The sequence below is a fragment of the Flavobacterium sp. genome (assembly GCF_044377315.1).
In the GTDB taxonomy this organism is placed as follows: Bacteria; Bacteroidota; Bacteroidia; order Flavobacteriales; family Flavobacteriaceae; genus Flavobacterium.
Map to the genome: position 1 here is coordinate 1 of NZ_JBILJG010000016.1, position 57671 is coordinate 57671.

General features: G+C 32.6%; 49 protein-coding genes (1 of these 49 running past the window's edge). 27 read left to right on the plus strand and 22 right to left on the minus strand.

Going from position 1 to position 57671, the window contains the following annotated elements; genetic code table 11:
* Window positions 1–210: 210 nt before the first annotated feature.
* The 3 genes from ACIQ66_RS06515 to ACIQ66_RS06525 are packed head-to-tail and all read right to left on the minus strand — an operon-like array spanning window position 211 to window position 5024.
* The gene (locus tag ACIQ66_RS06515; protein ID WP_396211987.1) at window positions 211–1584 is read right to left on the minus strand and encodes a DUF5689 domain-containing protein; all 1374 of its coding nucleotides are present in this window, start codon (window positions 1582–1584) and stop codon (window positions 211–213) included.
* Between the two features lie 10 nt (window positions 1585–1594).
* A complete protein-coding gene (locus ACIQ66_RS06520; RefSeq protein WP_396211988.1) occupies window positions 1595–2209 on the minus strand; it encodes a choice-of-anchor J domain-containing protein in 615 nt (204 codons plus the stop codon).
* A gap of 10 nt (window positions 2210–2219) precedes the next feature.
* Window positions 2220–5024, minus strand: coding sequence for a carboxypeptidase-like regulatory domain-containing protein (locus tag ACIQ66_RS06525; RefSeq protein ID WP_396211989.1), 2805 nt, complete (start codon window positions 5022–5024; stop codon window positions 2220–2222).
* Between the two features lie 137 nt (window positions 5025–5161).
* Between ACIQ66_RS06525 and ACIQ66_RS06530 the strand changes: the two genes are divergently transcribed.
* The 3 genes from ACIQ66_RS06530 (at window position 5162) to ACIQ66_RS06540 (ending at window position 8635) form a co-directional block, all read left to right on the plus strand.
* Complete coding sequence (locus tag ACIQ66_RS06530) at window positions 5162–6268, plus strand: endonuclease/exonuclease/phosphatase family protein (RefSeq protein WP_396211990.1); 1107 nt, start codon at window positions 5162–5164, stop codon at window positions 6266–6268.
* A gap of 63 nt (window positions 6269–6331) precedes the next feature.
* Window positions 6332–6871, plus strand: a complete 540-nt coding sequence (locus ACIQ66_RS06535; protein ID WP_396211991.1) for a 3-hydroxyanthranilate 3,4-dioxygenase — start codon at window positions 6332–6334, stop codon at window positions 6869–6871.
* 210 nt (window positions 6872–7081) lie between these two features.
* Entirely contained in the window at window positions 7082–8635 is a 1554-nt protein-coding gene (locus tag ACIQ66_RS06540; RefSeq protein ID WP_396211992.1) for an aldehyde dehydrogenase family protein, read from the plus strand.
* Window positions 8636–8714: 79 nt separating this feature from the next.
* Here ACIQ66_RS06540 and ACIQ66_RS06545 read toward each other — a convergent pair whose 3' ends face one another.
* The 3 genes from ACIQ66_RS06545 to ACIQ66_RS06555 form a co-directional block, all read right to left on the minus strand.
* A complete protein-coding gene (locus tag ACIQ66_RS06545) occupies window positions 8715–9293 on the minus strand; it encodes a PhnA domain-containing protein (RefSeq protein WP_396211993.1) in 579 nt (192 codons plus the stop codon).
* A gap of 76 nt (window positions 9294–9369) precedes the next feature.
* The gene (locus ACIQ66_RS06550) at window positions 9370–9849 is read right to left on the minus strand and encodes a DUF6646 family protein (protein WP_396211994.1); all 480 of its coding nucleotides are present in this window, start codon (window positions 9847–9849) and stop codon (window positions 9370–9372) included.
* A 44-nt stretch (window positions 9850–9893) separates the two neighbouring features.
* The gene (locus tag ACIQ66_RS06555) at window positions 9894–10634 is read right to left on the minus strand and encodes a metallophosphoesterase family protein (protein WP_396211995.1); all 741 of its coding nucleotides are present in this window, start codon (window positions 10632–10634) and stop codon (window positions 9894–9896) included.
* 633 nt (window positions 10635–11267) lie between these two features.
* On the opposite strand from ACIQ66_RS06555, the gene ACIQ66_RS06560 reads away from it, so the two are divergent.
* Window positions 11268–13238, plus strand: a complete 1971-nt coding sequence (locus ACIQ66_RS06560; RefSeq protein ID WP_396211996.1) for an SPOR domain-containing protein — start codon at window positions 11268–11270, stop codon at window positions 13236–13238.
* 77 nt (window positions 13239–13315) lie between these two features.
* Here ACIQ66_RS06560 and ACIQ66_RS06565 read toward each other — a convergent pair whose 3' ends face one another.
* Window positions 13316–14467: an ATP-binding protein gene (locus ACIQ66_RS06565; RefSeq protein ID WP_396211997.1), complete on the minus strand. Its 1152-nt coding sequence runs from the start codon at window positions 14465–14467 to the stop codon at window positions 13316–13318.
* Between the two features lie 38 nt (window positions 14468–14505).
* On the minus strand, window positions 14506–15375 hold the full coding sequence (locus ACIQ66_RS06570; protein WP_396212032.1) for an aldo/keto reductase family oxidoreductase: 870 nt from the start codon (window positions 15373–15375) through the stop codon (window positions 14506–14508).
* Window positions 15376–15582: 207 nt separating this feature from the next.
* Between ACIQ66_RS06570 and ACIQ66_RS06575 the strand changes: the two genes are divergently transcribed.
* From ACIQ66_RS06575 to ACIQ66_RS06615, 9 genes are all read left to right on the plus strand, one after another.
* On the plus strand, window positions 15583–16587 hold the full coding sequence (locus tag ACIQ66_RS06575) for an AAA family ATPase (protein ID WP_396211998.1): 1005 nt from the start codon (window positions 15583–15585) through the stop codon (window positions 16585–16587).
* Between the two features lie 85 nt (window positions 16588–16672).
* Window positions 16673–17536 carry a DUF58 domain-containing protein gene (locus tag ACIQ66_RS06580; protein WP_396211999.1) on the plus strand — a complete coding sequence of 288 codons (864 nt, stop codon included), beginning with the start codon at window positions 16673–16675 and terminating at the stop codon, window positions 17534–17536.
* A gap of 23 nt (window positions 17537–17559) precedes the next feature.
* Entirely contained in the window at window positions 17560–19176 is a 1617-nt protein-coding gene (locus ACIQ66_RS06585) for a hypothetical protein (RefSeq protein ID WP_396212000.1), read from the plus strand.
* Window positions 19176–20177 carry a VWA domain-containing protein gene (locus tag ACIQ66_RS06590; RefSeq protein ID WP_396212001.1) on the plus strand — a complete coding sequence of 334 codons (1002 nt, stop codon included), beginning with the start codon at window positions 19176–19178 and terminating at the stop codon, window positions 20175–20177. Before ACIQ66_RS06585 ends, ACIQ66_RS06590 begins: the two co-directional genes overlap by 1 nt.
* Before the next feature lie 113 nt (window positions 20178–20290).
* Complete coding sequence (locus ACIQ66_RS06595) at window positions 20291–21328, plus strand: VWA domain-containing protein (RefSeq protein ID WP_396212002.1); 1038 nt, start codon at window positions 20291–20293, stop codon at window positions 21326–21328.
* On the plus strand, window positions 21329–22081 hold the full coding sequence (locus tag ACIQ66_RS06600; RefSeq protein WP_396212003.1) for a tetratricopeptide repeat protein: 753 nt from the start codon (window positions 21329–21331) through the stop codon (window positions 22079–22081).
* A 38-nt stretch (window positions 22082–22119) separates the two neighbouring features.
* A complete protein-coding gene (locus ACIQ66_RS06605) occupies window positions 22120–23880 on the plus strand; it encodes a BatD family protein (RefSeq protein WP_396212005.1) in 1761 nt (586 codons plus the stop codon).
* A 79-nt stretch (window positions 23881–23959) separates the two neighbouring features.
* A complete protein-coding gene (locus ACIQ66_RS06610; RefSeq protein WP_396212006.1) occupies window positions 23960–24343 on the plus strand; it encodes a GxxExxY protein in 384 nt (127 codons plus the stop codon).
* Between the two features lie 54 nt (window positions 24344–24397).
* Window positions 24398–25141 (plus strand): tetratricopeptide repeat protein, encoded by a 744-nt coding sequence (locus ACIQ66_RS06615; protein ID WP_396212007.1) that lies wholly within the window; start codon window positions 24398–24400, stop codon window positions 25139–25141.
* Between the two features lie 53 nt (window positions 25142–25194).
* Here ACIQ66_RS06615 and ACIQ66_RS06620 read toward each other — a convergent pair whose 3' ends face one another.
* The gene (locus tag ACIQ66_RS06620) at window positions 25195–25686 is read right to left on the minus strand and encodes a CvpA family protein (RefSeq protein ID WP_396212008.1); all 492 of its coding nucleotides are present in this window, start codon (window positions 25684–25686) and stop codon (window positions 25195–25197) included.
* A gap of 166 nt (window positions 25687–25852) precedes the next feature.
* On the opposite strand from ACIQ66_RS06620, the gene ACIQ66_RS06625 reads away from it, so the two are divergent.
* From ACIQ66_RS06625 to ACIQ66_RS06635, 3 genes are all read left to right on the plus strand, one after another.
* The gene (locus tag ACIQ66_RS06625; protein ID WP_396212009.1) at window positions 25853–26209 is read left to right on the plus strand and encodes a hypothetical protein; all 357 of its coding nucleotides are present in this window, start codon (window positions 25853–25855) and stop codon (window positions 26207–26209) included.
* 109 nt (window positions 26210–26318) lie between these two features.
* Window positions 26319–27338 (plus strand): phenylalanine--tRNA ligase subunit alpha, encoded by a 1020-nt coding sequence (gene pheS / locus ACIQ66_RS06630; RefSeq protein ID WP_298179858.1) that lies wholly within the window; start codon window positions 26319–26321, stop codon window positions 27336–27338.
* A 104-nt stretch (window positions 27339–27442) separates the two neighbouring features.
* Window positions 27443–27850 carry a hypothetical protein gene (locus ACIQ66_RS06635; RefSeq protein WP_396212010.1) on the plus strand — a complete coding sequence of 136 codons (408 nt, stop codon included), beginning with the start codon at window positions 27443–27445 and terminating at the stop codon, window positions 27848–27850.
* 201 nt (window positions 27851–28051) lie between these two features.
* Here ACIQ66_RS06635 and ACIQ66_RS06640 read toward each other — a convergent pair whose 3' ends face one another.
* The 9 genes from ACIQ66_RS06640 to ACIQ66_RS06680 all read right to left on the minus strand — a co-directional run bounded on the left by ACIQ66_RS06640 (window position 28052) and on the right by ACIQ66_RS06680 (window position 41887).
* The gene (locus tag ACIQ66_RS06640; RefSeq protein WP_396212011.1) at window positions 28052–29047 is read right to left on the minus strand and encodes an NAD(P)H-dependent glycerol-3-phosphate dehydrogenase; all 996 of its coding nucleotides are present in this window, start codon (window positions 29045–29047) and stop codon (window positions 28052–28054) included.
* A gap of 305 nt (window positions 29048–29352) precedes the next feature.
* A complete protein-coding gene (locus ACIQ66_RS06645) occupies window positions 29353–32616 on the minus strand; it encodes a PA domain-containing protein (protein ID WP_396212012.1) in 3264 nt (1087 codons plus the stop codon).
* Window positions 32617–32740: 124 nt separating this feature from the next.
* Complete coding sequence (locus ACIQ66_RS06650) at window positions 32741–35464, minus strand: T9SS-dependent M36 family metallopeptidase (protein WP_396212013.1); 2724 nt, start codon at window positions 35462–35464, stop codon at window positions 32741–32743.
* An 84-nt stretch (window positions 35465–35548) separates the two neighbouring features.
* The gene (locus ACIQ66_RS06655) at window positions 35549–36883 is read right to left on the minus strand and encodes a deoxyguanosinetriphosphate triphosphohydrolase (protein ID WP_396212033.1); all 1335 of its coding nucleotides are present in this window, start codon (window positions 36881–36883) and stop codon (window positions 35549–35551) included.
* Window positions 36884–36927: 44 nt separating this feature from the next.
* Window positions 36928–37158: a GNAT family N-acetyltransferase gene (locus ACIQ66_RS06660; RefSeq protein WP_396212014.1), complete on the minus strand. Its 231-nt coding sequence runs from the start codon at window positions 37156–37158 to the stop codon at window positions 36928–36930.
* Window positions 37159–37167: 9 nt separating this feature from the next.
* Window positions 37168–37389 carry a hypothetical protein gene (locus tag ACIQ66_RS06665; protein WP_298179841.1) on the minus strand — a complete coding sequence of 74 codons (222 nt, stop codon included), beginning with the start codon at window positions 37387–37389 and terminating at the stop codon, window positions 37168–37170.
* A gap of 89 nt (window positions 37390–37478) precedes the next feature.
* Window positions 37479–39896 (minus strand): ribonucleoside-diphosphate reductase subunit alpha, encoded by a 2418-nt coding sequence (locus ACIQ66_RS06670; RefSeq protein WP_396212015.1) that lies wholly within the window; start codon window positions 39894–39896, stop codon window positions 37479–37481.
* A 191-nt stretch (window positions 39897–40087) separates the two neighbouring features.
* Window positions 40088–41065, minus strand: coding sequence for a ribonucleotide-diphosphate reductase subunit beta (locus ACIQ66_RS06675; protein ID WP_396212016.1), 978 nt, complete (start codon window positions 41063–41065; stop codon window positions 40088–40090).
* Window positions 41066–41320: 255 nt separating this feature from the next.
* Window positions 41321–41887 (minus strand): DUF3109 family protein, encoded by a 567-nt coding sequence (locus ACIQ66_RS06680; protein ID WP_396212017.1) that lies wholly within the window; start codon window positions 41885–41887, stop codon window positions 41321–41323.
* 119 nt (window positions 41888–42006) lie between these two features.
* On the opposite strand from ACIQ66_RS06680, the gene ACIQ66_RS06685 reads away from it, so the two are divergent.
* The 3 genes from ACIQ66_RS06685 to ACIQ66_RS06695 are packed head-to-tail and all read left to right on the plus strand — an operon-like array spanning window position 42007 to window position 43437.
* Window positions 42007–42582, plus strand: coding sequence for a MarC family protein (locus ACIQ66_RS06685; RefSeq protein ID WP_396212018.1), 576 nt, complete (start codon window positions 42007–42009; stop codon window positions 42580–42582).
* A 42-nt stretch (window positions 42583–42624) separates the two neighbouring features.
* Window positions 42625–42825, plus strand: a complete 201-nt coding sequence (locus ACIQ66_RS06690; RefSeq protein WP_396212019.1) for a hypothetical protein — start codon at window positions 42625–42627, stop codon at window positions 42823–42825.
* A gap of 3 nt (window positions 42826–42828) precedes the next feature.
* The gene (locus ACIQ66_RS06695; protein ID WP_396212020.1) at window positions 42829–43437 is read left to right on the plus strand and encodes an FAD-dependent oxidoreductase; all 609 of its coding nucleotides are present in this window, start codon (window positions 42829–42831) and stop codon (window positions 43435–43437) included.
* 47 nt (window positions 43438–43484) lie between these two features.
* Here ACIQ66_RS06695 and gdhA read toward each other — a convergent pair whose 3' ends face one another.
* On the minus strand, window positions 43485–44828 hold the full coding sequence (gdhA, locus tag ACIQ66_RS06700) for an NADP-specific glutamate dehydrogenase (protein WP_396212021.1): 1344 nt from the start codon (window positions 44826–44828) through the stop codon (window positions 43485–43487).
* Window positions 44829–45058: 230 nt separating this feature from the next.
* Here gdhA and ACIQ66_RS06705 point away from each other — a divergent pair, with 230 nt between their 5' ends.
* A complete protein-coding gene (locus ACIQ66_RS06705) occupies window positions 45059–45811 on the plus strand; it encodes a THC0290_0291 family protein (protein ID WP_396212022.1) in 753 nt (250 codons plus the stop codon).
* A 50-nt stretch (window positions 45812–45861) separates the two neighbouring features.
* On the opposite strand, the gene ACIQ66_RS06710 is transcribed toward ACIQ66_RS06705, so the two are convergent.
* Both ACIQ66_RS06710 and ACIQ66_RS06715 read right to left on the minus strand, forming a co-directional pair.
* Window positions 45862–47004 (minus strand): cystathionine gamma-synthase, encoded by a 1143-nt coding sequence (locus ACIQ66_RS06710; protein WP_396212023.1) that lies wholly within the window; start codon window positions 47002–47004, stop codon window positions 45862–45864.
* Window positions 47005–47048: 44 nt separating this feature from the next.
* A complete protein-coding gene (locus tag ACIQ66_RS06715; protein WP_396212024.1) occupies window positions 47049–48392 on the minus strand; it encodes a serine hydrolase domain-containing protein in 1344 nt (447 codons plus the stop codon).
* A 281-nt stretch (window positions 48393–48673) separates the two neighbouring features.
* Between ACIQ66_RS06715 and ACIQ66_RS06720 the strand changes: the two genes are divergently transcribed.
* The 6 genes from ACIQ66_RS06720 to ACIQ66_RS06745 all read left to right on the plus strand — a co-directional run bounded on the left by ACIQ66_RS06720 (window position 48674) and on the right by ACIQ66_RS06745 (window position 52700).
* Entirely contained in the window at window positions 48674–49888 is a 1215-nt protein-coding gene (locus tag ACIQ66_RS06720; protein ID WP_396212025.1) for an aminotransferase class V-fold PLP-dependent enzyme, read from the plus strand.
* Between the two features lie 10 nt (window positions 49889–49898).
* A complete protein-coding gene (locus ACIQ66_RS06725) occupies window positions 49899–50342 on the plus strand; it encodes a hypothetical protein (protein ID WP_396212026.1) in 444 nt (147 codons plus the stop codon).
* A complete protein-coding gene (locus ACIQ66_RS06730; protein WP_396212027.1) occupies window positions 50332–50751 on the plus strand; it encodes a SufE family protein in 420 nt (139 codons plus the stop codon). The genes ACIQ66_RS06725 and ACIQ66_RS06730 overlap by 11 nt, the downstream gene beginning before the upstream one ends.
* Window positions 50752–50788: 37 nt before the next feature.
* Window positions 50789–51112: an SUF system Fe-S cluster assembly protein gene (locus tag ACIQ66_RS06735; protein ID WP_396212034.1), complete on the plus strand. Its 324-nt coding sequence runs from the start codon at window positions 50789–50791 to the stop codon at window positions 51110–51112.
* 72 nt (window positions 51113–51184) lie between these two features.
* A complete protein-coding gene (locus ACIQ66_RS06740; RefSeq protein WP_396212028.1) occupies window positions 51185–51691 on the plus strand; it encodes a DUF2480 family protein in 507 nt (168 codons plus the stop codon).
* A 100-nt stretch (window positions 51692–51791) separates the two neighbouring features.
* Window positions 51792–52700: a DUF3078 domain-containing protein gene (locus ACIQ66_RS06745; RefSeq protein ID WP_396212029.1), complete on the plus strand. Its 909-nt coding sequence runs from the start codon at window positions 51792–51794 to the stop codon at window positions 52698–52700.
* A gap of 60 nt (window positions 52701–52760) precedes the next feature.
* Here ACIQ66_RS06745 and hflX read toward each other — a convergent pair whose 3' ends face one another.
* A complete protein-coding gene (hflX, locus tag ACIQ66_RS06750; protein WP_396212030.1) occupies window positions 52761–53987 on the minus strand; it encodes a GTPase HflX in 1227 nt (408 codons plus the stop codon).
* A gap of 191 nt (window positions 53988–54178) precedes the next feature.
* On the opposite strand from hflX, the gene ACIQ66_RS06755 reads away from it, so the two are divergent.
* The coding region annotated (locus tag ACIQ66_RS06755; protein ID WP_396212031.1) for a fibronectin type III domain-containing protein crosses the window boundary (this coding region is incomplete at its 3' end): on the plus strand, window positions 54179–57671 show 3493 of its 6020 nt. Its footprint extends 2527 nt past the window's final position.

The following is a 57671-nucleotide window of genomic DNA, read 5'->3' on the forward strand; positions in this document are numbered from 1 at the left end:
AACCCATCTTCTAACTACAGATTTATCAATACCAATTTCTTTTGAAATAGAACAATAAGATTGATGATGGCGGGTATACTTTAAAACTTGTTCAACTTTAAATTCTGATGTAAAACTTCTTTTTTTTTTCATAAAAATGCCCCAAATAGTGTCTAACTTTTTGGGGCATGTTCATTGAAACGGGGTTTTTTGTATACTTTGAATTAATTCTTAGTTTATTACAATGTCGTCTATTTGCATTGTAGTTGTTAATGTAGGTGTTCCAGAATATTCAAAAACAAAATAACCATTACCAGTTAAATTAGCAGGTATGGTATAAATATCTGCACTATTGAATGAACTTTCAGATGACCCATTGGCTGGATATGAAATAGTGAAACTTGAAGTAATTTCAGTAAATTTTTTCACATCAAGAAAACCAGGTGTAAAATTTTCACTTTTTACATAAAATACTTTTAAAACTGCTCCATTAAAAAATCTTGCTAATTTTTTAAATGTGAATGTTGAAGCAGTTGTAAAATCAACAGGGACCATAAAATAAGACTTTGCTGTAACGCCACCACCTCCAAAGGCTGTCATTTCAATATAGCTATTGGATGAAAAACTTTTGATAGCCCAATATCTTCCACCAATTGTATAGTCATTAAGATATTTAGTAAAAGTATTTGTACCAACTGAGTATGGTGTAAAGTTTTCGCTTAGAGTTCCTCCAAAAACAAGTGCATTGCCACCAAGTGGATTAGAAGGTGGAATAATTCTTGGATTTGAAAGCTTTATATCATTCTGATAACGAATCATAAACTGAAAATTAGTATCATATTTAGTTAAAACTCCACGTATTGTTCCGCTTCCGTTAGGAACTTTATTCCCAGAAAAAGGCGCAAAACTACTAATTCTTAAAATTCTACTTGACCCACCAGTTGTTGCAACAATTGCATGATTTGTAGCACCTCCACCAGAATCAACATCATAAAATGTTCTATTTAAAGAAGTCTCTTCAAATTGAACAGGCTTTAAGTCTATCAAGGTATTTTGAAAAACATCATCAAAGGCAGTTGATACTGTCATTTCTCTAACTAATTCACTTTCAGAAACAACAGTTGCAGATGGAAACAAATGATTTTGCCAGACATTTTCAGGTATTCTACCAATTGAACCTTCATATAAATATCCAATCTGCGTTGAACCATATATTTTAGCTATATAAAGACCTTTTAGATTTATGTATATTTTTCTACCAGGATTAAATCCTTTTCCATAAAGTGTAGTAATATTTACTGGAACGCTAAATCCTTTAATTGTAGTTGATGTGTTTTTGAAATCTTGAAAAGAAATTGATTTATAAAAATTTCCTTTTTCATCACTTGATGTTACATAAGCTTCAATAACTTCATCACCAGTTATTTGAACTGGAGTTGATGAAGTGTTTAAAGCCGCAATTTGAGCAACTGTTTTTGTTGGTGTCAACTCATATGTCTGTAATATGTTTTCGGGTACGCCGTAGGTATCACTGTTTACACAGCTTGACATTAAAGTAGCGATTGCAAATAGAGAAAGTATTGATTTTAGAAATATATTTTTCATAGTTTTTAAATTAGTCTTTGTTAACGATTCTTACATTGTCAATTTCATAAGTTCCATCAAGAGATGTATTTGTTCCAGAACCTTTTACCTTAAAAGCAATATAAACTTGTTTACCAGCATAACTAGAAAGATCAACTAGACCAGAACTAAAGAAATCAAATCTTAAATCATAATCCAATGAAGGTTGAATAAATTCGACTTTATTCCACGTTGCTGTTGTTACATTTGTACCATCAAAGTCTTCGGAAACTAATAGTTCAAGTGAATTAGAATAAGTGGATACATATGCCTGAGCAACATCAAAAGCAATTTTTGTATTAGAATTGATAGCTGTTTTTGGAGAAATCAACCAACCAATATTAACAGCCTGACCTGATAGATAACCAGAAAACTCGGCGTATTTATCAGAAAAATATATTCCTTGATTCCATTTTACTGTTCCAACTTCTGCAATATTTTTCCAACCGTTTAAATTAATTGGATCTCCATCTGTAGAATTAGAAGTAAAATCTTCAAATAAATCAAAAGAAGAAAATTCAGGGTTTTTGATATCCTCTTCTGGAGAACATGCAGTAATTGACACAAGAGAAATTAATCCAAAAATAATAAATTTTAAATTTTTCATAACATTTAAATTAAAAGTTAATATATAAGTTAACAAAATAAGTTCTGCCATATCCATAAAAATATCTAGGAGCAAAAGCAGGAGTTCCACTAGACACATCTTGATTTAACTCTCTAAAATTAGCGTTTCTTGCTTGTTCAAAACCTCCAGTCTTATAGATTTCATCTAAAACATTATTAATAGAAGCGAAGAATCCAAAAGTTTGAGCTCCAATTTTCCATGATTTTCCTCCTGTCAAATTAAGCAAACTAAAATTATCAAATTGTTTTTGCTTAAGTAGTTCTTTCGCTCTTTCCTCAGTAGCCTCTGGAAAACCTAATCCTTCATTATCTAATGGATTTTTGAAAAAATTATCAGTTCTTAAAAGAGCCGAAACATCCAAATAATTATTGGCTAAATAATTAATGTTAGCACCTACCCACCAAAATTTTGGGTCACGATACTCAACACCAAAGGAAGCCGCAGTTTGTGGCCCTCCGGAAAGTCTATATCCTTTTAGTTTTGCAGTTCCAAAATCTATTGAAGGATTAGTATTAGTTGGTGATGCTAAATTATCATTATTAAGAGCCACATTTGGATTGTTCCCATATGTGTACTCGCCATATGCAGCATTTGCAGTTAATTTTATTGTTGAAGTAATTTGATATTCCATTCCTAATTCAGCACCGATATTTCTTTTTTCAATATTTGTAACTGTTTCGGCAACAAAAGCATCTCCACCATCTCCACCATCATCATCAAAAATACCTTCTCCAAAGAAGAAAGAGGTTTCAGTAGCATTTTTGATAGTAGACATGTAAGCTGTTAATCTTGATTTAAATTTAGGAGTTCTAATAATATAACTTGCATCAACGCTCGAAATGTTTTCAGATGAAATACCATTAGTTATATTATTATTCAATCTTGCATTAGGATATACATTTCTTAAAGATGGTGCTTTTGTTAAGTAAGCTCCGTTAAAGTTTAGATATTGTCTACCAGATATTTTATATGTTAAACCTCCTTTAAAACCAAAATTCTCGAAAGTTAGTTTGTCACTTTTTCCAAAAGAATTAGTTGGATACAATCCGTTTTTATATAATCCTTCTCTTTGATATTGATTTTTAGTGTAGGTTTGAGCTAAATAAAAATCAGCTTTTTTATAAGTAAACTTAAATTGTGTAAAAGCATCATAAGTATTAGCTAATAATTTGTAATTATATGCGAATTTTTCACCAACACCAATTGTTCTCCCTGGATTATTTAGATCAGATTGTTGTTCGTCTCCAGTTTGGAAATTATCGTAATCTTCATAATACTTACCTCCTAATAAATCAAGTAAATTAGCAAAATTGTGAGAACTTAAAGTTTTAAAAGTTCCTCCAGCATTAAGTATAATGTTGTCAGCTAATTGTGAATTAATTACTGTATTTGCAATCCAAATTTTATCATCTGTACGATCTTCATACAAAATATAAGCACTATGACCATCTGCAGTAGATAAATTAGTGTTATATATTTCATTCCAGTTTAATTGTCTGTTTTTCAAAAATTTAGCATCTGCTGCTAGAGCTATATTTGCTGGATCATCGCCTTGAAAGTCAGTGTAATCGTCTTGATTCCACAAAGAAGTATAGTAACTTGGTAGATTTCTATAATAAATAGGGTCAGGATTATCAGCACCTTGATTATCTAGTCTACTATTACCAATTTTTCCAAATTGATGTGTAACACCAGATGTAATAGTGGTCTTATCGGTAATTTTCCAATAATGATTTAACATTAATATTGGTTCAATTAAATCTTTGTCTCTTGAATTTCTTTTTTTACCATCTTGCCAACCCCAATATGAGTTATACTTAAACCCTGCTATTCCAACTACCTCATCACTATTTGGAGAATTTTTACCTCTGCTATTTTCAGCGTATATTGAAGTAAAGTTTAAGGAATGCCTATTGTTAATTTTTTTCTCAACACTAGCAAAAACAGAATTTGCACTATAATCTGTGCCTTCAAAATAACCTTCTTGTGCCCATCTTCTTGAAGCAGAAACAACAAAAGCCCAACCTTTTGAATTCATCCCAGATGCATGAGTTCCCATTGTTCTCCAGCTATAATTTGTGTTTGTTCCAGAAAAGGATATTCTTGAACCAGGTCTATATATTGAAGCACGTGTATTTATTTCTTGTGTCCCTAAAATCCCACCAAATGTATAATCTGAAGGCGCAGAACCCATTGTAAACTCTTGATTTCTTGTAGCATCATTTAATCCTCCCCAATTACCCCATTGAGGTCTTCCATCATAAATTTTATTCATTGCAACACCGTTTATCATAGTTGTTGCATTTTCATTATCTAAACCACGAATTCTAAATCGAGCTTGACCCCAATTAAAAGCAGCTGCTTGTTGAAAAGCGTCTCTAGTTGCCTGCAATAAACCTGCAGTGTTTTCAGATCCACTATTATCATCTCCTAAATCACTTTCGGTAATAGTTATTAAACTCAATTGTTGCTCTTCTGTTTGATCAATATCTAAAACAATGATTCCGACATCAATCATTTTTCCTGCAACTATTTCAATTTGAAATAATTGATCTTTGTAACCTTGGCTTCTAATTTGTAATAATTGATTTCCAATACTTACGTTTTTAAAAACAAATTTTCCGTTAGCATCAGTGATTTCTGTTAAATTTGTGTTTTGAATGGATGTAACTACATTTTGTAAAGGTTTTTGTGTTTTAGAATCCAAAACTTTTCCTGAAACTCCCGTTCCTGTTTGGGCAAAAACAAATAACACTTGCATTACAAATATTGTACTAATAACAAGTTTTTTCATAAATAGAATAAAATTAATTTACATTTTTTTTGTCAAGAATTAATTTCTTAACGGGACAAATGTACATCTTTTAATAATATTATATACTTTTGGCAAAGAATTTGTAAATAACTTTACAGTATAATAATATCTAATATATGAGAATTACTAAACTTATTGCCTTTTTGATTGTTTTATTCGCAATACAAGACGCAAACGCACAAGCTAAAAAATATAAAATTCATACCGTTGCGTTTTATAATCTAGAAAACTTGTTTGACACAATTAACAATCCAAACAACGACGAGGAATGGTTGCCCAATGGATCACAAAATTGGACGGGCGCAAAATATAAAAGAAAGCTTCAAAATATGGCAAGAGTCATTGCCGAAATTGGAACAAATGACCAACAAAAAGAATCTCCAACATTCTTGGGTGTTTGTGAAGTAGAAAATAGAGGAGTTCTTGAAGATTTGGTAAAAGAACCGCTACTTATTGATAAACAATATGGCGTTGTTCATTTTGATTCGCCCGACAAAAGAGGTATTGATGTTGGCCTTTTATACAAAAAGAAAAACTTTACCTTAACTAGTTATACTAATGTACCTTTATATATATATAAAGACGAACAAAAAAATTCAAAAAAAGAAGAAAAAGAAGAAGTTACGGATGACGCTATTGCAGAAGATCTTTCTTCAAAAAGAGTTTACACAAGAGACCAATTATTAGTAACGGGTTTTCTAGATGGTGAAGAAATAAATATTATTGTTAATCACTGGCCATCACGTTCTGGCGGAGAGAAAAAAAGCTCGCCTTTTAGAGAAGCTGCTGGTGCTCTCAATAGAAAAATCATGGATTCGTTAGTGAAAATTAATCCTAACGCAAAAATAATTACAATGGGTGACTTGAATGATGGCGCCTATAACAAAAGCGTAAAAGTTGAAATTGGTGCCAAACTGAAAAAAACGGAACTACAATCAGCAGGAGATATTTACAACCCATTTGAACAAATGGCAAAAGATGGACACGCCTCTCTTTTTTATAGAGATTCTGGAGATATTTTTGATCAAATTATGGTAAGTGAACGATTGGTAAATGACGAACCTACTTCTTTTAAATATTGGAAAGCTGGAATTTACAACAAGCCTTATATGATACAAACAACTGGACAATATAAAGGTTATCCGCTCAGACACTCTGCAAATGAAGAAGGTTTTAGCGATCACTTTCCGGTTTATGTATATCTTATTAAAGAAGTAAAATAGTTTTTAAAAGGTTGGTTTATGCCAGCCTTTTTATTTTTTAGTAATTTCGTAAAAAATACTTTTATGTCAATTCAAAAACCTTTCAACCTACCCAAATGGATAGAAGAAAACAAACATCTTCTTATTCCTCCTGTTGCCAATAAAAATCTTTATATTGATTCTGGCGACTATATTGTAATGATTGTTGGTGGTCCAAATGCCCGAAAAGATTATCATTATAATGAAACCGAAGAGTTATTCTATCAATTAGAAGGTGAAATAACAGTTTACATTCAAGAAAATGGCAAAAAGAAAGCTATGACTCTTTCCGCTGGCGATATGTTTCTATTACCAGCAAAATTGCCGCATTCTCCATCGCGAACCGAAAATTCTATAGGTTTGGTTATCGAAAGAAAAAGAGAAAATTTAGGCTTAAAAGATGGTTTGCTTTGGTTTTGCGATAATTGCAATCACAAATTGCACGAAGTCTATTTTGAATTGCATAATATTGAAAAAGATTTTCTTTCCTATTTTAAAGAATATTACAATTCAGAAGAAAAAAGAACATGTAAAAAATGTGGAACTATAATGGAAACTAATCCGAAATTTGTAGATAAAAAGTAATTTTTTTAGGAGCTTTATCCAGCTATCCACTCTATCTTTTTACCCCGAAAAAAATCGGGCTAAAAAGGATGCCGTTCCAAACACTTTGTGTTCATCGAACTCCTCTGAAAATCAATATCTCTGTGAGGTACTCTGGGCTAGATTGCTGTATATTCAAAATAAACTACTATTTTTGTATAAAATTTAAAAAACAAACATAAAAAACATATAATGTCAACAATTGCTCAACAATTCGGCATGACCGAAGCATTAGAAATTCTAGGTGTAAAAGCCATAAACGAAGGAACTTCTACAGGAAACAATCACTTTTCTAATGGTGCTATTCTAGAAAGTTATTCGCCAGTAGATGGACAACTTATTGCAAAAGTAAGAACAACAACGGCCGAAGATTACGAAAAAGTAATGCAAACTGCGACCGAAGCATTCAAAACATTTCGTTTAATGCCAGCTCCAAAACGTGGAGAAATTGTACGCCAGTTTGGAGAAAAACTTAGAAAATACAAAGAACCACTTGGCAAATTAGTTTCCTACGAAATGGGAAAATCATTGCAAGAAGGTTATGGTGAAGTTCAAGAAATGATTGACATTTGCGATTTTGCTGTTGGTCTTTCTCGTCAATTACACGGTTTGACAATGCACTCTGAACGTCCTGGACACAGAATGTATGAGCAATACCATCCACTTGGAATAGTTGGAATCATTTCTGCCTTCAACTTTCCAGTTGCCGTTTGGGCATGGAATACAGCATTAGCATGGATTTGTGGAGATGTTTGCGTTTGGAAACCATCTGAAAAAACACCTTTATGTGGAATTGCTTGTCAAAACATCATTGCCGAAGTTTTAAAAGAAAACAATCTTCCAGAAGGAATTTCATGTTTGATAAATGGTGACTATAAAGTAGGTGAAATGATGACACACGACAAACGTGTTCCTTTAGTTTCTGCTACTGGCTCAACTAGAATGGGTAAAATTGTTGCTCAGGCTTGTGCGGCTCGTTTAGGAAATTCACTTTTAGAACTAGGTGGAAACAATGCAATTATTGTAACACCAGATGCAGATATTAAAATGACTGTTATCGGAGCCGTTTTTGGCGCAGTTGGAACAGCTGGTCAACGTTGTACCTCAACACGTCGTTTAATTATTCACGAAAGCATTTATGATAAAGTAAAAGATGCTGTAACTTCTGCCTACAATCAATTAAGAATTGGAAATCCATTAGATCAAAACAATCATGTTGGACCACTTATTGATACGCACGCAGTTGAAATGTACAACAAAGCATTAGAAAAAGTAGTTGCCGAAGGCGGAAAAATTCTAGTTGAAGGCGGCGTTCTTTCTGGTGAAGGTTATGAAAGTGGTTGTTATGTAAAACCAGCGATTGCCGAAGCAACTAATTCATTCGAAATTGTACAGCACGAAACGTTTGCACCTGTTCTTTATTTACTTAAATACACAGGCGATGTTCACGATGCAATTGCTATTCAAAATGGTGTTGCACAAGGTTTGTCTTCTGCAATTATGACCAACAATCTTCGTGAAGCTGAAGCATTCTTATCAGTTGCAGGTTCTGATTGTGGAATTGCAAATGTAAATATTGGAACTTCTGGAGCAGAAATTGGTGGTGCATTTGGTGGAGAAAAAGAAACTGGCGGCGGAAGAGAATCTGGTTCCGATGCATGGAAAGTGTATATGCGAAGACAAACAAATACAATCAATTACACAACAAGTTTACCTTTAGCACAAGGAATTAAATTTGACTTGTAAAATTTTAGTAATTAGTGAAGAGTAAAAAAGTGATTAGTCATTATTGGCTAATCACTTTTTTATTTTTCAATATACCTAATTATTTTGTCTTCTTCACATACTGCGTCAAAATAACAATATGTTGTCCATCTACTCTACCCTCTATTTGTTCATCATTATCCCAAACTAATTTGATATTGTGAACGGCAGCTCCTCGTTTAGCGGTAAAGTTGGCCCCTTTTACATCCAAATCTTTTATTAAAACTACAGAATCGCCATCTTTAAGGATATTTCCGTTTGAATCTTTATGAATAATTTTCCCTTCTTCATCTTCGCCTTCGCCAGTTGCCGCAGCCCAAACCAACGTTTCGTCATCAAGATACATCATATCTAGCAAATCTTGTGGCCAACCTTCAGCTCTTAGTCTATTTAACATTCTCCAGGCAACTACTTGAACTGTTTTGTTTTCATTCCACATACTATCAGAAAGGCAACGCCAGTGATTTGGATCAGTAGTTGTTACATTTTCAATTTGATTTTTACAAGTTGTACAAACCAAAACGGAGTTGTCAACCGACATTGCTTCTTCTTTGGTTAAATAAATTTTTAAATCATCTGGGCTACCACATAACTCACATTTTGAACCGCTTCTTTCGTGTAATTTTTTATCTATACTCATTAGTATTTTGTTTTAAAAAGAAAATCACGGATTAAATGTAAGGCTTAATCCGTGATTTTGTGCTATTTATAAATTTTTATAAATTAAATGAAACGCCAACATTAGCTACAAAAAATCTTTCATCAGTTGATTTATATTGAGCCAATTGCGTTTGTAACTCTGTATAAACCCCAAATCCATCAGAAAAGAAATATCTTGCTCCTAAATGACCGCTAAAATTATGAATACCTAGGCTTAATCCAGGGTAAATATCAAGTTTTTTATCAATATTGATTACATTTCCAATGTTAGCATTAAATCTTGCTCTAACGTCTATTTTATCACCAAATTTAACATCAGAAGCTTTAATACCAGCTGAAAACCCCATTAAATATGATGTTTCAACACCAATCGAAATGTTTTCTCCTACACCATAATCGCCCGTTATATGAATGCCTGTTGCTTTTTCGGGTATATGAGCACCTACTTGAAATTTAAAATCACCTTTCCCTTTAAACGATTGGGCGTTAACAAAACTTAATGCTAACAAAACTAATAAAGTAATAATTTTTTTCATCTTTATTTTGTTTTAAAAATTTTATCAAAGATAATAAGTTCTTCTTAATTTCTGCCTTTTTCGTCTGGATACAATAAATTTAATGGTTTACTTTGCCAGTATTCTTTAGAATCAACATCCATTATGGTTAATGAGCCACAAAAAGCGGCTCCGGTATCAACATTCCAAACGTTAGCATACTTCAATGGTTTTGTTTCATTAATCTTAGTAACAGGTGTATGTCCAATAAATATTTCTTTATAATTTGAAAATCTTTTAGGATAGTATGCACTTGAAGTATCAATAGTTGTATCAAGACACAAAGCTGTTTCCCATAAAGTTCTATCCCAATAAAATAGTTCAGGAAAATACTCAAAAGCTACTCCGTTTAAATTGGTAAAGCCTGCATGAACAAATAATCTATTTTGATTATCTATATAATAGTTTTGTAACGATTTTAGAAATTCAACATGAACTTGTCGTTTTACAGCCGAAATCAAATTGTATGCCTTAACCGTTGCTTCACCTCCATGTTTAAACCACATTTCTTCGTTAAAGTTGGTTTTACTTTTTTCCAACCAATCTAACAATAATTGATCGTGATTTCCTCTTATGAAAATACATTGTTGTTTTTCTTGAAGATTTATTAAAAAATCAAGCACTTGTGGCGAATGACTCCAGCCATCTACATAATCACCTAAAAAAATCAACTTGTCATTGCTGCCAACATTTGCATTTGACAAAATTTCTTGTAAAGCCAACAAACCACCGTGAATATCACCTATAACTAAAACTCTTTGTTGCATACTCTTTTTGATCATACATTATTAATGATTCGCTTTAAAAATAATTGATTTGTAAAAAACAAACATGCAAATTTATATCAAAAACAAAAGAATAAAAGTAAGAATAATATTTCTTTATTAAATTTTACTAACAAATTTTATAGGTTTTTATACTTTTTTTCAAAATGAAACTAAGGTTTTTTAAAAAAAATGGCTAAGACTGAAAAGTTCGGATTAAAAACGGCTGTGTTTTGGAAAAAAACTAAAGTTGGAATAAAATAAAAGAAATAATTTATATTTAGTTTTAATTCATATAATCATTTATAATTAATTGATTTAAAACTAGTTGAAAAAATAGTAAACTAAAATGATAAAAAGTAATTAACATTTTATGTTGAAAATTAAATCTAGGTTTTAAACACAATTATAAAAAGTAACATTTATAATCTTTTGTGTATTTTAATACATATAAAATTTTTTAACAATAATTTTTTTTTGTTAATAACTAATTTTTAATGGTGTTTTGACGTTGAAATTGACAATTTAAAGGAGTTTTTAAATTTTTGAATGCTATTCGTATAAACAATTCGTATAATTTTACGTCAACAATCAAATCAAAAACTAGGTTTATAATAACAATTTAATGTTTTAATTATGGAAAATTCATTTAAGAAAAGTAGTAAAAAAAGTTTTCTAGTTGCAATTGCAATTTTAACTTCATCAATAGGCTTTTCACAGCTGGCAGTTCCTTTTAAGATAAGACATCAAGGTTATGTTAAAGGCGATATGACCATGATTGCAAATAATATAGTTAACAGGGTAGACTATAACAACGATTCAAATTCACCTCACGACAGTAGAGCTTACCAAGGCGAGCTAAATGATGAATTTATGATGCTATACACTGATATTGATACTGATAAATCTACCTTTTCATCAAGTAGTGCGGATTTGTACCTAAACAATCCATTAAACAAAAAAATTGTTTATGCTGGTTTATATTGGTCAGCAACTTACCTATACAATAGCGGAATAAGTAAAAAAGAAAATAAATTTAAAGCAGTTGATCCAAAAAGAGAATCATTTGATGAAATAAAAATTAAATTACCCAATCAAGATACTTACACATCTATAAAAGGGGAAATGCTTTTTGACGGAATAAAAGACCCAAAATTTAAAGAAAGTGCCCCTTACGCAATGTATGCAGATGTTACAAACATGGTAAAAAACTTAAAAGACCCAACAGGAACCTATACAATTGCAAATATTAAAGCAACACAAGGTAAAATAAGCGGTGGTGTTTCTGGCGGTTGGAGTATCTTTTTTGTCTATGAAGATGAAGAAATGTCAGGTAAATTTATTACAACTTATGATGGTTTTGCTGGTGTTACTGACAAACCAACAGAAATAAATATTACTGGTTTTCAAACATTGCCTAACGGTGAAGTGAAAGCAAAAATTGCTTGTGCAGCATTAGAAGGAGATTTGAATCTTAAAGGAGACCAATTACAATTTAAAGCTGCAGAAAATACAGAATTTACTCAATTGCAAAACCCTCTTAGAGAGAGAGCAAACATATTTAATAGCTCAATTTCAATAGAAGGAAAATATTTTGAAACAAGAAAACCAGCAAGTAAAAACACTTTAGGTTATGATTCTTTTATAATGAATATTGATAATTTCGACAACACAATTATAGGAAACAATACAACAGACGCAACTATAAAGCTTAAAACAACTGGAGATAGATATTTTGTATTCTTCAACGCTTTTGACGTAGAAGTAATTCAACCAAAAGAATTGCCTAAAGCAAATGAAGAACTAATTACTTCAACAGAAAAAATTGAACCAAAAGAAACATTAAAAGTAGATAACCCTGAAGTAGCTATTGTAGAAAAACCAATTGTAAAAGAAATTGCTGCAACTAAAGTAACTGAACCAACTGTTATTAAAAAGGAAACAATTGCAGCAGTAAATCCAGTAAAAGAAGTTAAAACAACTGAAATAAAAGAACCTGTTAAAGAAATCAAATCTGAAATAGTTGTAGCTAAAGTTGAACCAGTAAAAGAGATTAAGAAAAACGTTGTGACAGCCGGTGAAAAAGCTAAAACAAAAACAACCACTACTGTAGATGCAATTAAACCTAAAATTGAATCTGTAACTCAAAACACATCGTTGACTTCTCAAACAGTTGTAAAATCAAAAACAAGAGTTTCGCCTATTGAAAGTCCAGCAGTACTTATTTCATCTCAACCAGAAGGTTATTATATTATCGTAAATGTATTTGCGGTACATTCAAATGCAACAAAATTTGTTTCTAAATTGAAAAGAAAAGGAATGTTTGCAGATTATTTTATCAATCCGATAAACAATTATAGATATGTATATGTAAGTAAACACGACAGCTTTAACGATGCTAGACAAATGTATGCATCAAACATAAACGGTCAATACTATGATGATTTTTGGATTATGACTGTAAACAAACAAAACAATGGAGACGGAGTTGTTTATAGCGCGTCAAACACAATAAACAAAACAAGCCCAATCATTACCAATTCAATAGCCGTTTTAACAAGACAAACTATTTTATCAGGCAAGAGGAAATATTTAGTAATAACATAGTTATTTATTATTTTAGATAAAAAAAGCCAAGTTATACTTGGTTTTTTTGTTAAATTTTTTATGTAAACAAATACTAATTAATCATTTAAAGCGCTATATTTCATCTTTCTTAAGATACGCATTACATCTTTAAAGCAGATAAAAACATCTGGATTTTGAAAAGATTTAAGTAATGGTTTTGCATCAATTAATTTTTGTTTAGCTTCTTCAAAACCGTTTAAATAACAAATCATAAGTGTAGAAGGTAAGTTCAATAAATCTTTTTCATCGTGAGCACTTAACAAGGTTTGCTTTTGAAGTTTTGTCAATAAAGCTAAATTAGTATTATAAATATGAAAAAGCATTTTTCGGCTATATTCTGGTGGTTCAAATAACATTTCGGTTTCCATTTTATAATAACCATTGTCAAAAAAACGGATTGTCACTTTTTCAAGTAAATAATAACTAGTTTTATCATTTAACCCAAGCTGAACATATTCTAAAATAGTAAAAGAATTTTCATCAAACAGAATCTCAACAACATCTTGTGTAGAATAAAACAACTTAATCTGTTCGTTAATTAATTCAATATCAACTCTCGATAAATACGTTTTGTCGCGAACTCTTTTTTGAATTCCAGCCCAACAAATAACAAACAATTCTTTAAAAACTTTATATTTAGGGAAAAAATCTTTGTGTCTGTTATTTACAAAATCAATTACACCATCAAGCGTATAACCAATGCTATTTCTTGAATTATTTTCTATTCCAATAACAGTTTCTGTGTTTTGACGATTTTTTTCAAATGAACCTTCAACTGGAACAGTATTACTACCAATTCTTATAAAAATTGTTTTGGCAACAATAGTATGAATCCCTTTTTTAAAAAAAGATATTTTATTTTTAGGCCTAATAGTGACTAGACCAATAACTTTGTCTTTAGGAAGATTAGGAAAAGGTACATTTTCGTACTGAATCTTAGGTGGATTCTCTAAAAAGGCATTAACAAGATTCTGAATACGACTATCGTCAAAAAAATCATCCCCGACAATTTGGTTATCTTGATCTTCGATGCCAACAATTATATAAGAGTTATTGGTCGGATTAGAATTTGATAAAGCACAAATATGTTTAAGAAACTTAGCTTTACCTTCGCGAGAATGAAGATTTAACTGCCGTTTTTTATCATAAAAACTGCACTCATCGTTGTGAGCAAGTAAATTCTTAATCAATAACCGCTTGTTAATCATTTTTTTAAGTGATTAGTTATTACTAATTACTAGTATTTCTAAGGAACTCTATTTCCCATACTTTCTGTCCAAATGGCAAACCAATCTTCTGTTTCCATTTGCAATGTAGTGGCTTTCATTAATGCTTGAATTCTAGCAACATTAACCGTTCCAGCAACGGGAATTACATTGGCAGGATGTTTTAAAACCCAAGCTAATAAAATGGTATCAGAACCAACACCGTATTTTGAAACTAATTGAAGCAATAATTTTTTTAATCGACGTGTTTGTTCAATATCTTCTCTAAAAACGGTTCCAAGGGGATTCCATGACATTGGTCTTATATTGTGCGTTTGCATATAATCTAAACTTCCGTTAAGCATTGCTTGATGATGTGTTGCAGAAAATTGAATTTGATTATAGTTTACTTTCGTTTTTTGGCTAATTAATGAGGTTTGAGAACTGGTAAAGTTAGAAAGTCCAAAATCAATAATCTTTCCATCAGATTTCAATTTTTCAACAGCTTCAGCAATTTCATCAGCAATCATAAGCGGACTTGGTCTATGAAGTAACAAAACGTCTAAAAAGTCAGTTTGAAGATTTTTTAACGAATTTTCAACAGACCAAATAATGTACTCTTTTGAAAAATTATAGTGTTTGATGTTATTTGGTCTTCCATCTGTATGCTGAATACCACATTTTGAAATTAATTGAATTCTTTCTCGAGAAACTTTGCTTTCTGTAAAAGCTTTTCCAAATTGTGCTTCTGTAGTATATCCGCCATATATGTCGGCATGGTCAAAAGTTGAAATTTTATTTTCAACACAAATATTTATCATATGTACCATTTCAGAAACTCCCAGGTTTTTGTCCCAAACGCCCCATTTCATAGTTCCAGCAGCAATTTTTGATAACGAAGTTGTATTCATCATAGTAAAATAAATAATTTTAAAAAAGGTAGTAGTACGAGCTATTTTGATAAAGTTCTTAAAATTATAAAAAGAAAATCATAAATCACACTTAAAGTCTATTTTATCGTTCAAGTTTTAACCATTTTTTAACATCTTACTAGTAAAAAAAAATTCAATTTGCACTATTAAAAATAATAACCCATTCTAAGTAACAATAACATCAAAATGGAAGAAAACAGTTCGACTCTAGATATTAGAGCCATTAATGAAAAAATTGAAAGAGAAAGTGCTTTTATAGAGCTTCTTAACATGGAAATGAATAAAGTAATTGTGGGACAAAAACACATGATCGAGCGATTACTCATTGGACTATTAGGACAAGGACATATTTTACTAGAGGGTGTTCCTGGATTAGCAAAAACGTTAGCCATCAATACACTTTCGCAAGCGGTTCAAGGTTCTTTTAGTAGAATTCAGTTTACTCCCGATTTATTGCCGGCCGATGTTGTAGGGACGATGATTTATAACATCAAACAAAATGAGTTTTCTATCAAAAAAGGTCCAATTTTTGCCAATTTCGTGCTTGCCGATGAGATAAACCGTGCTCCAGCCAAAGTGCAATCAGCATTATTAGAAGCTATGCAGGAAAAACAAGTTACTATTGGCGATACAACTTTCAAATTAGACAAACCTTTTTTAGTTCTAGCCACTCAAAATCCTATTGAGCAAGAAGGAACTTATCCTTTGCCAGAAGCGCAAGTCGATCGTTTTATGCTAAAAACGGTTATTGACTACCCAAAAATGGACGAAGAAAGAATGGTAATTCGCCAAAATTTAAAAGGCAGTTACGACAAAGTAAACGCAGTTATTTCTGTTGAACAAATTTTGCGCGCGCAAGAAGCCGTTCGTGAAGTTTATATGGATGAAAAAATTGAAAAATACATTCTAGATATCATTTTTGCAACGCGTTATCCTGAAAAATATAGATTAGAAAACCTTAAACCACTTATTGGATTTGGAGCTTCTCCTCGTGGAAGTATCAATTTGGCAACAGCTGCAAAATGCTATGCTTTCATAAAACGCCGTGGTTATGTAATTCCGGAAGATGTTCGTGCAGTAGTTCACGATGTTTTACGTCATAGAATAGGTATAACCTACGAAGCCGAAGCCGAAAACATTACATCTGTTGATATTATCAACAAAATTGTTAATGAGATTGAAGTACCTTAATTTAGTTTACAGTATACAGTCACAGTTGGCAGTCAAATACTGCTGAATTGATGCGACTGAAAACTGCAACTGAAAACTAGTGAAGATGGATACAAAAGAGTTACTCAAAAAAGTTCGTAAAATTGAAATCAAAACCCGAAGATTGAGCGATCATATCTTTTCGGGTGAATACCATACGTCTTTTAAAGGTCGTGGGATGACTTTTAGCGAAGTTCGCCAATACCAATACGGTGATGATATTAGAGCTATTGATTGGAATGTAACAGCTAGATATAATGAACCTTACATCAAAATATTTGAAGAAGAAAGAGAACTAACCATGTTATTAATGGTTGATGTTAGTGGTTCTGAAAATTTTGGTTCTAAAAATCAGTATAAAAAAGAAATCGTTACCGAAATTGCTGCAACATTAGCATTTTCTGCTACTCAAAATAATGATAAAATTGGGTTAATCTTGTTTTCTGATGAAACTGAACTATATATTCCGCCTAAAAAAGGGCGTTCGCATGTATTAAGAATCATTAGAGAGTTAATTGAATTTGAACCAAAAAGCAAACAAACCGATGTTTCACAAGCATTAAAATTTCTTTCGGGAACACAAAAAAAGAAAGCAATTGTATTCCTAATTTCTGATTTTATGACCGAAGAATATGAAAACACATTGAAAATTGCTTCCAAAAAACACGATATTACTGGAATTAGAGTGTACGATATTCGTGAAGAAAAAATGCCAAATGTTGGAATGGTTTCAATGTTAGATGCTGAAACTGGACAAACTGTTTTGGTTGATACAAGTTCGAAATCAGTTCGATTGAATTATGAAAAATATTACCAAGATAAAGTAAACTATTTTAAAGAAACGTTTAGAAAATCAGGTTCAGGAACTGTAAATACAAGAGTTGACGAAAGTTATGTTACAAAATTATTAGGTTATTTTAAATCCCGCTAATACTTAATAAGCATATTCAAAAAATGAAAACTAAACTATACATATTATTTTTTCTGCTATCAACATCGCTTTTTGCACAAAAAGTTACCACTTCTATTGATACTACTAAAAATAAAATTGGCGCTGAATTCAAATTAACACTCAAAACAACAGTTGATACAGCTTCAAAAGTTACTTTTTCAAATGCTAAAAATTTTGGAAATCTAGAAGTTATTCGTTCGTATCCAATTGATACCATAAAAAAAGACAATGTTTACGAATTGATTAAAAAATATGGTTTGACACAATTTGATTCTGGAAAATATGTAGTGCCTAGAATTCCTGTTTTAATCAATAATAAAACTGTTTTTTCAGATAGCATTGCAGTTGAAGTCAATAATGTTGCCGTTGATACATTAAAACAAAAAATGCATGACATCAAAGATATTATTCCTGCAGAAAGTGGCATCGGCAATTGGTGGAAATACTTATTAGGATTTTTATTAATCATCGGATTAGGATTTTTGGTGTATTATTTTATCAAAAAAAGACAAGCAAAAAAATTAGAAGAAATCGTTTATAAAACGCCAATTGAAAAAGCAACTTCATTAATCAAAATTTTGGAAACCAAACAATTGTGGCAAAAAGGCGAAATAAAAACGTACTATTCTGAATTAACAGATATTACTAGAAATTACATTGAAGAAGAAATTCAAGTGCCAGCAATGGAAAGCACCACTTCTGAACTTATTAATGCATTAAGAAAGGTTGCCAATCAAAAGAAATTAAAACTTTCAAAGGAAACATTAGCCAATCTTGAAAGAGTGCTTAAACAAGCCGATTTAGTAAAATTTGCCAAATCAAAACCGCTAGATTTTGAAATTGAAGAAGATAAAAACCGAATTCAAAATTCCATAATCACTATTCACAAATCAATTCCAGAAGTTAAAATTGAAGAAGGAGAAAGTGCTTTGGATGAATTACAAAAGGAAAAACTACTCAAAGTAAAGAAATCAAAACGTGTTTTTTGGTCAGTATTTATAGTTATTGGCATTCTTTTTATTACTATAATTACACTAGTTTTGACTAAAGGTGTTGACTTTGTAAAAGACTCCTTACTTGGGCATCCAACAAAAGAATTGGTCGAAGGCGAATGGGTTTACAGTGAATACGGAAATCCTGCTATCAAAATTGAAACACCAAAAGTTTTAAAGCGAACAGACGTTTCGGCTTCATTGCCAAAAGAAGGTTTAGCGCTTACTAAAGAAATGCAAACGTTCACATACGGAAGTATGTTGGATAATTTCTTTTTATCTCTTTCAACATTCAAATACAAACAAGAAGGCGAAATAGATTTGAATAAAGTTTTAGACGGTTCTATTCAAATGATGGAAGCACGAGGCGCAATTAATATTTTAGTTAAACCTGAAGAATTTTCAACTCCGCAGGGCGTTAACGGAATTCGAGGAACAGGTTCTTTATCTATGTCAAATCCTTTAGATAAAACTAAAAGCGAAAAAATGCATTATGAAACACTCATTTTTAATCAAAATGGAGGTTTGCAACAAATTATTATCATGTATGAAAATGAGGAGCAATATGCTGAAATCATTGCAAAAAGAGTCTTAAATTCGGTTGAACTAACTAAAATTAACGAATAATGAACGGAATTACATTTTTAAATCCAGGCTTTTTTTGGTTATTTCTGTTAATTCCAATAGCTATTGCTTGGTTTTTTTGGAAAAGAAATCAGCAATCAGCCACATTGAAAATAAGTTCTTTGAAAGGATTTCAAGGTCAAAATTCTTTTTTAGCTAAACTTAAACCTGTTTTGTTCATACTTCGATTACTTGCTTTGAGTTCGTTAATAGTTGCAATGGCAAGACCAAGAACAGTTAATGTAAGCAATCAAACCAAAACAACAAAAGGAATTGATATTGTAATGGCTGTTGACGTTTCAGGAAGTATGCTTGCAAAAGATTTGAAACCCAACCGAATGGAAGCATTAAAAGATGTTGCTCAAACGTTTGTAGAAAATCGACCTAACGACCGTATCGGATTGGTTGTTTATGCAGCAGAAGCTTATACAAAAACGCCTGTAACGAGTGATAAAGCTATAATTTTAGAGGCTATAAAAAGTATAAAATATGATAATGTTTTGCAAGACGGAACTGGAATTGGAATGGGTTTGACAACGGCTATCAACCGATTAAAAGACAGTAAAGCCAAAAGTAAAATCATCATTTTGCTAACAGATGGCGTAAACAATGCAGGATTTATTGAGCCAGAAACTGCATCAGATATTGCCGAACAATATGGTGTTAAAGTATATACAATTGGAATTGGAACCAACGGAACAGCCGAATTTCCTTATGCAATTGCAACAAACGGGAAATTTCTTTTTAGAATGATGCCTGTAGAAATTGATGAAAAATTATTGCGAAGCATTGCCAAAAAAACAAAAGGAAAATACTTTAGAGCAACCAGTAATTCAAAATTAGAACAAATTTATGAAGAAATAAACAAGCTAGAAACAACTGAAATTGAAGAATTAAAATTTTACGATTTTGATGAAAAATTCAGACCATTTGTATGGTTAGCTGGAATTTTATTATTACTAGAAATTGCATTGAGAAATACGTTATTTAAAAGTTTTATATAAAAATTTAAACACAAAGAACACTAGGAATGCACAAAGTTCACTATGTTCTATTTTAAAAAAATCTTTGTGAACTTAGTGTAAAACTTTGTGAGCTTAGTGGTTAAGAAAATAAGATGTACGAATTAGAAGAAAAAAGTTATTTGTATTTACTATTCATACTACCAGTTTTGGTAGCGGTTTTCTTGTATATTCAATATTGGAAAAGAAAAAAGCAACAAGAATTTGGTGATTTGGCTTTAATAAAAAAATTGAGTCCAGAAAAATCAACATTTAAAACTGTTTTGAAGTTTGTAGTTTTTTTAGTGGCGCTAACATGTTTGATTTTGGCTTTGGTAAATCCAAAAATTGGAACCAAAATGGAAACCGTAAAGCGTGAAGGAATCGATATTGTTTTTGCAGTCGATGTTTCTAAAAGTATGCTTTGCGAAGACGTGGCGCCTAATAGATTAGAAAAAAGCAAACAGTTGGTTTCGCAAATTATCAACAATCTTGCTGGCGACCGAATAGGAATTGTGGCGTATGCTGGAAGTGCGTTTCCAGTCTTACCAATTACAACCGATTATAGTTCGGCAAAAATGTTCTTGCAAAGTATGAATACTGATATGGTTTCTTCTCACGGAACATCTTTAGATGAAGCAATTCAATTAGCGTCTGATTATTTTGATAAAGGAAATAAAACCAGTAAATTAATTATAATGATTTCGGATGGTGAAGATCATTCTGAAGGTGCCGAAGAAGCAGCCGAAGAAGCCAATAAAAAAGGAATAAAAATTCTAACTATTGGTGTTGGAACAGCAAAAGGAGGCCCAATTCCGTTGAAAAATAATGGTGTTGTTGAAAGTTTTAAAAGAGATCAAAATAATGAATTGGTTGTTACCAAATTAAATCAAGAATCGCTTACCGTAATTGCCAAAGACACAAAAGGTAGTTACATCAATGGAAATAACACCAAAGAGGTAACCGAATTTTTAAAAAAAGCATTAAATAATATCGAAAAAACAGAATTTGAAGCTACACAAATGGCCGATTTTCAATCGCAGTTTCAGTGGTTTATTGGCATTGCATTTGCTTTGTTGTTTCTAGATATTTTCTTTTTAGAAAGAAAAACAAAATGGATACAAAAGTTGAATTTATTTAACGAAAAAGAATAAATGAAAAATATTTTTCTATTACTGTTTCTTGTCGCTTCTTTTTCTGTTAATTCGCAGGAAAAAGATAAAATTTTGCCTAAAGCAAACGAAGAATTTGTTGCCAAAAACTATTCGGAAGCAGAAGCTAATTATAGAATTTCGCAATCAAAAGCTACTAATAAAACCGTTGCTTCTTATAATCTTGGAAACTCAATTTACAGACAAAACCAAGCTGGAGAAGCCAAATATGCTTACACAAAAGCATTAGAAAAAGCAAAAACTTATACCGAAAAACATTTAGCTTATTATAACTTGGGAAATTCTTTTATGAAAGAAAAAAATTATTCGCAAGCTGTTGAAGCCTATAAAAATGCCTTACGAAACAATCCGGCCGACGAACAAACGCGTTACAATTATGCATTAGCAAAGAAAATGCTAAAAGAAAATCCTCCAAAAGACGACAAAAACAAGGATAAAAATAAAGACAAGAACAAAGACAAAGACAAGGATAAAAAAGACGGTGATAAAGATAAGAAAGACGATAAAAACGAAGGAGACAAAGACAAACAAGACAACAAAGACGGCGATGATAAAAAAGATAATGGCAATCCAAAAGACGAGCCAGCACAACCTAAACCAAAACCAGGTGGAATATCTAAAGAACGATTAGAAAACTTGCTTGATGCTGTAAATAATGAAGAGAAAAAAGTGCAAGAAAAAATGAACGGCAAAAAAGTAAAAGGCAAACCTGTTCAAAACGAAAAAGATTGGTAAGCCCCTAACCCCAAAGGGGAATTTATAATAGAATAAAAATGAGAAAAATAGTTTTTTTATTATTAATGTTAACCAACTCACTTTTGGCGCAAATTCAATTTGAGACTAAAGTGAGTAAAAATTCTTTGGGATTAAACGAAAGACTGCGTGTAGATTTTATAATGAATGACGATGGAGACAATTTTACACCGCCCAACTTTGATGGTTTCAGAGTAGTTGGTGGTCCAAGTCAACAAGTTAGTCAATCATGGATTAATGGTAGAAGTTCGTTTCAAAAATCATACTCCTATTATTTGTTGCCTTTGCAAAAAGGAACGCTTACAATTCGACAGGCTTCGGTTGAAATTAATGGACATATTTACAAGACCAATCCAGTAAAAATTAATGTTACCAATGCAATTGAGCAACCAAAAGACCCTAATAATGTGCCACAAATTTCGGCTAATGATGCATTACATCTTGTAGCAGAAGTTTCCAAAACCAATCCTTATATAAACGAACCGATTACTGTTGTTTACAAATTGTACTTTAGCTACAACATTGGGATTTCAAATTGGAGAGAATTAAACAAACCAAAATACAATAATTTTTGGAGTCAAAATATTGATATTAAAGAACTTGTAGCCGAAGAAGGAAAATACAACGGCGAACGTTACCGTTATGTTGTTTTAAGAAAAACTGTTTTATATCCACAAAAATCTGGAAAACTAGAAATTGAACCTTTATCATTAGATTTAGACGTGCAATTACCAACTAACAGACGCGATGTTTTTGGTCGAGTTCACGTTGTAGAAGATAGCAAACGTGTTTCTGCACCAAGCAGAGTTGTAACTGTAAAACCATTGCCAGAATCTGGAAAACCTGAAGATTTTTCGGGTGCTGTTGGAAATTTTTCGTTTAAAGTTACACCTTCTAAAACAACTTTGAAAAATGGTGAATCATTAGAATTAAAAGTCGCTGTTACTGGAAAAGGAAATCTAAAACTATTCGATTTACCTAAACCAGTTGTACCAAATTCATTCGAAATGTACGATCCAGTTCATAGTGAAAATGTACAAACACCACTTTCTGGAATGACAGGTTCGATAATCGATTCTTATACCATTATTCCACAATTTAAAGGAAAATATCCTATAAAACCGATGACTTTTTCATATTTCGATTTAAGAACAAACTCCTATAAAAGAATTGCTTCACCCGAAATTATGATTGATGTTATGGATGGTCCGACGGCGTCTCAAAATGATGTTGCTTCAACAAATACTGTTTCTAAAAATAAAATTTTGGCCACCGAACAATTTAAGTTTATCAAATCGAAAACCAAATTACAATCCATAAACCAACTCGATTTTTTTGGTTCAGGATTGTATTATGGATTGTTAATATTCCCGTTTTTATTGATTCCGGCTATTGTTTTATTCAAAAAGAAAAAAGAAGCAATAGATGGCGATATTGTGGGTAACCGAATCAAAAAATCGAATGCTTTAGCCAAAAAATATCTTTCTGAAGCTAAAAAACATATCAACAACAAAGAACCGTTTTATATTGCACTAGAAAAAGCCTTACACAATTTCCTAAAAGCCAAATTACACATAGAAACTTCTGAAATGAGTAAAGAAAAAATCACTGAAATTCTGCTTTCGCGAAAAGCAACACCAGAAACGGTTATGTCATTTATAAAACTCAGCGAAAGTTGCGAATTTGCTCGCTATGCGCCATCAACCAACGAGGAAATTCATCACGATTACGATAAAGCGGTAGCTATTATTTCAGATTTAGAAAAACAAATAGCTACTTAACCACGAAGAACACGAAGAAGGCACAAAGCTCACGAAGATTTTTTTGGTGTTCTTAGTGAAAAAGTTCAAATTTTATAAAATGATTATAGAAGAGGAAATATCGAAAATTGTTTTTGAAGCAGCTTTAAAGGTGCATAAAGTTTTAGGTCCGGGCTTATTAGAAAGTGCTTATGAAGAATGTTTATATTATGAACTGAAAAAGTCAAACTTAAAAATTGAAAAACAAAAGGCACTTCCATTAATCTATGAAGAAGTAAAAATGGATGTAGGTTATAGAATTGATATACTAATTGAAGATAAGTTTATAGTTGAAATAAAATCTGTGGAAGCATTAAATGATGTTCATCTAGCACAATTACTAACTTATTTAAAGCTTGCTAATTGTAAATTGGGATTGCTTGTAAATTTTAATGTAAAATTATTAAAAAATGGAGTACGAAGAGTTATAAATGGTTCACTTTAAAACTTTGTGAACTTTGCGCCTTCTTTGTGTCCTTCGTGGTTAAAATAACTGATAATGAAAAACGTACTTTATTTATTTCTACTAATTTTCAATATTTCACTAGCACAAAACGCTTTTGAAAAAGGAAATCAATTGTATCAAAAAGAAAAATACCAAGAAGCAATCAATAACTATGAAAGCATCTTGCAATCAGGAAAAGAATCCTCCGAATTGTATTTTAATTTGGCAAATTGCTATTACAAACTCAACAAAGTAGCGCCAGCGATTTACAATTATGAAAAAGCATTAGTATTAAATCCAAATGATTCTGAAATTCAAAATAATTTAAAATTTGCGCAAAAACTAACCATTGATGAAGTAAAAGAAACACCCAAAGTAGGTTTTGAAAAACTGCTTTTTAACCTAACCGATACTTTTCATTATGACGGTTGGGCAAAAGTTTCTATTTTCTTAGCATTTTTGTTTTTGGCTTTTTTTGCAGGCTATTATTTTTCGAGTTTAACTTTATACAAACGTATTTTCTTTTTTGGAATGTTTTTTATTGGATTTTTACTTTTGCTAAGTGTAATTTCTTCTATTTATCAAAAAAAATATACTGAAAGCGAAAAACCTGCCATTGTTTTTGCAGAATTTACCGAACTAAAAAACGAACCAAGAAACACTGCAACAGCAGTTGTTACTATCCACGAAGGAACAAAAGTCTATGTTTTAGAAAGTATCGCCAACTGGAAAAAAGTACAGCTATCAGACCAAACTACAGGTTGGATTGAAGATGGAGCTATTAAAGAAATTAAGTAGTTTACAATTTGTCATTCTGTAGAAATCTCATTTAGTTTTCTGAGTTTTGCTAACTAAATTTTCTCTTTCAAGTCTTTAAACCAATCGGTTAAAACGGGTAACATAAATTCAGACGTTTTCAAAATTGGATTGAAAAATAATGATTTCTCTTGAGTTTCTTTATACACTAATGCGTCATTAATATTGACTTTTTGAAACAAACTCAAAACGATTCCTAGTAATAAAGTTGTTTTTAAAATTGCAGAAAAAGCTCCACCGAGTTTATTCAACCAACCTAAAAAAGCAAAATTAGCTATCCCCGAAAAAACTTTGGCCAATAAATGGATTCCATAAATGACACCTATCAAAGTAATTACAAAAGCAGCCACTTTAGCCGATTTGCTTTCGCCAATAAAAGCACCAACAACATAAGAGAATTTCACGGCAATATAAACTCCAATAAAAAAAGAAATAAGAGAAGCTAATTCTACAAAAAGTCCATTTTTAAATCCTTTATAAGCACTAAAACCAAGTAATCCTGCTAAAACAATATCAATAAAATCCATAAATCATTTTTTTAAGCAACAAATATAGCTGAAATTTCAAAAGTCAATCCTGAAACATCGGGACAAATTCCAAAATTTCAGTATTGATAAACTATATTTGCAAAAAGTTTGCGGTTCTTTTTTAAAATTTGAAATCAAAAACCGTTATACTTCAATCTGAAATTACATGTCTAGAGATACACAACTTAAAGAACGCTGGGAAAACTTAGTGCAAATCCTTTCCAATCAATTTTCTCAAGGAGAAGATTTAGATTTGGATGCCATTATATACTTAATTGGCTTACAAGAACTGGGAAAAGTACATAATCAATTCAAAAAAGACGAAAAGCTCGACTTAATGCACATTGCCATCTGCCGATTATTAGAACCTTATGGCTATTACGAATTTGACTATGTTGACAAAGAAGGTTGGCCACATTATCGAGTAAAAGAAGAATTGCCACCACTAAAAGCAGGCGAACAATCTGTACTAATGAAAGAAGCCATCGTGAATTACTTTCTCGAAAAAGAACTTATTGATTAACGATTGTTGATTAACGAATTTAGATTTCTGATTTCTTTGAAAAAACTTCCAACTTCCAACTTCCAACTTCCAACTTTTTCACTAAATTTGCACCTTCAAAGAACGAACGATGATAGATAAGATTAAAGAACATATTGAAGAAGCCAAAGCCTTCAACGAAAAAAACAAAGAAGCATTAGAGCAATTCCGAATTAAATATTTAGGAAGTAAAGGTTTGTTGAAAGAACTTTTTAATGAGTTCAAAAACATTCCAAACGACCAAAAGAAAGACTTCGGGCAAGTAATCAATACGCTTAAAGCTGTTGCCGAAGAAAAAGTAAAAACCATTCAAGAAGAGTTAGAAAGCAAAGAAGAAGTAAAAGGTTTTTATGGCGATTTATCTCGTCCTGGTGAGCCAATTCAAATTGGTTCTCGTCATCCTATTTCGTTAGTAAAAAACCAAATTATTGATATTTTTTCAACCATAGGATTCAATGTTTCTGAAGGACCAGAAATTGAAGACGATTGGCATAATTTCACTGCGTTAAACTTGCCAGAATACCATCCGGCTCGTGATATGCAAGATACTTTTTTCATCCAAACCAATCCTGATGTTTTGTTGAGAACACATACCTCATCAGTGCAAGTGCGTTATATGGAAAATAATAAACCACCAATTCGTACTATTTCTCCAGGAAGAGTTTTCCGTAACGAAGCAGTTTCATCACGTTCTCACTGTATTTTTCACCAAGTAGAAGGTTTGTATATAGACAAAGACGTTTCTTTTGCCGACTTAAAGCAAACTTTGTTATATTTCACCAAAGAAATGTTCGGAAAATCTAAAATTCGTTTGCGTCCGTCATATTTTCCTTTCACTGAACCAAGTGCCGAAGTAGATATTTATTGGGGATTAAAAACCGAAACAGATTACCGAATTACTAAAGGAACAGGTTGGTTAGAAATTATGGGCTGCGGAATGGTAGATCCAAACGTTCTAAAAAACTGCGGTATAAATCCAGATGAATACAACGGATTCGCCTTTGGAATGGGAATTGAACGTATTGCCATGTTGCTTTATCAAATTGGCGATATTAGAATGTTCTATGAAAATGATGTTCGTTTCTTAGAGCAATTTAAATCAAGTATATAATTTTTTTAACCACAAAAAGCATAAAGTTTTTTAGCAAAGCTCACTAAGTTTTGTGTACTTCGTGCATTCTTTGCGCTCTTCATGGTTACTATTAATTTTAAAAAATGAAATCAGATATAACAATTCCAACTGTAGAAAATGTATTCCTTGCCGCCGTTCAAGAATGGAGCGATGATTTTATGGAAAAAGTTTGGTATGTATATCTAGTAAACGATTCTGATTTCAATTTAGATAGCGTAATGGTGGTTTCTAAAGCCTTCGGAACTATTGATGGCGAAATGAAAAAAACTTCGCTACTTCGCCACGCATTTATGCAAGTGCCAGCTGTTTCTGTTGTTAAAGTTGAAATGGTTGAAAAAAGCGTTTTGCAACTCAACAACGAATTTATGGTTACTTATTTTATCGGAAACACTTTATACGATAAAAAGTTTATTTTTATAGCACAATCCATCACACCAGATTATGTAGAAGAAGTTCCTATTCTATTTGTTGATGGTGTTATTGTTAGATAATTACTGATTATTTTCTCTTTTGTTTTTGGAATTCCAATTGAAGTAGCCGAAAACATATATTCTAATAAGTATAAATGAAACAGCTCTAATGTAGAAATTTTGCTCAGAAAATTGTTGGGCAAAAGATTTTTCTTTAAGTTTGAATAGCATCATGAAAACAACCATAAACAATCCTCAAACACTAGCCATTTTTCGCTACTATTAATCTAATTTATCGGTTAGTTTTTTGAAGGTGCTTTTGGCATCTTTACCTTCATATAAAATTTCATAAACAGCATCTATTATTGGCGTTTTGGCTTTGTATTCTTGGTTTAATTTATAGGCGCTTTTCACAGCATAATATCCTTCGGCTACCATACTCATTTCCATCATAGCAGATTTTACGGTATAACCTTTGCCTATCATATTTCCGAACATTCTATTTCTAGAAAACACAGAATATCCAGTAACTAATAGATCGCCCAAATAAGCCGAATTATTGATGTTACGCTTCATTTTGTGCACTTTTCTGATGAACTTTTTCATCTCACGAATAGCATTACTCATAATCACCGATTGGAAATTGTCGCCATAACCCAAACCATGAGCAATTCCAGCTGCGATTGCATAAATATTTTTTAGCATTGCTGCGTATTCAGTACCAATAATATCATCAGAAATTTTAGTTTTTATATAATTTCCAGCAAGAACATTAGCAACTATTTTTGCTTTTTCTGAATCACCGCAGGCAATTGTTAGATAGGAAAGTCTTTCTAAAGCGACTTCTTCTGCGTGACAAGGTCCTGTTATAACACCAATATTTTCAAATGGAATATTATATTGTTTATTGAAATGTTCGCCAACAATCAAAAACGTTTCAGGCACAATTCCTTTGATTGCAGAGAAGATAACTTTGTCTTTTAGGCTTACGGTTAGTTTTTCTAATTCTGTGCTTAAAAAAGCCGAAGGAATAGCAAAAATGATATAATCAGCATAAGCAACCGCTTCGTTAATATCAGAAGTTAATTTTAGTTTGTTAGTATCAAACTCTACTGAACTCAAATAATTAGGATTGTGTTTTTGCGATTTTATGTGATCAATTGCCGATTGATTTCGCATATACCAAGCAATTTCGTCAAGATTAACACACAGCATTTTTGCTATTGCTGTAGCCCAACTTCCACCGCCGATTACTGCAAATTTTGGATATTTATTCAATTTTGTCATTCCGTAGGAATCTATTATTATTAAATTTTACTCTTACCAAAAATAGTTAAAATATTAGAAATACACTTAGAAAAGAGTTAGTATTTAATTTTAACTTAATTTTATGAAATTCAATACAATACACATAATTAGACTACGTTATAGTAAATATAAAATTGTTTTGAGTTAGTTAAGTTTTGTTTTGAGGTTTTGGGAAAGACGTTCATGATATATTTCATGAGCGTCTTTTGTTTTTGAAACAATTAAAAAAAACCGATAACTTTCGCTATCGGTTTTGATTTATATAATTGAAAAAATTAGTTTTTAATTAATTTCTCAGTGTAGTTTAATTTTTGTCCATTAACATTAAGAATGTAAACACCAGATTGTAAATTACTTAAATCTATTGATTTAATTTGATCCGCATAAACATCATTTTTGCTAAAAACTTCTTTACCATTTATATCTACAACTTTAACAGTAACTCTTGATGAATTATCTTTAATTTGGATTGAATACAAACCATTAGAAGGATTAGGAGAGACAACCACTGCGTTAGTATTTTCAAAATTAATGGTTGAAAGAGATGGAGCAGTAAATGCACCTGAGAAAATTCCTCTACCATAAGTTGCTGCATAAACTACATTATCATTTCTTAAATCTAAATCCGTCACTTTTACGTTACTCATTCCATTGTACGATTGAACCCAAATTGGAGAAGCGGTATTAAAAGTATTAGTGTACCAAACCCCTAGTTCAGTTCCAATAATAACTTCATCAACATTTAATGGATTTCTCAAAACCGCTTTTACAGGAATATCAGGGAAATTACCTTCTTTATTTTGCCAAGTTACACCACCATCGGCTGTGTACCAAATACTAACTACATTGTAATTATGCATGGTTACAAAAATTTCATTTTGAGAATTTCCGTATTCTACATCAGAAACACTGCCAACAAAGCCGGATCCAGCAATATTTGACCATACTATTGCAGCGCCAGCAGTAGTTGTACCATTATCTGCATTTTCAACCTTTATTAGCCTTCCATTTCTAGTGCCAATTAGCAATGTAGAAGTAGATGTTGTAGATGTATAAGGACAAACTGTTAATGCAGTTGCTGCACTATTCATAATTGGATTTGATAGTAGTGCTTTTTGGATTGCACCCGATTTAACGTTTTTATATCTTCTAATTCTATAATTTGGATTTGTAAAATATTCTGAATACAAAATATCTTTACTAGAATCTAAGGTCATCGGATTAATAAATGACCCATTTCCAGGCACAGCAGATTCAGTATTGATACTTCTTGCAACACCAGTAACATAATTAAATAACCTTATCGTGTTATTATAAACATAATTAGTAATTCTATATTGATCAACACCGTCTTGGTCAAACATTGAATAAGCACCATCACCACCTTGCACCTCAACTGAAGCATTTTGCCCTGGTGAAGCATTTAAAAACATTTGTGATCCATTGTCTTGAGCACCCGCAACAAAATTATCTCCAGGCATACCATTAGTGGTTGGAGCAACTCCTAAACTATAAAATTGTGTAACATTAAATCCATTATTCCTAGCGGAAATTGTGTTTCCTCCATCATTACTGAAATAAACACCACCATCGTTTCCGAAAACCATTTTGTTTGGAGCACCTGGAGCAAAAGAAGCTACATGTTGGTCGGCGTGGACTTCTTGAAGAACATTTCCTGTCCAATCTGATTTTCTTACCCATGATGTTCCTCCATTTGTAGAATCAAAAATGTTAATTCCACCAACAAATAACTTTTGATCATTAGATGGATCAACCTCGATTACTAGATCATACCCTGCTTGACCACGTGTAAAATCATTTGCAGGAATACCACTATCTGGATCATCTGGTAATGCCAAGACAGTAGGAGCGGTTGCAAAACCATCTGTTGTACTTATTATAGAAACTGTTTCTGTAGCAGGTGTTGGGATGCTTACTTCTGCTAAAGCATATACTTTATCAGGAACTGTTGAAGATACTGCTATTTGAGTTCTGTCTGCATTGGCTATTTGATGTTTTAAAACAAAAGTATTCCCGTCAGTTGAAGAAAAAATCTTTCCACCACCGTCTTCCCAAACCGTACTGTTTATTGTTGATAGCCATATCTTATTATCAGCTCCAAATTCAATATCATTTGGACAATGTTTTTTGCCATTTGAGGTTAGTGGAAGTGAAACTTCAGACCAAGTTGTACCATTATCTAAAGACTTGTACAAACCATAAGTCGTACCGCCAAGATATGTTGTTGAACCTGATGCGCTATAGAAACTATCTCCAGCAGCAACATATATCTCAGATGTTCCAGCATTATTTCTAATTTTTATTGCGTTTACATGTTGAACTCCAGGTAACATATAACCTGTGAAGTTTCCGTTTGATGGATTTAAAGAAACGTTTACTGTTCCAGATAATAAGGCATTCTGTAACATGTTGCCATCGACTTGTGTAATCATTACAGAAGGAATCGTAATAGTTGTATCTGTTCCACCCATTGAAAAAGGCGCGTCAGTATTATTATTCATAATTATTACGGCAATAGCACCTGCTAATTGTGCATTTTTAACTTTAACTGTAAAATTACATGTTCCTCTTCTGACAAGTGCAATTTTACCAGCCATTGCGCCTGAATTAACAAAAGCACTACATCCTTCTGTTGGAAAAGTTGTTCCATCATCTGCTAATATGATTTCTCCTGTAACTGGAGAACTTATTGCGGGTGCCGAATCAAAAGCTACACTAGATTCAACCATTATAAAACTTCCTGCAATAGTTGAAGGTGAATTCACTGTAAGATTTGAAGCATTGTCAAAATATATTGGAGCCGAAATTCCACCAAAAATATTTGACCATGTTGCTCCTCCGTCAGTTGATTTCCATACTCCATCGCCATTAACATCGCCACCTACGTATGATTCGCCTGTACCTACATAAAAAACATTTGAATTATTCGGGTCAACAGTAATACATGATACTGCTAAATTTTCAGGAATACCTACTCTTGCCCAAACTGAATTTGGATTAGAAATATTGGTGTTTTTCCATAAACCGCCACTTACGCCACCAGCAAAAACAGTTTCATTGGTTGCGTCATTTGGATCAAACATAACTGCTCTTGTTCTTCCACCTACGTTTGTTGGTCCTCTTTCTATCCAGTTATTGTCAACTCCATCACCAGGTGTTCTACCTGCTAATTCTTCTCTGTCTTTTAGAAGTTTTTTTCTAAGCTCTTTAAGGTTTTGAGTATCAGGTTTTCCAGTTTCAGGATTCATGGTTAGTTCCCACTCAGTTTCAAAGTATTTATTGGGTGGAATTCCCATAGCTCTTCTTTCCTTTTTTGACAACTCTAAAGTTTTCTTAAAAGGACTTTTCTCAAGGTTTTCTTCGTGACACTTTCTTAGCTCAAGTGTTTTTGCATCAGGTTTTTGAGCAATAAATTTTGTTGTTTTACCTTTTTTTGGTAAGTTTTTGGTTGATTTATTTTGAGCATAAGTCGAGATAAATAACAAAAACGAACAGATAAGTAATAATTTGGTTTTCATGTTATTGGTTGGTTTTATTTGTGTAAAAATAAGTATTTTAAAATAATAAGTAATAAAAATTAAAAAATGTTACAAAAAAAGCCGATAACTTTCGCTATCGGCTTTGATTTATAATATTGAAAAATTAGTTTTTAATTAATTTCTCCGTATAATTAAGATTATTAGCATTCACTTTCAAGATATAAATACCAGATTGGAATGCGCTTAAATCGATTGTTGCTTCATTGTTGAAATCAGCATCTGTTTGACTCAATACTATTCTTCCATTGATATCAACTACTTGCATAGTTACTTTACCTGAGAATTTATTAATTCTTACATTAAAGACACCATTTGAAGGATTTGGAGAAACATTAATCATTCCCTCATTATTGAAATAATCAACCGCTAATGTACAATTTGGTCCTGGAGGGAAAGCTGTAAAATCTTCAACTTGGTCACCAGAATCATTTGCGCTTCCAGAAGTTGCGTTTAAACCTAAACCTCTTCTTCTGAATACCTCTGCAATCATACAATAGTCTTGTCCTCCTGTAGTAGCTTGATCGGCCGCAAAAAGATTATCTCTTCCACTTACCATTGAAGCAGTATTACATGCTTGCAATTTTAATGCATCAAGTGCTAATTTCATTACTTTATTATTACCTCCTGTACCAGTGTAAATGTTTGGATCATAACCATATTTATTAATGTATGCCCATGTTAAATCCCACATTACTGTTGCCCAAGTTTCACCAACTACATATCTGTAACTAGTATTTGCAGGATCTGCAGGTATAGGTTCATTTGAACTATTAAGCGTTCTTGGGTTAATATTCATATCAGTAGTGTAAGGGAACTCTCTTAATCCTGGCCCAACATTATTTTCCTCATTTATTACATAAGTTCCAATATATACATTGTCTGTTGCAGTTGCTCCGGTTTTTAGTTGCATCATCATGCTAAACCAATCTGACCATCCTTCTCCCATTTGCTCATAATTAGTCATACACGATGAATTAGTTGGTCCGCCAATTAATTTATTAGAAATACCGTGTCCATATTCATGACTAATAACTCCATTATCAAAACTTCCGTCAGCATATAAATATAAATCTGCTGGAACTTCTAATTTAACATTAACGGTACCGGCTTCAACAGCAGCCTGTAATACATCGCCAATTTCTTTTGTTACAAAAACTGCTGGTATATTGATACCTAAAATTCCGGTTGAACTCATCGAAAGTCTCTGAGGATTATTAGGAATACTGTCCATCATAATAACCGCTAATGCTCCTGCATCTTGAGCTCTTTTTACCTTGTTGCTAAAAAAGCAACCGCCTCTTCTTACAAGAACAATTTTTTGATCTAAATCAAATGCATTTGTTACTTCTTGACAAGCACTATGCCCACTAAAAGTTGGATCCAATTGTGCATTATTAAACAAAGCTAAATCTGCTGTAATACCATTAGGTGCAATTGGAACAGGAATTCTATCTGTCCCTTCAAAAACATTTGTTGTAGCTGCTCTTGGTCCAGCAATTGCCGCAGGTGAATTTACTTGAATAAAATTAGTTGGTGGTGCGCCAGTTGTCCACATAAACATCTGCATTCTAGGTCTTCCACCATCATTAGGAGTTGCAAAATTAGCATTATCTAATGTTGGTGTTGTTTGACTCCATCCGTCTTGTCCGTCAGCAAAAACCGCATCACCTGTTGCAGAGGTTGTTCCGCCTCTTCCAAGATTGTTTTGTTGAAAATTACCGGCTACCTCGGTAAAACCATATTGGTACCAAACATCATGCATGATATTATTCATGTAAAATAAGTTGGTAAGTGCAGCATTGGTATAAGCCGTTGGTTGTAATGTTTGCCCAACTCCATTAACAAATGGGAAATTAAAATTTAAAGACGCTCCGCCCTCTGCTCTTAATCCTGTCCCATTGTTACCATCTGCATCTTCTTGAGCTAAAACGTTGTTACCTCTACTATAAGTAAATTTTAAAGAAGCTGTAGTACCTCCTATAGTGTTAGCATCATGCCATCCGTTTGGCGAAGCTAATGCATTTCCTTCTGTAGTAATCAATTCAAAAGGACTGTGATTAGGACTTATAAAATTATAAGGAATCGCTCTATATGTTCCAGCTGGCGCTGCTGCCAAAGAAGAGTTAGAAGCTTTAAATGCTTTATTTACAAAACTGAAGTTTTTTTCTGTTTTGTGAGTGTCATGATTGTGGTATCTGTGGTTTCCGCCAAATGCACATGAAATTACTAAATCTTTTTTCTCAAGTATTGAACCATTTAAAGCATCGATTCTTAAATCCCAAAGATTTTTTCCATCTGGTGTATAGAACTGATAGTACCAAGCCAATTTTAAACTATTGTTTGGCATGATTTGGTAAACCAATTTAGCTGTTACCAAGTCTTCATTAAGACCATCGGAAAGCATGAATGATTTACTGTTCTTTGTTTCTGCAATTGTAAATGTTGGTGTTTGAGTAATTCCTAATTTAGCATAAACTGCTGAAATACCTTGTAAAACAGTCAACGTAGGAGTTGTAGTATTAACTCTTGCCGCTACATTATTTTGGAAATTATTGACAACATTAATTACTTGGTTGTTTTTTATCCAAGCAACAGATTGTGCATTAAAAACAGGTATTTCTTGATGTCTTTGTGTAAAGTGAATACTTGTAATACCTGTTCCAGCACCTGGAACTTCGCTCTCGATTTGCCAATCTGAAGCGTCTTGTTTTGTAATTCCATATCGTGCTACATTGGCATCTAGATAGGACTGAATTTTTTGTTGTGTAGTTTGCGAAACAGCAACTAAACTGAATAAAAACGCAGTTAATAGTGTAATTTTTTTCATCTTATATAATTTTTTTGGAAAACAAACTTAATTTAATTTTATTAGATTTCAAAAAAAACCATTAAATATTAACAGTTACAGCTATTAAGCAGTAACTATTTGATTATATAAAACGGCTTTTCCATCTGTAAGCATGGAGATAAAGTGGCAAATATGCAGTAATCTTTCGTAAAGAGTTTCTTTTTCTAAATGGTATTTTTCGGGTAGAATTTTTAACAATAGTTTATCATAATTAGTTGCTTTTCCTTCATAATTGTTATTGTATGCAGTTATGAATTTATCTAATAAATTATTGATTATCTGATAGCCCGAAAGCTCTTTTTCTATCACTTCTCGACTTTGGTAAATGTTTTTTACGCTTAACTTTATAATATCGTCAATTTGAGCTTTGTATTTGCTTTTGTCGGTTAAAGCATAAAGAAATTCGCCTTTGAGAATAGCTTCTTCGTTTTCTACAAACACTCTTACAGCATCGTTTATCAAATTTCCTATGGCAAGAGCTCGCAAATAACTTATTCTATCTTCTTTGGTTGTAAGTGTTTGATATTTAGTTGTATCAATTGTATCTTTTACCAATTTTATTAAATATTCCAAAGCATAATCTTCGGAAACTAATCCAAGGTTTATTCCGTCTTCAAAATCGATTATGGTGTAGCAAATATCATCGGCTGCTTCTACCAAATAAGCTAACGGATGACGTTCAAAACCAATATCATTTCCTGATTTATTTGGAATCAAACCTAATTCATCTGCCACTTCTTTGAAAAAATCTTTGTCGGTTTGAAAGAAACCATATTTTTTATCAGAAATATTAGAAGTTGGTTTCTTTGGTAAACTTTCTTTTGGATATTTCATAAATGCGCCCAAAACGGCATAAGTCAATCGAATGCTACCTTCAATTCCTGGTCGAGAACTTGTTAGAACTGAAAATCCGTTGGCGTTTCCTTCAAAATCTATTAAATCTTGCCACTGTTTATCGGTTAATTGGTCTTTGTATTTTTGTCCTTTTCCGATAGAAAAATATTCGCCAATTGCTTTTTCGCCTGAATGACCAAATGGTGGATTACCGATATCGTGAGCTAACGAAGCTGCTGCTACAATGGCACCAAAATCATTAGCTTGATAACCATGAATTTCTTTAAGATGTGGATATTTTTCAATGATTTTTTTGCCAACTAATCTTCCTATTGAACGTCCAACAACTGAAACTTCTAAACTATGTGTCAATCTTGTATGAACAAAATCGGTTTTTGACATTGGAATTACTTGCGTTTTATCTTGCAGACTTCTAAAAGCTGCCGAAAAGATAATTCGGTCATAATCAACCTCAAAGCCTAATCGTGTGTCGTCTTGTTCTATTCGCAAGCGTTTGCCTTTGTCGCCTTGACGTTTTAGTGATAAAAGTTGTTCCCAGCTCATCATGATTTTTGATTGAAGATTAACGATTTTTGATTTATGAAATATTAAAAAATTATTCTTTTTTTTATACAAATGCTATTTTCAACGCCTATATATTGTTCGAAGTTTTCTGTGACTTCATAACCTACTTTTTTATACAAATGAATGGCATCTTTTTGCATAAAGCCTGTTTCAAGAATAGAAACTGAATCTTTTTCTTCTTTTACCCAATTTTCTAGTTTGTTTAAAATTGTTTTGGCGTGACCTTTTCCATGATATTCTGGCATAGTAAACATTCTTTTGATTTACTTTTTATCATTTGCCAAAAAGAAATTTCTAGATTTCTTTGGATACTGATTGTAACTTCTATCGCTAGGATTAGCAATTACGGTTTTGATATTTATTTTATCGCCTAACTTAAAACTTGCTTCTGTGTATTGATAATCTAACAAATATTCTCCGCAAAAATAATTTCCATCTTTGTCTTTTTCTATAATTCCTGTGTAAACTCCTTTTTCTGTTGCCATTGTTTTTTTTTTGATTTTCAAAGATAATTAAAAAATAAAACAGCTATCATTTAGACAGCTGTTTATATTTAAAATCTAAAAATTTACTACTAAGACCCACACATTTCACAATCATCTGGACCAGCATTTCTTGCTCTTTCTACCATTGCTGCAAAATCTTCTGCTGTCATTTCGCCTGTTTCATTTGGAGCGGCAACTTCTAGTGCAACTGCTTCTTTTTCGGCTAGTGGTTCTGCTTTTTTATCATTGTTTAATGTAAACTTGATAGCATCAACCGCTGCTTTTGTTCTTAGGTAATACATACCTGTTTTTAAGCCGCTTTTCCATGCGTAAAAGTGCATTGAAGTCAATTTTGCATAATTAGCATCTTGCATAAACAAGTTCAACGATTGCGATTGATCAATAAAGTAACCTCTATGACGCGACATATCGATAATATCTTTCATCGACATTTCCCAAACGGTTTTGTACAATTCTTTCAAGTCTTGCGGAATATCTAAATCTTGAACAGAACCGTTGTTTCTCATTAATTCTTGTTTCAATGTTTCATTCCATAATCCTCTTTCTACTAAATCGTTTAGTAAATGTTTGTTTACCACGATAAATTCGCCAGAAAGCACACGACGCGTATAAATATTAGAAGTATAGGGTTCAAAAGCTTCGTTGTTTCCAAGAATTTGTGATGTTGAAGCGGTTGGCATTGGCGCCATTAAAAGTGAGTTTCTTACACCGTTTTCCATTACTTCATTTCTCAAACTTGTCCAATCCCATCTTCCTGATAAATCAGCATCTTTTAATCCCCAAAGATTGTATTGGAATTCACCTTGCGAAATTGGCGACCCTTCAAAAGATGAATAGGGTCCTTCTTCTTTAGCCATTTCCATAGAAGCGGTTACAGCTGCAAAGTAAATAGTTTCAAAAATATCTTGGTTCATTTGCTTAGCTTCATCACTGGTAAAAGGCAAACGTAGCATAATAAAAGCATCTGCCAAGCCTTGAACACCTAGTCCAACTGGACGATGGCGCATATTTGAGTTTTCGGCTTCTTTTACTGGATAGTAATTGCGGTCGATTACTTTATTTAAATTTCTAGTTACACGTTTTGTTACATTATATAACAATTCGTGGTTGAATTTTCCATTTTCAACAAACATTGGTAACGAAATTGAAGCTAAGTTACAAACTGCAATCTCATCTTCAGAAGTGTACTCCATAATTTCGGTACACAAGTTTGATGAACGAATTGTTCCAAGGTTTTTTTGATTCGATTTTCTGTTTGCAGCATCTTTGTACAACATATATGGGGTTCCAGTTTCGATTTGCGATTCTAGAATTTTTTCCCAAAGTTCACGAGCTTTGACTGTTTTTCTTCCTTTTCCTGCTGTTTCATACGACGTATATAATGCTTCAAATTCATCGCCATAAACATCACATAATTTTGGACATTCGTTTGGACACATTAACGTCCAATTAGCATTTTCTTCTACACGTTTCATGAACAAGTCAGATGTCCACATAGCAAAGAATAAATCTCTTGCACGCATTTCTTCTTTTCCTGTATTTTTTTTCAAATCTAGAAATTCAAAAATATCAGCGTGCCAAGTTTCTAAGTAAATTGCAAAACTTCCTTTTCTTTTTCCACCACCCTGGTCAACATAACGTGCCGTATCGTTGAAAACTCTCAACATTGGAACAATTCCGTTAGAAGTTCCGTTTGTGCCGCGAATATAGGATCCAGTTGCACGAACATTGTGAATAGATAATCCGATTCCACCAGCTGACTGCGAAATTTTAGCTGTTTGTTTCAATGTGTCATAAATTCCGTCAATACTGTCGTCTTTCATGGTTAGTAAGAAACATGATGACATTTGTGGCTTTGGAGTTCCAGCGTTGAACAATGTTGGTGTTGCGTGCGTAAAGAACTTTTTCGACATTAAGTCGTAAGTTTCAATAACCGATTTCAAATCGTTTAGGTGAATTCCAACCGAAACACGCATCAACATGTGTTGTGGTCTTTCTACGATTTTTCCGTTAATTTTTAATAAATAAGATCGTTCTAATGTTTTGAAACCGAAATAATCGTAATTGAAATCGCGGTTATATATAATATGTGAGTCTAAAAATTCAGCATTATCTTGAATTACTTTATGAACTTCTTCAGAAAGCAATGGTGCTTCTTGGTTGGTTCTTGGATTTACGTAATGAAACATATCGTTCATTGTTTCCGAGAAAGATTTTTTGGTATTTTTATGTAGATTAGAAATAGCAATTCGAGCTGCTAATTGAGCATAATCTGGGTGCGAAATGGTCATAGAAGCAGCGGTTTCTGCCGCAAGATTATCTAATTCTGATGTTGTTACACCATCGTATAACCCTTCAATAACACGCATGGCAACTTTTACTGCATCAACTAAATCGTTCAAACCATAGCATAGTTTTTTAATTCTATCTGTGATTTTGTCGAACATTACTGGCTCTTTGTGGCCGTCTCTTTTTACTACGTACATAATTTTTATTTTTGTGAAATAGAAATCCCTTCGCTATTTCGGGTTATTTGTAAAATAATTTTAATTTCTCGCAAAGTCATAGAGAAGCAAAGCGATGAAAATTGTTAAAATGCGTATTATCGATGCAAACAACAGCAAAACCTTAAAATTTACCATATAAACTTTGCGCCTTTGTGTCTTTACGAGAACAACTAAAAATCTGCGTCGAAACTAATTTTGCTTGCTTCAGAATCAGTGTTCATTACACCTGCTTTTTGGTATTCGGCAACGCGTTTTTCAAAGAAATTAGTTTTTCCTTGAAGCGAAATCATATCCATAAAATCAAAAGGATTTGACGAATTGTAAACTCTGTCGCAACCTAATTCAACAAGCAATCTATCCGTAACAAACTCTAAATATTGTGTCATCAAAGTTGCATTCATACCTATCAAACTTACTGGAAGCGATTCGGTAATGAATTTTCTTTCGATGTCTAATGCGTTTGTCAAAATTTCTGTAATTCTAGCTTTTGGCACTTTATTTACAATATGATGGGTATGCAAATGCACAGCAAAGTCGCAATGCATTCCTTCGTCACGCGAAATTAGTTCGTTAGAAAAAGTCAAGCCTGGCATTAAACCACGTTTTTTTAACCAATAAATTGAACAAAAAGAGCCTGAAAAGAAGATTCCTTCAACAGCCGCAAACGCAATTAATCTTTCGGCAAAACTTGGAGATTCAATCCATTTCAAAGCCCAATCAGCTTTGTCTTTTATAGCAGGAAATGTTTCTATCGCGTGAAAAAGCTCGTGTTTTTCTGCTTCATCTTTTACATAAGTATCAATTAATAATGAATAGGTTTCGCTATGGATGTTCTCCATCATAATTTGAAAACCATAAAAGAATTTTGCTTCTGGATATTGGACTTCGCTTACAAAGTTTTCGGCAAGGTTTTCATTAACAATTCCGTCGGATGCAGCAAAAAATGCTAAAATGTGTTTGATGAAATATTTTTCATCAGCGCTCAACTTGTTGTTCCAATCATTTAGATCGGTGTGTAAGTCAATTTCTTCGGCAGTCCAAATGCAAGCTTCTTGTTTTTTGTACCATTCCCAAATATCTTGGTGTTTAATTGGGAAAATTACGAATCGATCTTTGTTTTCTTGTAAAATAGGTTCAATTGCGGCCATAACTTCTAGAAAATTTTTAACAATTTATTTTGTTTTTCTGATTACAAAGATTGCAATTAGTTGCGTGAAATGAAAGCCAAACTTATTCACAATCGCAACTAGTTTTTAACAAAGTGGAATGATAAAAGTACAAAAATGATTGTTTTTAATTAACTGTAAATCAATTACTTAAAATAAAAGAAATGTTCTGAACCCCTTGAAACAAAGGGCGTTTGGAGTAATGAACAATTATGTTTTTTTGTAGAATTCTGGAAATTATTTTTTTAATTCTGCTGCCACTTTTTCAAGTTCAGAATACCAATCTTCACCAAATTTTCGAATGAGTGCTTCTTTGACAAAAATGTAAATTGGAACTTGTAATTCTTTACCCAAAGTACAAGCATCATCACAAATATCCCAACGATCATAATTGACAGCGGCAAATTCAGTAAAATCTTTTACACGAATTGGATATAAATGGCAAGAAACAGGTTTTTTCCAAGAAACTTCTCCTTGATTATAGGCTTGTTCAATTCCACAAAGTGCTGTTTTTCCATCAAAGATTACGTAAGCGCAGTCTTTTTCATTAATTAAAGTTGTTTCGAGAGTTCCATCAGTTCCTATTACAGAAGTGCCTAATTTTTCGATAGCTTCAATTCCTTCTTTGCGAAGAAAAGGCCTTACTTTTGGATAAATTTCGGCAAGAATTTTGGTTTCCTCTTCGCTCAAAGGTGCTCCAGCATCGCCATCGACACAGCAAGCGCCTTTGCAGGCCGAAAGGTTACATACAAAATCTTTTTCGAGAATATCTTCTGAAACGATGGTTTTTCCTAGTTGAAACATATTGCAAAGATACGTTAAAGTTTTTGGGCGAAAAAATTCAGTTTAGCAAATATTAACTCCATTTTAGGTTAAAAAGAATAGCTTTTAAGTACTTTTGCATCAGATAAAAACCATTTTATATGTATTTAGATTTTAGAGAAATTGTCACCGTAACTATGGTTTTATTTGCGGTAATTGATATTGTTGGAACAATTCCAATTATTGTAGATATGCGAAATAAGGTCGGGCATATTGAATCGGAAAAAGCATCAATTGTGGCTGGCGTTATTATGATTGTTTTCCTATTTATAGGAGAAGAATTCTTGAAACTTATAGGCATTGATGTGCATTCATTTGCAGTTGCAGGTTCGTTTGTGCTGTTTTTTCTAGCACTTGAAATGATTCTTGGGATTCGTATTTATAAAGATGAAGCGATGACATCAGCATCAATAGTTCCACTAGCATTTCCATTGATAGCAGGTGCTGGAACGATGACCACATTGCTTTCTCTGCGTTCTCAATTTTATTCAATAAACATTATAATAGCCATAATTTTGAACATTTTATTGGTTTATGCGGTTTTAAAATCTTCTTCTAAAATTGAAAAAATACTTGGTAAAACAGGTTTAGGCGTTATCCGAAAAACATTTGGTGTTGTTTTATTAGCCATTGCTGTTAAATTATTTGCTGCAAATGTTAAGGGTTTATTTGCCTAACAATTTTTTTAGTATTTTTGTATCCAATTATATTTCAAAATAATGAAAATCTTTACCTACGTATTACTTTTTCTTGCTATTGCACTAATTATTTTTAACGTCACAATGTTAGATTTTAATAATCTATTAGAAGGAGACAGTTTTGTTGCGCTTATAGGAATTGTTGCTTCTTTTTGTGCTGTTTTAATCTTGTTGATTTTTAAAATGTCAAAATCAATTGAAGAAAAATTCAAAAATCAATAGTTTATGTTTGATGTTTTGATAATTGGTGGCGGTGTAGCAGGAGTTTCTAGTGCGCTTATATTGGGTTCGGCTAAAAACAAAGTTTTCGCATCTGACAAAAAAATCGGCATTATTGCACATCAAAAAAATTCATCATTGCAAGAAGCGCTGTTCAATAACGCATATGGAATTTCGGCCGGAAAATTAGGTTCGGAATTATTAGAAGAATCATTACAACAACTTTCTACTTTATATCCTCATATTACTCAAATAGAAGAAGAAAAAGTGATGAAAATTATTGGTTCATATCCTAATTTTGAAGTCGTTACTAACAAATCCTCCTATTTAACCCAAAACATTGTTGTTGCCATTGGAAGTTCAAATACATTTGCTATTGACGGTTTAATGGATTATGTTTCTATGCATCCGAAAGCACTAGTTGAAAAAAAACGTATTTATTTAAAAAACAATGACCATAAAGTAGCAGAAGGAATTTTTGTTGCAGGAACACTTGCTGGTCATAGAAGTCAACTAGCTATTGCGGCAGGAAGTGGCGCAGCTGTTGCAACCGATATTCTTACTTTATGGAATACTGGTATTGACGTTCAAAGTCATGATAGTATAAAAAAATAAAGCTACCTTAATATAGATAGCTTTACTTTCATTTATGTTTGTTTGTTTTATACAACACCTTGTCCTAACATAGCATCAGCAACTTTTACGAAGCCTGCAATATTAGCACCTTTTACGTAATCAACATATCCATTTGCATCTGAACCATATTTTACACAAGAAGCGTGAATATTTAACATGATGTTTTTAAGTCTTTCGTCAACTTCTTCAGTTGTCCAGCTTAAACGTAATGAGTTTTGAGACATTTCTAAACCCGAAGTGGCAACACCACCAGCATTAGAAGCTTTTCCTGGAGCAAATAAGATTTTTGCATTTTGGAAAACAGTAACAGCCTCTGGAGTTGAAGGCATATTCGCACCTTCAGCAACACATATACATCCGTTAGTTACTAACGTCTTTGCTTCCTCTTCGTTTAACTCGTTTTGGGTTGCGCATGGTAAAGCAACATCACATTTAATTTCCCAAGGACGCTTTCCTGCAATAAATTTAGCGTTTGGATATTTGTTTAAATAATCACTAATTCTACCATAGTTTACATTTTTGATTTCCATAATATAAGCTAATTTCTCTGCATCAATACCGGCTTCATCGTGAATGTATCCGGCAGAGTCAGACATAGTAACAACCTTTCCTCCTAATTGAGTTGCTTTTTGAGCGGCATACTGCGCCACATTTCCAGAACCAGAAATTACAACTGTTTTTCCTGTAAAGCTATCGCCTTTGGTAGCCAACATACTTTGAGCAAAATATACATCTCCATATCCAGTAGCTTCAGGACGAATTAATGAACCTCCAAAGGAAATTCCTTTACCAGTTAAAACACCTGTAAATTCGTTTCTCAATCTTTTATATTGACCAAACATATAACCAACTTCTCTTCCGCCTACACCAATATCTCCGGCAGGAACGTCAGTATCAGCCCCAATATGTTTAGATAATTCGGTCATAAATGATTGACAGAATTTCATGATTTCGTTATCAGATTTACCTTTTGGATCAAAATCAGCTCCACCCTTTCCTCCACCCATTGGTAAAGTTGTTAAACTGTTTTTGAAAGTTTGTTCAAAAGCTAAAAATTTTAAAATGCTTAAATTTACAGATGGATGAAAACGAATTCCTCCTTTGTATGGTCCGATTGCTGAATTCATCTGAATTCTATATCCACGGTTTACTTGGGTATTACCAGCATCGTCAAGCCAAACAACTCTGAATATTATAACACGTTCTGGTTCAACCATTCTTTCCAAAAGCATTTTGCCTTGGTATTTTTTATTTTGTTCGATAAAAGGAATTACAGTTTCTGCAACTTCTTTAACTGCCTGCATAAACTCAGGTTCGTTTTGGTTTCTTTTTGAAACTAATTCAATAAAAGTGTTAATACTTTGTGACATTTTTGATTGTTTATTAACGTTTAAGAAAACGTTTTCGTTTGCGATGCAAATATATAATTTTATAGAATAATAGGCGTTATTTTTTATTCATAAAACAATTTAAAATGATGTTTAAATATAATTATTAAGATATTTTTATTATTTTTCCAACTTTATTTAAAAAACATAAAGAGAATTAATCCGCTTTTTATACATTTGCGGCTAAATAAAACTTCTTAGAAGAATATAATATGAGAAAAAAGTTTGTTTTTTTATGTCTAATATTCAGCATATTTTCTGTAAATGCGCAATATGGCCCATATTACCATGAGGTAGGAATTACAACTGGACCTGTATTTTTTCATTCAGATTATGGTGAACGAGGTGATTTTAAAAATTTTGTACAGAATAATGGTATTTCTATAGGCGCGCATTATTATTTTACTCCAAATGTTGATTATAAATCTTTTCAGGAAAATTTAAAAGTAAGAATAGATGTTGGTTATACAAAAGTGGATTTACAACACTTTGGTAAATATGTAGAAAATGGAAAAAATTCTTTGTTTGCGAAACAGCTTAGAGCAATGAGTGCAAAAGTAAATGAGATAAGTATTGGGGGTCATATAGAATATTTCCCGTTCAAAACTGATGACTATATAAGAGGTATTGGTTTTACTCCATATGTGTCTTTGGGAGGTCAAGCAAATTTTTATAGTGTAGTTTCTTCGAGTTCTTTAGGCGAATCTAATATTCCTCCTACAACACCTGTAAAATATCTTGATGCGGTTAGAACTGAAGATAAAATAGTTGCATCAATATCTGGTGGTATAGGTACACGATTCAAATTATCAGAATATCATTCATTAATGGTAGAATTCAATTCGAAATTTTATTTTTCTGATTTTGTAGATGGTTTAAATCCAAATAGAAAAGTATATACAGAAAACAAAGCTAATGATTGGGCAACTAGTTTAAACTTTGGTTATATATTCTATTTTTATTAATAGTTTAAAAAATTATAAAAAACTCGATTCTATTGGAATCGAGTTTTTTTTTATCTAAAAGCTTGCTCCAAATCAGCAAGTAAATCGTCAATGTCTTCTACACCCACGCTTAATCGAACTAAATCGTCAGTAATCCCAACTTCTTTTCTTTTTTCTTCGGGAATAGAAGCATGCGTCATTAAAGCTGGGTGATTGGCCAAAGATTCAACCCCACCAAGAGATTCGGCTAAAGTGAATACTTTTAGTTTTTCTAAAAATGAAACAGCATCTTCTTTTTTTTCTGATTTGAAAGTAAACGAAACCATTCCTCCAAAAGATTTCATTTGCTTTTGAGCAATTTCATGAAAGGGATGATTTGGTAATCCTGGATAAAATACCTTGTCAACTTCTGGATGATTACTTAAAAATTCGGCCACTTTCATTCCGTTTTCACAATGTCTTTGAACCCTTAAATGTAGCGTTTTTATTCCTCTTAAAATCAAATAACTATCCATTGGTCCAAGTGTTCCTCCTGTTGCAAATTGTTTAAAATGCAATTCATCACCTAATACTTTATCCTTAATAATTAAAGCACCAGCAATAACATCAGAATGTCCGCCAAGATATTTTGTAGCCGAGTGCATTACAATATCTGCGCCTAAATCTAATGGTTTTTGTAAATATGGTGTAGCAAAAGTATTGTCGACTGCAAAAAGTAAATTGTGTTTTTTAGTGATTTTAGCAATTTCTGCAATATCCGCTAACTTCATTAATGGATTTGTTGGTGTTTCAACCCAAACTAATTTGGTGTTTTCATTGATTAATGATTGAAATTTTCCAAAATCATTCATATCGACAAAATGAAATTTTATACCGCTATCTTTATATAAACGTGTAAATAATCTGTAGGTTCCACCATACAAATCGTCCATTGCTATAATTTCGTCACCAGCTTTGAACATTCTTAGTAAACAATCGGTTGCTGCTAAACCAGATGCAAATGCTAAACCTCGAGCGCCATTTTCTATCGAAGCCAAAGCGTCTTCTAGTGCTTGACGAGTAGGATTGGCAGCACGACTATATTCATAGTCTCCAACAGGTTGTCCTGGACTTGTTTGTGCATAAGTAGATGTTTGAAAAACTGGGGTCATTACAGCTCCAGTAACCTTTTCATGATGTTGACCACCATGTATTACTTTAGTATTGAATTTCATTAGTTATTTTTTTACAAAGATAAGAAGTTAGAAGAATACTTTAGTTATTTTAACGATTTTAGAATTCCGCTCAACAAAACATTAAAATCAAATTCAGGATCTTCTTTTAAACCCATTCTTACAATAACTAAGTCATTACTTGGAAAAATAGCTACCATTTGTCCTTGAAAACCACTTGCGTAGAACATATCTTTAGGAACATTTGGGAATCTTCCACCTGTGTTTAACCAAAATTGTGCGCCGTAATTTCCGTTTGATGTGTTGGTTGGTGTTGACACGTATTTTGTCCAACTTTCATCAAATATTTGTTCGCCGTTCCAATTGCCTTTGTGTAAATACAATAAGCCAAATTTTGCCCAATCGCGAGTTGTTGCCCAACCATAAGATGAACCTACAAAATTTCCAGCCATGTCGGTTTCTACAATAGCCGAATTCATTCCAATTTTGTCTAATAAATTGGTGTACCAAAAGTCTAAATACTCTTGATGAGTTTTAAATTGTTTTCGTAAAATACCGCTTAATAAATTAGTTGTACCCGATGAGTAATTCCAAGTATTGTTTGGTTTGCCAACTAATGGTTTGTTGATTTGTAATTTAGTCATATCTTCTTCAATAAACAACATTTTGGTAGCATCACAAATTTTAGAATAATTCTCTTCCCATTCCAACCCAGAGTTCATTTGAAGCAAATCGTTTGTGGTGATTTTTGAACGTTCGTCGTTTTTCCATTCATCAATTGGAGCTGGTTGTGTGATATCTATTTTATCTTGTTTTTGTAAAATCCCAAATAAAGTTCCTGTGATACTTTTGGTCATTGACCAGCCTAAAATTTTAGAGTTTTTGTTGAAACCATCAGCATATTTTTCGGCAATAATTTTATCTTTATAAATAACAATAACAGAACGAGTTCGTTTCTTTTTTTCACCATTTTTATCAAAAGCATTTTCAATTGCAACATTTAATTTTTTATAATCAATGTTAGAAAAAACAGTGTCTTTTTGTTCTAAATTTCCATAAGGAAAAGGCAAATTATTATTTAATTTACTTCTTTTGGGAACATTGTACGGTTTTGAAACATCAAAATCATCATTTATTAAAGTCGCGCCCAAACCTTCTCTGTAAATTGCTTTACGTTCTTTAAACCCATAAACGTTTGTGGTTACAGAATGTTCGTCATCATTAATTTGGTTAGTTACCCAGTCTATTTTATCAATGTCATTATCACCTTGTTGTATCGTTTCAACCGATCGATTATCTATAAAATGTCCCGACGCAACACTTTTAGCTGAAAAACCTGAAAGCAAATCGAGTTGTGGATAAATTTCAATTCGAATATAAACCAAAACCAATACTAGTAAAACCGCGAAGATTTTTAGAAATTTTTTCATTTAAAATAAATTTTGATGCAATTTAATAAATTTGAAGCATATAAAGTGTTTAAGAACATATAAGAATTGATTTAATCAATTATGGAATTAATTTACTTTATTCAAATATGAATTTTGAATCATTATTATATATATTTAAAGGCATAAGAAAATATGAATACTTAAATGACCTTATGTGACTTATATGGTAAACACAAACATTCAATAATTATTAACATCTGTTTGGTAGAAATCAATTTCAATTTTACTACTTTTGTATTTAGAAAAATTCTAAATAAAGAATGTTAGATATACAAAAGATACGAGCCGATTTTCCGATTCTTTCACAAAAAGTGAATGGAAAACCGCTAGTTTATTTCGATAACGGAGCCACTTCGCAAAAACCTAAAGTAGTGATTGATGCGATTACCAACTATTATGAAGAAATAAATGCCAATATTCATCGTGGTGTCCATACTTTAAGTCAATTAGCAACAGATGCTTATGAAGTTTCTAGAGGCAAAATTCAGAATCATATCAATGCTAAATTTTTGCATGAAGTGATTTTTACTTCTGGCACTACTCATTCTATAAATGCAATTGCGAATGGATTTGCTTCGCTTTTGAAAGCGGGCGATGAAGTTTTGGTTTCTGCTTTAGAACACCACAGTAATATTGTGCCTTGGCAAATGTTGTGTGAAAGAACCGGAGCGACTTTAAAAGTAATTCCGATGAATGAAAGTGGCGAGTTAATAATGTCAGATTTTGATATATTGCTTTCTGAAAAAACAAAAATTGTTACGGTTAATCATATTTCCAATGCGTTGGGAACGATTAATCCTATTGAATATATGATTAAAAAAGCGCATCAAGTTGGAGCTGCAATTTTAATTGATGGAGCGCAGGCAACACCCCATTTAAAACCCGATGTTCAAGCTTTAGATTGCGATTTTTATGTGTTTTCTGGGCATAAAATTTGTGGCCCAACAGGAGTTGGTATTTTGTACGGAAAAGAGGAGTGGCTTCAAAAATTGCCTCCATATCAAGGTGGTGGAGAAATGATTGCAACTGTTTCGTTTGAAAAAACTACTTATGCCGATTTGCCTCATAAATTTGAAGCTGGAACACCCAATATTGAGGGCGGAATTGTTCTTGGAACTGCCATCGATTATTTGAATGAAATTGGTTTTGAAAATATTGCAACATACGAACACGAATTATTGGTTTATGCAACCAAAAAATTATTAGAAATTGAAGGTTTGAGAATCTTCGGTACAAGTACAAACAAAACTTCTGTTATTTCGTTTACAATTGAAGGAATTCATCCTTATGACATTGGCACGATAATCGATAAATTAGGTATAGCGGTTCGAACCGGACATCATTGTGCACAACCTATTATGGATTTTTATAAAATTCCAGGAACAATTAGAGCTAGTTTTGCTTTTTATAACACCAAAGAAGAAATTGATATATTTGTCGAAGCGGTTAAAAAAGCGCAAATGATGTTGTCATAAAATACTAGACATGAAAGTAATTACAATGATTTTACTAACTGTTTTCTTGGGGAATGGTTGCTCACAAAAAACAAAAAATGACCTGGCAAATGCATCAATTGAATACATTGCCAACACACGCGGATTTTACCAAAAAATCACTATTCAAAATCAAGAAGTATGCATTTCAAGAAGTAGAAGTGAACAAGGAAAAGGAGAAACAACTAAAATTCCTGATGCTGACTGGAAAGAATTAGTAACTGCTTTTGAAACGATTCAATTAGATAGCTTATCAACTTATAAAGACCCTACTCAAAAAAGATTTTATGATGGTGCTGCAATAGCAAGTCTTAAAGTAAATTATAAAGAAAAAGAATATCAATCGCTAAGTTTTGACCACGGAAATCCCCCTGTTAAAATTGAAAAATTGGTTATCAAAATAGTTTCATTTGGAAAAGATAATAATGAAGATTAAAGAAATACAAGACGAAATAGTTGACGAGTTTTCATTGTTTGAAGATTGGATGCAACGGTACGAATACATTATTGATTTAGGAAAAGCATTGCCCTTAATTGATGAACAATATAAAACCGATGACAATATAATAAAAGGTTGTCAGTCAAAAGTTTGGGTTCATGCAGAACAAAATGATGACAAAATTATTTTTACTGCTGATAGTGATGCTATTTTGACAAAAGGAATAATTGCTATTCTAATTCGAGCTTTTTCTAATCAAAAAGCAATAGATATTTTAGAAGCTAAAACAGATTTTATAGACGAGATTGGCTTGAAAGAACATTTATCGCCAACACGCGCTAACGGATTGGTTTCGATGGTAAAAAAAATAAAAATGTATGCTTTAGCATATAATTCAAAAGGGTAATTATTTAAAAAAGACGAGATTGCCTCGTAATGACGTTATGGAAGAATTTAAAGACGATATCAATTTAGGAGAAAGTGTTGTAAAAGTTTTAAAAGGTATTTATGACCCTGAAATTCCTGTTGATATATATGAACTTGGTTTAATTTATGATGTAATGATTAATGAAGACAATGAAGTAAAAGTATTAATGACTTTGACTTCTCCAAATTGTCCTGTTGCAGAAACATTACCTCGTGAAGTGGAAGAAAAAGTCAAAAAAATTGAAGTAGTTAAATCTTGTGAAGTAGAAATTACTTTTGATCCACCATGGAGTAAAGATTTAATGAGTGAAGAAGCCAAATTAGAGCTTGGAATGCTTTAGAAATAGTTTTCAGTTTTCAGTCGCAGTAATCAGTATCACTGCCACTGAAAACTGCGACTGAAAACTAATAAAATGGATGAAATTGTAAATAAAGTTGCCAATTCGGTACTCGAAGTTTTCGATTTGGAAGAGTATTATTCGAAAGGAGCTCGAACACAAATTGATATTTCGCAATGGCTTTATGAAGGGATTGTTTTAAAAGAAAAAGACTTTCGTGAAGCATTAAAAAATCATGATTGGTCACAATATGAAAATCATTTTGTTGCCATTCATTGTTCAACAGATGCCATAATTCCTGCTTGGGCAAGTATTCTAGTTACTGTTCATGCAGCGACTTTTGCCAAAAAAGTTGTTTCCGGTAATTTACAAGCACTTGAATCTTACTTATACCAAGAAATACTTCAAAAAATAGATTATTCTATTTACCAAGACAAACCCGTCATCATTAAAGGATGTTCTAAAAAACCCGTTCCAGAAAGTGCTTATATTATGGCTGTTCAACACATTCAACCTTTTGCTAGAAGCATAATGTATGGCGAAGCATGTTCGGCTGTTCCTTTGTATAAAAGAGTTAAATAGGCTAAATGCTTATGTGTCAGATATTTGTGTTTTAGATAAAATTTTTTAATGTCAAATGGATTACTACCTTTGCACTCGAAAAATTTTAAAAAAATTCATAATGAAAAAAATTTTACTAACGATAGCTTTGGCTCTGGCTTTTAATGTTGCTTTTGCTCAAGTAGCAGAAAAAGAAAATCTAAAAAAGAATGAAGAAGTTGCTGCAAGAAAAACCTCTGATTTACCTGATGGCTGGAAAAAAGGAGGAACTTTCTCTTTTCTTGCAAATCAAGCAACATTTAACAATTGGTTAGCAGGAGGTCAAAGTAATATTTCAGGAAATATTGGAGTTAATTATGATTTTAATTACAAGAAAAACAGTTGGAGTTGGGATAATAAAGTAATTGCTGGTTATGGTTTAACCAAAATTAATGATGCAGATGTTCAAAAGACGGATGACCGTATAGAATTAAATTCGCTTTTAGGTAAAAAAGCTTTTGGATACTGGTACTACTCCGCTTTTTTTAATGGAAGAACCCAAATGGATTCTGGATTTGACAAAAATTCTGGAATTAAAACTTCACATTTCTTATCACCAACTTTTCTTCAATTAGGGCCAGGTATGATGTGGAAAAAAAGTGATAATTTAAAATTCAATTTTGCGCCTGCTACGTCAAAATTAATATACGTTAACAAACAATTTACAGTAGCTAGTAGCTCTTTTGGTGTTGATCAAGGAAGAACCAATAGATTTGAATTTGGTGCTGCCATAAATGGATACTATAAATTTAATTTAATGGAAAATGTTTCTGTTGAAAACATTTTAAATCTTTACACAAACTATTTAGAAGACCCACAAAATGTTGATTTAGATTATCAATTAAATGTAGCAATGAAAATCAATAAATATCTATCAACAAATTTTGCACTCCAAACTTTGTTTGATGATAATTCTGTAGCAAAGGGACAGAATTATGCAAAAATACAAACACGTCAAATAATTGGAATTGGTGTAAATTACGGTTTCTAAATTTTAGAATCAAATAAATTTAAAAAGACTTTTAGAAATTATCTAAAAGTCTTTTTTGTTTTACTCTTCTTTTTCAATAGCATCTTTATAATCCGGATACAAAAATTTGTTGTAAGGAAAACGAGTAATGTGAATTTGCCTTACTGCTTCGTATACAATTTCTCTGAACTCTTCAAAATTCTCTTTTTTGGTTGCCGAAATAAACAATGCATTTTTACTGCCAACATTATGCATCCAAGTCGATTTCCATTCGTCTAAAGTATAATGCTTAGTGGTTTTTTCGGTAATTAAATCATCTTCATCAATGGTCAAATGTTTGTAGGCATCGATTTTATTGAAAACCATTATTGTTGGTTTATTATTACTTTTTATGTCCATCAAAATCTGATTTACTGACGCAATATGATCTTCAAAATCGGGATGCGAAATATCAACTACATGAAGTAACAAATCAGCTTCTCTAACTTCATCCAAAGTGCTTTTGAATGATTCTACTAATTGGGTTGGTAATTTTCTAATAAATCCAACGGTATCTGAAAGTAAAAAAGGTAAGTTTTTTATAACCACTTTTCTAACAGTTGTGTCTAAAGTTGCGAATAGTTTATTTTCAACAAAAACATCGCTTTTTCCAACAGCATTCATTAAGGTTGATTTTCCAACATTTGTATAACCAACTAGAGCCACACGAACCATAGCACCACGATTGCTTCGTTGTATAGACATTTGCTTGTCGATGGTTTTAATTTTTTCCTTTAGCAAAGCAATTCTATCACGAACAATACGACGGTCGGTCTCAATTTCTGTTTCACCTGGACCACGAAGTCCAATCCCACCTTTTTGACGCTCAAGGTGTGTCCACATTCCTGAAAGTCTTGGTAATAAATATTGACACTGAGCTAGCTCAACCTGCGTTCTTGCGTAAGAAGTTTCAGCTCTTTGTGCAAAAATGTCTAGGATAAGATTTGTTCTATCTAAAACCTTACAATCAAGAAGTTTGGAAATATTTTTTTGTTGAGAAGGCGATAACTCATCATCAAAAATAACGGTTGAAATTGCATTCTCTTTTACATAATAATGAATTTCATCCATTTTTCCAGTTCCCAAAAATGTTTTAGGATTTGGACGTTCCAGTTTTTGCCAAAAACGCTTTATAACTTCGCCGCCAGCAGTGAAAGTTAAAAACTCTAATTCGTCTAAATATTCAACCAATTTTTCTTCACTTTGATTTTGAGTAACGATTCCAACGATTACTGTTTTTTCAAAATTTGTCTTTTCTTTTTCTAACATAATACAATTTGAACGACAAAAATAGACATTATTAACATAATTTTGTTAAAAAAATTAACCGTTCAATGCTATAAAATGGTATTTTATCGTATAAATATAATTTTGTGATACAACTTTGGGATATTTTTTTATATTTGGGACTCAAAAAATCAAAACAAACAACAATAAACCAATTTTAAATTTTCATACTTATGAAAAAAATTATTTACTCACTTTTATTTTTATTCACCCTTACATCTGGTTTTTCCCAATTAACAGAAGACTTTGAAGGAACCACAGTTCCAACAGCAGGAGTATGGTCACTAACCTCTGGTGACTGGCTCACTTTTGATAATCTAGTCGGACCAATTGCTAACTGGGTGCCATCAACACCTGCGCTTGCAAATGGCGGAGTTGGTAGAGCTGCAGATGTCTTAAGAGGATTCAACGGTACAGGATTGACTTCTGAAGACTGGCTTGTGATGCCAAGAAAACTTATCCGTCCAAATGAACAACTTCGTTTCTTTACTCGTCAAGGGTTAAACGGAGACTCTGGGACAAAATATCAAATTAGGGTTTCAACTAATATTGATCCATATAACCTTGCTGCTTATACTGTGTTTAGAGAATATACTGAAACGGAATTACAAAACATCAGTACATCTCTACCAAATTTATTTAGTGATTATGATGAAGCAGTTATTAACATGACTCAAACGGGTCAACAACTTTATATTGCTTTTGTAAAAGTTCATACACAAGCTGGAGCGAGTTTGAGTGGTGATAGATGGCTTATTGACGATGTACAATTAGCCTTAAGATGTTTAGAACCAACAACACTTGGTGCTGAGCAAATAACGTGTAATTCTGCTAAGATAAAGTGGTTAAATCCTGCAAATGCTAGTTCATTTAATATTGAATGGGGATTATTTCCTTTTGATCAAGGAACCAGTCCAAATCCCATAGTGGTTTCAACTTCGGGTTTACCAAATACTCCTGCTAACTTACTTACTGGTCTTAATTCTGGCACACAATATGCTTACTATGTACAAGCGGTTTGTGGACCTGGAAGAACAAGTGAATGGGTCGGCCCTTACTTTTTTGAAACTTTAGAAGCAGGAGCTTTATGCAACTGTGCAATTCCTATAAACTCAGTACCCTACTCAGATCAGAGTAATACCAACGTTTATGGAGATAATATTACAAATTTATCTCCCGGAACCAGCAATTGTGGGACAACTGGAAACTATTTGGCTGGACAAGATGTTGTTTACGTCTTTACACCAGATTTTACAGGAAACGTTAGTATAACTATGAATCCTTTCGGTGTAATCAATACAGGAATATTTGTTTACAACGAATGTACTAATGTTGGTACGAACTGTTTAGCAGGTGTTGCCAATACTAATGGTAATATTAGAAACATTCCTTTATTTTCAGTTACTGCTGGCGAAGACTATTATATAGTTATTTCTTCTAATGCAGCAACGTTTAATTTTGAATATTTATTGACAATTCAAGCAGTTACTTGCCCGCCTCCAGTTAATGGCACCGCAATACCTTCTATGAATAGTGCGGTTTTAAACTGGGCAAATCCAGCTGGACAAACCTATACTACTTGGGAACATTATGTACAATTAACTACTGAAGGTCTTGGAGATATATCTGGTCCAGGTACATCTGTTACTGGCGCTCCTACGTCAAACATAACGACTTTACAAAACACAACACCTTTATCACCTGGCACAAATTACCAATACTGGGTAAGAGCCAATTGTGGCAATGGTACTTTTAGTGCTTGGGCTGGACCCTTCTTGTTTACAACTACTCAGTGTATGCCAATAGATCAGTGCAATTATAGTTTTGCGCTTACTGATAGTGGCGGTGATGGTTGGGAAGGAGCTAGAATGATAGTCCGTCAGGGGGGGATTGTTGTGGCAACACTAGGCGCAACAATAACTGGAGGTACAGCGAATGTTACTGTACCTTTGTGTGATGATTTACCATTTGAATTATTCTGGTCTATATGTGGAACATCTCCAGCTGAAGTTGGTGTAAGTGTGAGAAATTCATTTAATCAAACATTATTCACTTTAGCAAATAATAATGCACCATCATGTGGAACAATAGTTTATCAAGGTGTAGTAGAATGTGATTTTCCTGAATGTCAAATACTTACTGGATTAAGTATTGTAACACCTACAGCAAGTAATATTACACCTACTACGGCTAATGTGAGATGGACAACGCCAACTTGGGCTCCAGTAGGTTCTACGTACGACATATATGTTGTGCCTGCACCGTTTACAGCGCCTTTAAACGATACACCAATTGTAGGTAATCCTCCAAATAGTTATTATTTTCCTAACGTAACCACAAATCCTTTTTTAGTTACAGGATTACAACAAGACACACAATATAGATTTTTTGTTAGGATTAATTGTCCTGCAAATGGCCCAAGTGATTGGTCTGCTCCTTCAACAACATTTACAACCTTGCCTTTATGTGCTAAAGTGACAAATTTACTTGTAGGAACTCAAACGCTTAATACAACAACTCCTTTGGCTACTTTTGATACACAATTATATTGGACTACACCAGCTACTCCGCCAACTAATGGTTGGTACGTAACAGCAGTTGCAGGACCTGCAACCACACCTGTGCCTCCTTTTTCTACAGCTTTTGGTTCTCCATGGAGGCAAGTAACTCAGCCTGTTGTTTCAGCCGCTCTACCTTATCTTTACACTGGTTTAGATCCTGATACTCAATATAACTATTATGTTGTTAGTGATTGTACTACTAATAACAGTGATTATAGTAATCCTGCTGGTCCTAAAGCGTTTACAACTCCAGTAACTTGTCCTGTACCAACTAATGTATCTGTAGTTACTCCAGTTACTACTTCTACAACTATTAGAATGTTTTGGAATAGTCCAGCTCCAGCAAATGGTTGGAGAGTAATTGTAAAACCTAATTCTTACGTAGGTACTCCTCCAGATAATGATACTGGATGGTTTACTACCGGATTAACAACCGCTCCTACTGCTGCTGCTTTTTATGAGTACGGATTACTTCCTGGTCAAGCGCTACAACCAAACTCAGCCTATAAATATTGGGTTCAAGCTATTTGTACTGGTAACTTAGGCGATAGTAATACTGCTGGTCCAAGAACATTTACAACTATAAAAACTTGCTTTGCTCCAACTAGCTTAACTGCTACTGCTATAACAGCAAGAAACGCAAGATTAACATGGGTTAGAGGTTCACAAAATGGTATTCAATCTACAGAAAATTCGTGGTATGTAATTGCTGTTCCAGCTTCTGCTCCAGTTCCTGTTTATCCAATTAACCCAACAGTTCTGGGAAGTACAGGTTGGATAAATGTTACCACTTTGCCAACTACAGCTACACCTTATACTTTCCCTGGTGGGCAATTTGGAACAGGTTATCCTGACGGACCGCTTCTTCCAGACACCGATTACAGGTATTATGTTGTTGCAGATTGCGGAGAGAATAATTTCATTAATATCACGGTTTCTAATCCAGTTGTTACAGAAGGGCAAACTGCTACTTTTACTGTAAATTTAAGCAGTCCTAGTGCTGTAAATACTGTTATTAACTTTACAACTAATCCAGTATCTGCAATAACTGCCGATTATACACCAACAACTATACAAGTTACAATTCCAGCTGGTCAACTATCAA

Bases quoted from the DNA above. Each gene is read 5' to 3' on its own strand.
- ACIQ66_RS06515 (WP_396211987.1), bottom strand. From the start codon at position 1,584: ATGAAAAATATATTTCTAAAATCAATACTTTCTCTATTTGCAATCGCT.
- ACIQ66_RS06520 (WP_396211988.1), bottom strand. From the start codon at position 2,209: ATGAAAAATTTAAAATTTATTATTTTTGGATTAATTTCTCTTGTGTCA.
- ACIQ66_RS06525 (WP_396211989.1), bottom strand. From the start codon at position 5,024: ATGAAAAAACTTGTTATTAGTACAATATTTGTAATGCAAGTGTTATTT.
- ACIQ66_RS06530 (WP_396211990.1), top strand. From the start codon at position 5,162: ATGAGAATTACTAAACTTATTGCCTTTTTGATTGTTTTATTCGCAATA.
- ACIQ66_RS06535 (WP_396211991.1), top strand. From the start codon at position 6,332: ATGTCAATTCAAAAACCTTTCAACCTACCCAAATGGATAGAAGAAAAC.
- ACIQ66_RS06540 (WP_396211992.1), top strand. From the start codon at position 7,082: ATGTCAACAATTGCTCAACAATTCGGCATGACCGAAGCATTAGAAATT.
- ACIQ66_RS06545 (WP_396211993.1), bottom strand. From the start codon at position 9,293: ATGAGTATAGATAAAAAATTACACGAAAGAAGCGGTTCAAAATGTGAG.
- ACIQ66_RS06550 (WP_396211994.1), bottom strand. From the start codon at position 9,849: ATGAAAAAAATTATTACTTTATTAGTTTTGTTAGCATTAAGTTTTGTT.
- ACIQ66_RS06555 (WP_396211995.1), bottom strand. From the start codon at position 10,634: ATGCAACAAAGAGTTTTAGTTATAGGTGATATTCACGGTGGTTTGTTG.
- ACIQ66_RS06560 (WP_396211996.1), top strand. From the start codon at position 11,268: ATGGAAAATTCATTTAAGAAAAGTAGTAAAAAAAGTTTTCTAGTTGCA.
- ACIQ66_RS06565 (WP_396211997.1), bottom strand. From the start codon at position 14,467: ATGATTAACAAGCGGTTATTGATTAAGAATTTACTTGCTCACAACGAT.
- ACIQ66_RS06570 (WP_396212032.1), bottom strand. From the start codon at position 15,375: ATGAATACAACTTCGTTATCAAAAATTGCTGCTGGAACTATGAAATGG.
- ACIQ66_RS06575 (WP_396211998.1), top strand. From the start codon at position 15,583: ATGGAAGAAAACAGTTCGACTCTAGATATTAGAGCCATTAATGAAAAA.
- ACIQ66_RS06580 (WP_396211999.1), top strand. From the start codon at position 16,673: ATGGATACAAAAGAGTTACTCAAAAAAGTTCGTAAAATTGAAATCAAA.
- ACIQ66_RS06585 (WP_396212000.1), top strand. From the start codon at position 17,560: ATGAAAACTAAACTATACATATTATTTTTTCTGCTATCAACATCGCTT.
- ACIQ66_RS06590 (WP_396212001.1), top strand. From the start codon at position 19,176: ATGAACGGAATTACATTTTTAAATCCAGGCTTTTTTTGGTTATTTCTG.
- ACIQ66_RS06595 (WP_396212002.1), top strand. From the start codon at position 20,291: ATGTACGAATTAGAAGAAAAAAGTTATTTGTATTTACTATTCATACTA.
- ACIQ66_RS06600 (WP_396212003.1), top strand. From the start codon at position 21,329: ATGAAAAATATTTTTCTATTACTGTTTCTTGTCGCTTCTTTTTCTGTT.
- ACIQ66_RS06605 (WP_396212005.1), top strand. From the start codon at position 22,120: ATGAGAAAAATAGTTTTTTTATTATTAATGTTAACCAACTCACTTTTG.
- ACIQ66_RS06610 (WP_396212006.1), top strand. From the start codon at position 23,960: ATGATTATAGAAGAGGAAATATCGAAAATTGTTTTTGAAGCAGCTTTA.
- ACIQ66_RS06615 (WP_396212007.1), top strand. From the start codon at position 24,398: ATGAAAAACGTACTTTATTTATTTCTACTAATTTTCAATATTTCACTA.
- ACIQ66_RS06620 (WP_396212008.1), bottom strand. From the start codon at position 25,686: ATGGATTTTATTGATATTGTTTTAGCAGGATTACTTGGTTTTAGTGCT.
- ACIQ66_RS06625 (WP_396212009.1), top strand. From the start codon at position 25,853: ATGTCTAGAGATACACAACTTAAAGAACGCTGGGAAAACTTAGTGCAA.
- pheS (WP_298179858.1), top strand. From the start codon at position 26,319: ATGATAGATAAGATTAAAGAACATATTGAAGAAGCCAAAGCCTTCAAC.
- ACIQ66_RS06635 (WP_396212010.1), top strand. From the start codon at position 27,443: ATGAAATCAGATATAACAATTCCAACTGTAGAAAATGTATTCCTTGCC.
- ACIQ66_RS06645 (WP_396212012.1), bottom strand. From the start codon at position 32,616: ATGAAAACCAAATTATTACTTATCTGTTCGTTTTTGTTATTTATCTCG.
- ACIQ66_RS06650 (WP_396212013.1), bottom strand. From the start codon at position 35,464: ATGAAAAAAATTACACTATTAACTGCGTTTTTATTCAGTTTAGTTGCT.
- ACIQ66_RS06655 (WP_396212033.1), bottom strand. From the start codon at position 36,883: ATGAGCTGGGAACAACTTTTATCACTAAAACGTCAAGGCGACAAAGGC.
- ACIQ66_RS06660 (WP_396212014.1), bottom strand. From the start codon at position 37,158: ATGTTTACTATGCCAGAATATCATGGAAAAGGTCACGCCAAAACAATT.
- ACIQ66_RS06665 (WP_298179841.1), bottom strand. From the start codon at position 37,389: ATGGCAACAGAAAAAGGAGTTTACACAGGAATTATAGAAAAAGACAAA.
- ACIQ66_RS06670 (WP_396212015.1), bottom strand. From the start codon at position 39,896: ATGTACGTAGTAAAAAGAGACGGCCACAAAGAGCCAGTAATGTTCGAC.
- ACIQ66_RS06675 (WP_396212016.1), bottom strand. From the start codon at position 41,065: ATGGCCGCAATTGAACCTATTTTACAAGAAAACAAAGATCGATTCGTA.
- ACIQ66_RS06680 (WP_396212017.1), bottom strand. From the start codon at position 41,887: ATGTTTCAACTAGGAAAAACCATCGTTTCAGAAGATATTCTCGAAAAA.
- ACIQ66_RS06685 (WP_396212018.1), top strand. From the start codon at position 42,007: ATGTATTTAGATTTTAGAGAAATTGTCACCGTAACTATGGTTTTATTT.
- ACIQ66_RS06690 (WP_396212019.1), top strand. From the start codon at position 42,625: ATGAAAATCTTTACCTACGTATTACTTTTTCTTGCTATTGCACTAATT.
- ACIQ66_RS06695 (WP_396212020.1), top strand. From the start codon at position 42,829: ATGTTTGATGTTTTGATAATTGGTGGCGGTGTAGCAGGAGTTTCTAGT.
- gdhA (WP_396212021.1), bottom strand. From the start codon at position 44,828: ATGTCACAAAGTATTAACACTTTTATTGAATTAGTTTCAAAAAGAAAC.
- ACIQ66_RS06705 (WP_396212022.1), top strand. From the start codon at position 45,059: ATGAGAAAAAAGTTTGTTTTTTTATGTCTAATATTCAGCATATTTTCT.
- ACIQ66_RS06710 (WP_396212023.1), bottom strand. From the start codon at position 47,004: ATGAAATTCAATACTAAAGTAATACATGGTGGTCAACATCATGAAAAG.
- ACIQ66_RS06715 (WP_396212024.1), bottom strand. From the start codon at position 48,392: ATGAAAAAATTTCTAAAAATCTTCGCGGTTTTACTAGTATTGGTTTTG.
- ACIQ66_RS06720 (WP_396212025.1), top strand. From the start codon at position 48,674: ATGTTAGATATACAAAAGATACGAGCCGATTTTCCGATTCTTTCACAA.
- ACIQ66_RS06725 (WP_396212026.1), top strand. From the start codon at position 49,899: ATGAAAGTAATTACAATGATTTTACTAACTGTTTTCTTGGGGAATGGT.
- ACIQ66_RS06730 (WP_396212027.1), top strand. From the start codon at position 50,332: ATGAAGATTAAAGAAATACAAGACGAAATAGTTGACGAGTTTTCATTG.
- ACIQ66_RS06735 (WP_396212034.1), top strand. From the start codon at position 50,789: ATGGAAGAATTTAAAGACGATATCAATTTAGGAGAAAGTGTTGTAAAA.
- ACIQ66_RS06740 (WP_396212028.1), top strand. From the start codon at position 51,185: ATGGATGAAATTGTAAATAAAGTTGCCAATTCGGTACTCGAAGTTTTC.
- ACIQ66_RS06745 (WP_396212029.1), top strand. From the start codon at position 51,792: ATGAAAAAAATTTTACTAACGATAGCTTTGGCTCTGGCTTTTAATGTT.
- hflX (WP_396212030.1), bottom strand. From the start codon at position 53,987: ATGTTAGAAAAAGAAAAGACAAATTTTGAAAAAACAGTAATCGTTGGA.